Origin of the sequence: Alkalidesulfovibrio alkalitolerans DSM 16529 (genome assembly GCF_000422245.1) — a bacterium.
Lineage (GTDB): Bacteria > Desulfobacterota > Desulfovibrionia > Desulfovibrionales > Desulfovibrionaceae > Alkalidesulfovibrio > Alkalidesulfovibrio alkalitolerans.
Window position 1 is genome coordinate 57,091 of record NZ_ATHI01000004.1, and the last position, 57,671, is coordinate 114,761.

Here is a 57,671-nt window from a genome sequence, read left to right on the forward strand (position 1 = left end):
TGAAGGGCGAACTCATGTCCTCGCGGAAGCGGATGATGAAGGGGTTTTCCGAATCATACGCCAGGAGGGTGCCGTCGGACAGAAGAAAGATGAAAAAAATCCCCAAGGAGGAAACGTGTATGTATCCCTCGCAGGGGAGTTCGAACGTCCATTCGTGATGGCCGTAACAGGCGAAGCGGCGCGGCTGTTCCGTGACCCAGGCCAGGGCCTCTTCGTGCGGTTCGCCGTCCAGGACGTAGCTGATCCCGTATTCGAAGGGCGAACTGTTCGTCCCGCCGCCGACATCCCCGAGATCGCGGATGCGAGGGGTGTTCAGTTTTCCAAGGCTTTTCAGATGCAACCGTTCTCCGGCCATGCCTTGAGCCTCTCGCATGGCCGCGTACCATTTTTCCTTGGTGTCGGCCTCCCATTGTCGGATGACGCGGCCTTTGGAAAGGTTGTAGATTGCCCAGAAAAACTTCCCGTCAACCATATACCCATACGTGACGGCGTAGTCGGCGTTCTTCATGGGATAGATGGATCCCATATCCCAGTTCACGGCGTTGTCTGGCGCGGGGAGCTTGACGCCCCAGAATCCGACGGCGTCGTCGGCGGGCAGCCAGTCCGCGGCCTGGGCGCGCGGCGTAAGCGGCCCCAGGGCCAGGACCGCCGCCAGCAGCAGGGCCACGGCCAGCGCCGGGGTGAAGACATGAATGGCTTCTTTTCTGCTCATCTGGCGTTCTCCTTGTTATGCAGCAGACGGCGCTTCGCCGACAGTCCGGTGCGTCTCGCATGTATAGCCCGGCTCATACCCCAGGCCGCCTCGGCCCGCAGCACAAAAATCACCGGCTAGGCACCCCGGCCGCCACACCCATGCCCGGTCCGCCGGGGTCGCCCCACAGGTTCTACACCACGCGAGGCGGGCCGGGCACGTCCGGGCGCGTCCGGGCCGCAAACGGGCGCGAACAGGCCCTTGACGGGATTTCAGATCACCCGGAGAGGATGTGAAAACACTGCAATTATAAGGCATTACGAGAGGATTTCCCGGCTCTGCCGCAAGCCGGGGCGGGGCACGATTTGTTCACGCATTTCAGGCGATTGCAGCGCCTCCTGCGTGCTCCGGAGACGGCTGCCGAGATCGGTTTCGCAGGCCGTTCGAAGAGCGCCGGATGCGAGGCGCACGAAAAGTTCAAGGCCGAAGGGCAGTTCGCATGCGCGAGGGTTTGAACTTTCTGCGGCGACGCGGCAGATGGTGTCCCTGGGACGGCCCGAGCGCCGCTTGCCCCTGCGCGGCAAAGGCCGTACAAGGCGGGTCATGGTCGCCCCGGTCCTCTCCATTCGCGGTCTCACCACGGTCTTCGATCTCGAAGCGGGTCCGGCCGTGGCCGTGGACGGCGCGGACCTGGACCTGATCCCCGGCGAGACCCTGGCCCTGGTGGGCGAGTCGGGCTCGGGCAAGACCATGGTCGCGCTCTCCATCCTCGGGCTCGTGCCCGAACCGGGTCGCGTGGCCGAAGGCTCGATCCGTTTCCGGGAGCGCGAACTGACGACGCTCGATCCCGAGGCGCGGCGGCTTTTGCGCGGCCGCCATCTGGCCATGGTCTTTCAGGAGCCCATGACCGCGCTCAATCCCGTCTTCACCGTGGGCGAGCAGATCGCCGAGCCTGTGCGGCTTCACCTGGGGCTTTCGCCCCGCCAGGCCATGGCCAGGGCCGTGGAGCTTCTGGCCGAGGTGGGCATCCCCAACCCCGAGCGCCGCGCAAAAAGCTACCCGCACGAGCTTTCCGGCGGCATGCGCCAGCGCGTGGTCATCGCCATGGCGCTCTCCTGCGATCCGGAAGTGCTTTTGGCCGACGAGCCGACCACGGCCCTGGACGTGACCATCCAGGCGGAAATCCTCGATCTTTTGGACCGGCTCAAGGCCGGGCGCGGCATGTCCGTGCTGCTCGTGACGCACGACCTGGGCGTGGTCGCGGGCTCGGCCGCGCGCGCGGCCGTGATGTATGCGGGCCGGATCGTGGAGCGCGCGTCCGTGGCCGATGTCTTCGCCGCGCCCGAGCACCCCTACACGCAGGGGCTCCTGGCCTCGCTGCCGCGTCTGGATGCGGGCAGGCGCGCGCGGCTGACGCCCATCCCCGGCACGACGCCGGACATCTCGGCCCTGCCGTCCGGCTGCCATTTCCATCCCCGCTGTCCGCACGTCTTCGACCGCTGCCGCGTGGAGATTCCGCCCGCCTTCGGCGAGCGCGGCACGCGCTGCTGGCTTCGTGCCGACGGAGGAGGGCGGCCGTGAGCGCGCTCCTCGAACTCGACGGCGTTTCGCGGCGCTACTCCGTGCGCGACGGCCTGTTCGGCTCCCGGCGGCAGGTGGTGCGCGCCGTGACCGACGTGAGTCTGGCCGTGCCGCAGGGCGCCACGCTCGGGCTCGTGGGCGAGTCGGGCTGCGGCAAGTCCACCCTGGCCCGCCTGGCCGTGGCCCTGGAGCGGCCCGACGAGGGGCGCGCGCTCTTTCGGGGCGAGTCCGTGTGGCCGCGCCTGCCTGCCGATTTCCGCCGTCAGGTGCAGATGGTCTTTCAGGACCCCTATTCCTCGCTCAACCCGCGCCAGAAGATCGGCGGCATCGTGGGCGAGGGGCTGGTCATCCACGGCGTGGGCGACGCGGCCTTCCGCCGCGAGCGCGTGGCCGAACTGTTGCGCATGGTCGGGCTTTCCCCGGCGCATGCCGCGCGCTACCCGCACGAGTTCTCGGGCGGCCAACGGCAGCGCGTGGCCATCGCCCGCTGCCTGGCCCTGGAGCCGCAGCTCGTGGTCTGCGACGAGCCCGTCTCGGCCCTGGACGTTTCGGTGCAGGCGCAGATCGTGAACCTTTTGCGCGACCTGCAGGAGCGCCTGGGCCTGACCTACCTCTTCGTCTCGCACGACCTGTCCGTGGTCGGTTCCATGTGCGACGAGGTGGCCGTGATGTATCTGGGCAGGCTCATGGAGCGGTCCCCGCGCGAGGCGCTCTTCGCCGAGCCGCTGCACCCCTACGCCAAGGCGCTGCTCTCGGCCGTGCCCGTGCCCGATCCAGGCAAGAGCCGGAAACGCGAGAAGCTGCGCGGCGAGCCGCCCAGCCCCTTCGACCCGCCGACCGGCTGCCCCTTCCATCCCCGCTGCCCGAGCGCCTTTGGGCCCTGTCCGGAGATATTCCCGGCCTGGCGCGAGGCCGCGCCCGGCCGCTTTGTGAGCTGCCATCTGTATTGAAATTTCCTGCTGAACAATAGTTCGCGGCTGCTGAAAAACCCCCATCTGCCGCGTTGCCGTGAAAAATTCAAATCCTTGCGAGCTGCAACTGCTCGTCGGCCTTGATCTTTCCTCGCGTCTTGCATCTGGATGTTTTTGAGCGGCCTGAAAACAAAGGGGGGTGGCGACAAGCTCGTTTCCCGCATCTTTTTCAGGAGTATTCGCGACTTGACTGCCGGGTCGGGCATGGACATAGTGTCCGCCCGAGTGATCGTTCGGCCGACATGGTACGGCCTTTTTCAAGGAGTCGTCATGGAAGAGCAGAAGTTGTCCACCGATGTCGCGAAGGCAGCCCTGGATACCTCCGAGGTCTTGCGCTTCGAGCATTGGTTGCGGTTCTATTATCTGAAGGAGCGCGGCGGAGCGCTGGTCTACGACGTGCCCCAGGCCGTGGTCGAAAAGGTGCGCGCCGACGCACCCCACCTCGCGGGCCTCATGGAAATGGTCAACGGCGCCGAGACCGATCAGCAGCGCGCCACCGAGAACGTGTGCGCCTTCATGGCCTCGCGCATGGACGGGCAGAAGTATCAGGAAGGCGTTCTGGCCAAGGTCTTCGACTCGCCGTCCTTCAAGATCGAAATGTACCTCTTCGGCCTGTGGAACCAGTCGCACGAAGGCCTGCTCGACCAGGAGGAGCGCGATTTCGCGCAGTGGGAGAAACTCTACGCCGAGTGGCGCCAGGACGAGAAGGTCAAGGCCTACGTGGCCAAGCTCGTCTCCTCGCAGGGTTCGGCGGGCTCCACGGCCACGCAGTAGCTCCGGTCCCCCTTGCCCGGGGCGGGGTCGAGGGGAGAGGGGCCATTTCTGGGCGTATCCGGGCCGGAGGGGGTGCGGATGGCGAGATTGACGACGCGCATCGGCGGGCGGGGCGAAAGCCTGCGCACCGTCACCATCGCCTTTGTCACGGGCGTCTTCAGCATCCTGATTCTCGCTTCCATCGTTCTGACCAGCAGCATCGTGCAAGGCCGTTTTGCGAGCATCGAGCAAGGAGAGATCCTGCGCGACGCGCGTAGGGCCGTGAACGCCATCGAGGCCGACCTGGAAGCCCTGGACCGGGTGGTGCGCGACTGGGCATGGTGGGACGACACCTTCGCCTACCTGCGGGGCCGAAAGCCCGATTATTCTGAAACCAACCTCGTTCCTTCGACGTTCGAGACGCAAAAACTGCATCTGATTCTGCTGTTGCGGTCCGATTTGCGGCCTGCCTGGCAGGGCTATCGGGCCGCGGGATCGGCGGACATCATTCCCCTTCCCGAGGGCATGGTCGGGCTTTTGGCCCGCCGCGCGGGAGACAGGAACGCCTTTCCGGGCGAGAGCGGGTTCAAGGGCGTCTTCCGCCACGGTGGCGGGTTATACATTCTGGCCTGTCGGCCGGTTCTCGACTCGGCCCAGGAAGGGCCATCACCGGGCTGGCTGGTCATGGCCAGGCGCATCGACCCGAAATATGTGGCCGAGATCGCCGAGCGTACGGACTTGGCCCTGACCCTCGCGCCCAAGGGAACGAGTGACGAGGAAGCCGTGGTCAAGGATCGCGCCGTGACCCGGCGGGGAACGGAGCTGGCCGCGGCCGCGATGATGCGCGACGTATTCGGTCTGCCTGCCCTGCGCATCGAAGTTACATCTCCGATGGCCATAAGTGAGGCCGGAGCCCAGGCCTCGCGGCTCCTCATGCTCTCGCTCTCTTTGGCCGGCCTCCTGGCCGCGTTGCTGCTGGGTCTCTTTCTGGAACGGCGGGTGCTGGCGCGCGTAACCAGCCTGGGCGACCAGGTGCGCTCCGTGCGAACCCTGCCCGTGGGGCAGCGGGGCGTTTCCTTGCCGGGCGACGACGAACTGGCCCGGCTGGCCCGGGACATGTCCACGGTCTTCGACGAGCTGCGCGAGTCCGAGGAGCGCTACCGGACCATCTTCATGAACACCGGCGCGGCCTCCATCCTGATCGAAGAGGACACCTCCATCATCCTGGCCAACCGCGAGTTCGCCAAGTTCGCGGGCGTGAGCGAGGAGCGGCTCGCCGAGCGACCGTCGTGGACGCAGTTCTTCCACGAGGACGACGTGCCCCGGATGCTCGAATACCACCGGCTGCGCCGCGTCACGCCGGAGGCCGCCCCGCGCGTGTACGAGGCGCGCTTCAAGGACGCGCTGGGCCGGGTGCGGCACGTGAGCATGACCGTGGCCCTGATTCCGGGCACAGGCAAGTCCATCGCCTCGATTCTGGACATCGGGCGCATGAAGGAAGCCGAGGAGCGGTTGGCGCGCCAAGCCTTCACCGACGACCTGACGGGGCAGCCCAACCGCGCCCACTTCCTGATCCGCCTGGAACATGCCGTGGCCATGGCCGAGCGCGCGGGCACGCGGCTTGGGGTGATGCTTCTGGACCTCGACGAGTTCAAGGGAATCAACGACTCGCTGGGACATCAGGCGGGCGACGAGGTGCTTATCCAGGTCGCCGAGCGGTTGCGCGCCGCGTTGCGCCGTTCCGACACCCTGGCGCGCCTGGGCGGCGACGAGTTCACGATCATCGTCGAGGGCGTGGACGAACCCGAGGATCTCGCCGAGGTGGCGCGCAAGATAATCGCAACCATGGGTGAACCCTTCGCGGCCGCCCAGGCGGAGATATTCCTCGGCGTGAGCATAGGCATCGCCGTTTATCCCCAGGACGGCCGGACCCCCGAACGGCTGATGCAGTGCGCGGACATGGCCATGTACCGCTCCAAGACACTGGGCAAGAACACCTTCAGCTTCTTCACCCCGGACCTGAACTACCAGGCCGTGGTCAGGCTGCGCACCGAGAACCAGTTGCGCGCGGCCGTGTCCGACGACCGCATCACGGCCTATTTTCAACCTGTGGTCGGCATCGATGACGGTTGTCCGGCGGGCTTTGAGGCCCTGGCCCGTTGGCGCGACGAGAACGGCGTGGTGCCGCCGGACGCCGGGTTCATCGCCGTGGCCGAGAAGACCGGACTCATCGTGCGCATCGACCGGCTGATCCTGGAGCAGGCCTGTGGCTTCTGCGCCCGGCTCAACGCCACGGGCGGGCGCAGGCTGTTCGTGGCCGTGAACATCTCCGCGCGCCACTTCCTGCGAGGCACCCTCGTTGACGACGTATCCGGCGCGCTCGCGGCGAGTGGGCTCGATCCAGATTGTCTGGAGATCGAGATCACCGAGACGACCCTCATGGAGAACTTCGAGGCCGCGCGGCGGGTCATCGATGAACTGTCGTCCCTTGGCGTACGGCTGGCCCTGGACGACTTCGGCACGGGCTATTCCTCCCTGGCCTACCTGCGCAACCTGCCCGTGCAGAAGCTGAAGATCGACCGTGCTTTCATCGCGCGCAGCCATACCCCGGACGGAGGAGCTCTGCTCAAGGCCGTGGTGGATCTGGCCATGAGCCTGGGTATCGAACCGGTGGCCGAGGGCGTGGAGACCCGAGAGCAGGCGGATTACCTGCGCTCCATCGGCTGCCGCTTGGCCCAGGGTTGGCTCTTCTGCCGGGCGGTCCCGGCCGAACAGGCCGAGCAGATGGCTTTGGCCGTCCCGGACGGCAGTTCCTGATCCTTTGAGCGCAGTTTCCGGAAAATCGCCCTAGCGAGTCTGATATTCTGGAATTCCGGAATTCCAGCCTCGCCCACTCCAAAATGCAGGAATCCAGCGATATCAATTGATTGCTCGATCAGTCTGGTCGCCGAGCATGTACAATGCCCGCGCGAAAAGCAGTCGTGGCAAGGGTTTTCGGGGTGCAGTGTGGCAAGGGAAAATTGCGTCCGATTTTTCAGAAAAATCGTTCGTCGACGATTTTCCACCTTTCGCCGTGACCGTCTTGCTGGCCTGTGGTAGTGGGCTACTGTGAGGGTGCGTCAAAGTGGCATGTTTCTTGTTTTAGCCTTCGGCGGATCGTCTTGCGCGTGGCGGGCGCAGGCCGGATGTACCGGCCGAAGGTCGAACCACTGCGGCCCCGTTCCATTCCGGAATGACCGGGCCGACCTCGGAAGGAGAGAGAAATGGCGAAGAAGATGATGACAGTCGATGGCAACACCGCGACCTCCTACGTCGCTTACGCGATGAGCGAAGTCGCGGCCATCTATCCGATCACCCCGTCCTCCACCATGGGCGAGGTGTGCGACGAATGGGCCGCGCAGGGACGCAAGAACGCCTTCGGCCAGGTCCTGAACGTCCGCGAGTTGCAGTCCGAGGCCGGTGCCGCCGGCGCGGTGCACGGCTCCCTGGCGGCCGGAGCGCTGACCTCCACGTTTACCGCCTCGCAGGGCCTTCTGCTCATGATTCCCAACATGTACAAGATCGCGGGCGAGCTTCTGCCCGGCGTCTTCCATGTCTCGGCCCGCGCCGTGGCCGCCCATGCCCTGTCCATCTTCGGCGACCATCAGGACATTTACGCCACCCGCCAGACCGGCTTCGCCATGCTGGCCTCCAACTCCGTGCAGGAGGCCCACGACATGGCCCTGGTGGCCCATCTCGCGGCCATCGAGTCCTCGGTGCCGTTCATGCATTTCTTCGACGGCTTCCGCACCTCGCACGAGATCCAGAAGATCAAGGTCGAGAGCTATGAGGACATGAAGGCCCTCATCAACCAGGAAGCCCTGGCCCGTTTCCGCCAGAGGGCCATGAATCCCGAGCACCCGCACATCCGCGGTACCGCCCAGAACCCCGACATCTATTTCCAGGGCCGCGAGGCGTCCAACCCCTACTACCGGAAGATCCCGGCCATCGTGGCCTCCTACATGGAGAAGGTCGGCCAGCTCACCGGCCGCAGCTACAAGCTCTTCGACTACGTGGGCGCGGCCGACGCCGAGCGCGTGATCATCGCCATGGGCTCGGGCTGCGAGACCGCCGAGGAGGTCGTCAACCACCTCCTGGCCAAGGGCGAGAAGGTCGGCCTGATCAAGGTCCGTCTCTACCGTCCCTTCTCCCCGGACGCTCTGTTCGACGTCCTGCCCGCCACGGCCAAGACCGTGACCGTGCTCGACCGCACCAAGGAGCCTGGCGCGCAGGGCGACCCCCTGTACCTCGACGTCTGCGCCTCGGCCATCGAGCGCGGCGTCACCGGCGTGCGCTTCCTGGCCGGCCGCTACGGCCTGGGCTCCAAGGAGTTCACCCCGGCCATGGTCAAGTCCGTGTACGACAACATGGCCGCCGCCGCTCCCAAGAACCACTTCGTGGTCGGCATCGAGGACGACGTGACCAACACCTCGCTGCCCGTCGACGCCTCCTTCCCCGACACCACGCCCGAAGGCACCATCCAGTGCAAGTTCTGGGGCCTGGGCGCGGACGGCACGGTGGGCGCGAACAAGCAGGCCATCAAGATCATCGGCGACGCCACGGACCTCTTCGTGCAGGCCTACTTCGCCTACGATTCCAAGAAGTCCGGCGGCATCACCATCTCGCACCTGCGCTTCGGCAAGTCGCCCATCCAGTCCACCTACCTGGTCAACTCGGCCGATTACGTGGCCTGTCACAACCCGGCCTACGTCACGGCCTACGACCTGCTCGACGGCGTCAAGGACGGCGGTACCTTCGTGCTCAACTCCCCCTGGTCGCTGGCCGAGATGGAGAAGAGTCTGCCGGGCGCCCTCAAGCGCCGCATCGCCCAGAAGAAGCTCAAGTTCTACACCATCGACGCGGTCAAGATCGCGCAGGAAGTGGGACTGGGCGGCCGCATCAACATGATCATGCAGACCGCCTTCTTCAAGCTTGCGGGCGTGATTCCCTTCGAGCAGGCCGTGACCATGCTCAAGGACTCCATCAAGAAGGCCTACGGCGCCAAGGGCGAGAAGATCGTCTCCATGAACGTGGCCGCCGTGGAAAAGTCCATCGAGGCGCTTGAGCCCGTCGCCTACCCGGCCTCCTGGGCCGACGCCGCGGACGATGCCGCCAAGGCCTTGAACGAGCCCGAGTTCGTCTCCAAGGTCATGAAGCCGATGCTGGCCCAAAAGGGCGACGCCCTGCCCGTGTCCGCCTTCACCCCGGACGGCATCTTCCCCACGGCCACCTCGCAGTACGAGAAGCGCGGCGTGGCCATCCTGGTCCCCGAGTGGATCAAGGAGAACTGCATCCAGTGCAACCAGTGCTCGTTCGTCTGTCCGCACTCGGCGCTTCTGCCCGTGCTGGCCACCGCCGATGAGCTCGCCTCCGCTCCCGCGGCCTTCGAGACCGTGGAGGCCAAGGGCAAGGAGCTCAAGGGCCTGGCCTACCGCATGCAGGTGGACGCCCTGGACTGCATGGGCTGCGGCAACTGCGCCGACATCTGTCCGTCCAAGGAAAAGGCCCTGGTCATGAAGCCCCTGGCCACCCAGACCCCGGCCCAGGTGCCCAACTACGACTTTGCCGTGACCGTGCCGCTCAAGGACAGCCTGATGAGCCGCGCCACGGTCAAGGGCAGCCAGTTCCAGAAGTCGCTCATGGAGTTCTCGGGCGCGTGCTCGGGCTGCGGCGAAACCCCGTACGTCCGCGTGCTGACCCAGCTCTTCGGCGAGCGCATGGTCATCGCCAACGCCACGGGCTGCTCCTCCATCTGGGGCGCCTCGGCTCCCTCCACGCCCTACTGCGTGAACAAGGACGGCCACGGTCCGGCCTGGGGCAACTCGCTCTTCGAGGACGCGGCCGAGTTCGGCTACGGCATCGCGCTTGGCACCCGCCAGCGCCGCGACCGGCTGGCCGACCTGATGCGTGAGGCCCTGCCTCAGGCTTCGGGCGACCTCAAGGCCGCCATGGAAGCCTGGCTCGCGGGCAAGGACGACCCCGACCTCTCCAAGGCCGCGGGCGACAAGCTGAAGCAGCTTCTGCCCGGCGCGGGCGCGGCCTTCGCCGAGATCCTCGCCCAGGCCGACCTGTTCACCAAGAAGTCCGTGTGGATCTTCGGCGGCGACGGCTGGGCCTACGACATCGGCTACGGCGGATTGGACCACGTGCTGGCCTCGGGCGAGGACGTGAACATCCTGGTCATGGACACCGAGGTGTACTCCAACACCGGCGGCCAGTCCTCCAAGGCCACGCCCACCGGCGCGGTGGCCAAGTTCGCCGCCTCGGGCAAGCAGGTCCGCAAGAAGGACCTGGCCCGGATGCTCATGACCTACGGCTACGTCTACGTGGCCGCCGTGGGCATGGGCGCGAACAAGAACCAACTCCTCAAGGCCTTCCAGGAGGCCGAGAGCTACAAGGGTCCCTCCATCGTCATCGCCTACGCCCCCTGCATCAACCAGGGCCTCAAGAAGGGCATGGGCAAGACTCAGGAGCAGACCAAAACCGCCGTGGAGTCCGGCTACTGGCCGCTGTTCCGCTACGATCCGCGCCGCGCGCGGCAGGGCGAGAACCCGCTGGTCATCGACTCCAAGGCGCCTGACGGCACCATCCAGGACTTCCTCATGAGCGAGAACCGTTTCGCCGTGCTGGCGAAGGCCGTTCCCGAGGAAGCCAAGGAACTGCGCGCCGCCATCGAGCAGGAGGTCAACGAGCGTTGGCGCATCCTGAACCAGATGGCCGGAGCGAACCCCTACGCCGAGGGAGCGGTCGCGCCGCTGCCCAAATGCGTGCTGTCCGAGACCGCGGAGCACTCCCGTCCCACCGCCGGGGACGAGCCGTGCGACTCGGGTCTGGGCGGTTAGGGTTCGATCGCCGGGGCCCCGAAGGCGGGGCCCCGGCATTCCATGCGCATATCGAGGTTCAAGCGGTTTGATGCGGCCCGCGCCGGCTGACGAGGCGGAGCAGACGGAGCGGGCAGGTGTCGGACGGCGGTCCGAAGAATCGAGGCGGGACCGCGCACCGATGCCAGTATGAACTCACTCTTGTTTGGAGGGCTGTACATGTCAGTCGGACTTTTGGCGCTCATCGCCGCAATCCCCATCGCTCTGGCGCTCGTGCTCATGGTGGGCATGCGCTGGCCCGCGACCAAGGCCATGCCCCTGGCCTGGCTCGTCACCGCTCTCGCGGGCGTGCTCGTGTGGCAGCTGCCCGCGGGCTACGTGGCCGCGCTGACCATCCAGGGCGTCATCGGCGCAATCGGCATTCTCATCATCGTCTTCGGCGCGATCCTCATTCTTTACACGCTGCGCGATTCCGGCGGCATGGAAACCATCCAGTGCGGCATGCAGGGCATCTCTCCCGACATGCGCGTGCAGGCCATCATCATCGGTTACCTGTTCGCGGCCTTCATCGAAGGCGCCGCGGGCTTCGGCACCCCGGCCGCCCTGGCTGCGCCGCTGCTTCTGGCCCTGGGCTTCCCGCCCCTGGCCGCGGCCGTCATCTGCCTGGTCTTCAACTCCTTCCCGGTCTCCTTCGGCGCGGTGGGCACGCCCATCATCCTGGGCCTGGGCTTCCTGAAGGAACTCGTGAACACCGCCGCCACCTCGGGTCTGGCGGGCGTGAACTTCACGAACATGGAGTCCTTCAACATGCTCATCGGCCAGTGGGCGACCCTGATGCACCTGCCGATGATCTTCATCCTGCCCATCTTCATGCTCGGCTTCATCTCCCGCGTCTTCGGCCCCAACCGTTCCTGGAAGGAAGGTCTGGCGGCGTGGAAATTCTGCGTCTTCGCGGCCGTGGCCTTCACCATCCCCTACCTGGTCTTCGCCTGGCTGGTCGGTCCCGAGTTCCCGTCCCTGATCGGCGGCCTTGTGGGCCTTGGCATCGTGGTCTGGGGCGCCAAGAAGGGCATCGCCCTGCCCAGCGACGGCGTCTTCACCTTCGGCTCCCAGAAGAACTGGGATCCCGAGTGGACCGGTTCCGTCACGGCGGCTGCCGAGGGTTGCAAGTTCGAGGCGCGCATGAGCCAGTTCCGCGCCTGGCTGCCCTACGTGCTCATCGGCCTGTTCCTGGTCCTGACCCGCATCAATGAACTCGGCCTGAAGGCCCTTCTGGCCGGCCAGAGCATCAGCTTCAAGGGCATCCTTGGCTATGAGTCGGTCAACGCGGCCATCCAGTACCTCTACCTGCCCGGCACCATTCCCTTCATGCTGGTCGCCATCCTGACCATCTGGATCCACGGCATGCCCGGCGACAAGGTCAAGGCCGCCTGGGTGGATTCCATAAAGCGCATGAAGAACCCGGCCATCGCCCTGTTCTTCGCCGTGGCCCTGGTTTCCATCTTCCGTGGCTCGGGCATCGGCGACGTGGCCCTGAACCCCAACGGCTACGCCTCCATGCCTCTGGTCATGGCCAAGGCCGTGTCCGACATCGTGGGCAACGCCTGGCCTCTGTTCGCCTCCTTCGTGGGCGGCCTGGGCGCGTTCATCACCGGCTCCAACACCGTGTCGAACCTGCTCTTCGCCGAATTCCAGTGGGGCATGGCGAGCCAGCTCGACCTGCCGCACCAGGTCATCGTCGCGGCGCAGGTCGTGGGCGGCGCCATGGGCAACATGGTTTGCATCCACAACATCGTGGCCGTGTGCGCCGTGGTGGGCCTTTCCGGCATGGAAGGCCAGATCCTCAAGCGCACCTTCTGGCCGTTCCTGCTCTACGGCGCCGTGGTCGGCATCGTGGCCAGCCTGATGGCCTTCGTGTTCATGCCGCACCTGTACTAGCGGCAATGGGTTCCTGGTCCGGGGGGAAATCCCCCGGACCTCCCCATTCCCCGGTGCCGCCGCCTGCGGCCCCCGGGAATGCGGAGGTCCGGTCCGCCGGTGAGTCTTTCACTGGCAAAAGGCCCGCACTCGCAAATCCAACTGATCAAAGGAGAGCCACATCATGATTTCCAAGGCGCTCATCACCGAGTTCGAGACGGCTGTCGGCAAGGACAACGTCATGACCGAGGCCACCGAACTGCACTCTTACTCCTACGATTCAGCCGTGCTGGACCAGGTCCAGCCCGGCATCGTGGTCCGTCCCACGGAATCCGAGAACCTGGGCAAGGTCGTCAAGCTGTGCAACGACAACGGCCTGAAGCTGACCGTGCGCGGCGCGGGCACCAACCTTTCGGGCGGCACCATTCCGCATCCCGGCGGCGTGGTCTGCCTGACCTCGGCCCTGGACAAGATCCTCGAACTCAACGAGGAAGACCTCTACGCCGTGGTCCAGCCCGGCGTGGTCACGGCCAAGTTCGCGGCCCACGTGGCCTCCAAGGGCCTGCTGTATCCGCCCGATCCGGGCTCGCAGGCCGTCTCCACCCTGGGCGGCAACGTGGCCGAGAACGCGGGCGGCCTGCGCGCCCTGAAGTACGGCGTGACCAAGGACTACGTCATGGGCATCGACTTCTTCGATGTGAACGGCGAACTGGTCCGCTCCGGCGGCAAGACAGTGAAGTGCGTCACCGGCTACAACTTGGCCGGCTTGATGATCGCTTCCGAGGGCACGCTCGGCGTGTTCGAGAAGATCACCCTGAAGCTCGTGCCGCCCCCGACCGCCTTCAAGGCCATGATGGCCGTGTTCGACGACGTCATGGGCGCCTCGCGCGCTGTGGCAGCGATCATCGCCAACAAGATCCTGCCCGCCACCCTCGAAATGATGGACAACTTCACCATCCGTACGGTGGAGAACTTCCGCAAGGCCGGCCTGCCCACGGACGCCGCCGCCATGCTGCTCATCGAGGTGGACGGCCATCCCGCCCAGGTCGAGGACGACGCGGCCAAGGTCGAGGCCATCTGCAAGGAGCACAAGGCCAGGAGCGTCCGAGTGGCCAAGGACGCGGCCGAGCGCAACGCCGTCTGGCAGGCCCGCCGCGACGCGCTGCCCGCCCTGGCGCGCGTGCGCCCGACTACCGTGCTCGAAGACGCCACCGTGCCCCGGTCCAAGATTCCGGCCATGATGCAGGCGCTGGACCGCATCGCCAAGAAATACGACCTGACCATCGGCACCTTCGGCCACGCCGGCGACGGCAACCTGCACCCGACCATCCTCACGGACAAGCGCGACGCCAACGAGTGGCACCGCGTGGAAGAGGCCGTGGACGCCATCTTCGACGAGGCCCTGGCGCTTGGCGGAACGCTCTCGGGCGAGCACGGCATCGGCCTGGCCAAGTCCAAGTACATGAAGAACGAGTGCGGCATCGCCTCCATCGAGTACTCGCGGCGCATGAAGAGCGTGCTCGACCCCAAGGGCATCCTGAACCCCGGCAAGATTCTCGGCCCCCTGCTCGGCTAGCCTTTTGGAGGACGACATGGCTGACATCAAGAAACTCGTGTCCATGCTCAAGGAGCTGGACGATCTGCTGACCGGCTGCATGCGTTGCGGCATGTGTCAGGCCCAGTGTCCGGTCTTTGCCCAGACGGGCAGGGAGACGGACGTCACGCGCGGCAAGTTGGCCCTGCTCTCGGGCCTTGCCGACGAAATGATCAAGGACCCCGAGGGCGTCAACGAAAAGCTCCAGCGCTGCCTTCTGTGCGGCACCTGCGAGGCCAACTGTCCCTCCGGCGTGAAGGTCACTGACATCTTCCTGCGCGCGCGGGCCATCATGGCCGGATACCTGGGGCTGCCCCCGGCGCAGCGCCTGATCTTCAGGAAGCTTCTGACCAACCCCAAGCTGATGAACAACCTGCTGTCGCTCGGCGCGACCTTCCAGGGGCTGTTCACCAAGGAGGCCGATGCCATCATCGGCACCTCCTGCGCCCGCTTCAACGCGCCGGTCATCGCGGACCGCCACTTCAAGGGGCTGGCCAAGAAACCGCTGCACTCCATCGTGCCCAAACTCGACACCCCTCCGGGCAAATCGGGTCTGCGCGTGGCCTTCTTCCCGGGCTGCGTCACGGACAAGATATTCCCCGAGGTGGGTCAGGCCGTGCTGAAGGTGCTCGAACACCACGGCGTTGGCGTGTACATGCCCGCCAACCAGGCCTGCTGCGGCATCCCGGCGCTCTCCAGCGGCGAAACCGGCGCCTTCGACAAGATGGTCAGGGCCAACCTCGACCTCTTCGCCAAGGCCAAGTGGGACTACATGGTCACGCCCTGCGCCACCTGCACCTCGACCATCGCCAAGCTCTGGCCCAAGTACTACGGCGACTCGCTCGACCAGGGCCGTCCCCGCATGATCGCGGGCAAGGTCATGGACATCAGCCAGTTCCTCGTGGACGTGCTCAAGGTCCAGCCCGCGACGGCCACGGGCGACGCGGCCAAGGCCGCCTACCACGACCCCTGCCACCTGCGGAACTCGCTGGGCATCACCGCCCAGCCCAGGGCCGTGCTCGCGGCCAATCCGGGCTACACCGTGGCCGAACTGCCCGGCGGGCCCTCGTGCTGCGGCTGCGGCGGCAGCTTCAACCTCAAGCACTACAAGCTGTCCGACATCATCGGCGGCAAGAAGGCCCAGAGCATCATCGCGACAGGGGCAAAAGTCGCGACCACGAGCTGCCCGGCCTGCATGCTGCAACTGGCGGACATGCTCTCGAAGTCCGGGAAATCCATCCCGGTCAAACACGTGATCGAGCTCTACGCCGCCTCGCTCTAGGCGTTGTGCGAGGACGGCGGGGACAGTCAACCGAAAGGTGAAGCCAATGGCCAAGAACCTCTATGTGATCAACACCGAACCGCGCAGCGGCAAGTCGGCGATCTGCCTCGGGCTCATGCAGATGCTCATGCGCGACATCCGTCGCGTGGGCTTCTTTCGGCCCATCATCAGCGGCAAGATCGAGGGCAGGCGGGACCACGACACGAACCTCATCCTGTCGCAGTTCTACCTGAACCAGACCTACCAGGACGCCTACGGCTACACCCTGGAGGAGGCCCGCGACCTCATGAACCGGGGCGAGCACGCCCTGCTCATGGAGAATATCCTGGCCAAGTACAAGGCGCTCGAGTCCCGCTTCGATTTCATCCTGTGCGAAGGCACGGATTTCTCGGGGAGCGACTCGGCCTTCGAGTTCGACATCAACGCCGAAATCGCATCCAACCTGGGCGCGCCCGTGGTCCTCGTGGCCAACGGGCAGGGCAAGACCTCCAAGCAGATCGTGGCCCAGACCCAGCTCGCCATCGACGTCTTCGCCGAAAAGGGCCTGGACATCCTGGCGACCATCGTCAACCGCGTGGAAGTGCCGGACAGGAACGAAATCCTGTCCGGCCTCCGCTGCAAATATCGCCTCAACGAGGAGTGCCTGACCTACGCCATCCCCGAGGTACCCTCCCTGGGCAAGCCCACTGTGCACGACGTGCAGAAGTGGCTCGGGGCCGAGGTCATCTCCGGCCGCGAGCACCTCGAAGTGCTGGTGGACGACTACGTGGTGGCGGCCATGCAGGTGAACAACTTCCTGGAGTACGTCTCCAAGAACTGCCTGGTCATCACACCGGGCGACCGTTCCGACATCCTGCTGGCCTGCTTCGCCACGCGGCAGTCACACACCTATCCCGAGGTCGCGGGCATCGTGCTTACGGGCGGCATCAAGCCTCCCGCCTCCATCCAGAAGCTCCTGGAAGGCTGGACCGGCATTCCCATGCCCATCCTCGTGGCCGACGGCCACACCTACAAGACCACGCGCATCCTCATGGACCTCTACGGCCGTATCGACCCCGACGATCAGAAAAAGATCGCCACGGCCCTGGGCGTCTTCGAGGAGCACGTGGACACCGGCGAGCTGCGCAAGCGCCTGGAGGCCAAGAAGTCCACCAAGGTCACGCCGGTCATGTTTGAGTACAGCCTGATCGAGAAGGCCAAGGCCGACCGTCAGCACATCGTGCTGCCCGAGGGCTCTTCGGACCGCATCCTGCAAGCCGCGGACATCCTTTTGCGCCGCGGCATCGTGGACCTGACCATCCTCGGCGAGCCCGACACCGTGCTCGCCCGCGCCGGGCAGATGGGCCTCTCCCTGGAGAAGGCCCAGATTCTCGACCCGGTGAAGTCCGACCTGTACGAGGAGTACTGGAACACGTTCCTCGACCTTCGCAAGTCCAAGGGCATGACCCCCGAGGTGGCCCGCGACAGCATGGCCGACCCCACCTACTTCGGCACCATGATGGTCTACAAGGATCACGCCGGAGGCATGGTTTCGGGCTCCATCACCACCACGCAGCAGACCATCCGGCCCGCGCTGCAATTCGTCAAGACCAGGCCCGGCATCTCGCTCGTGTCCTCGGTTTTCCTGATGTGCATGCCCGACCGCGTTCTGGTCTTCGGCGACTGCGCCGTGAACCCGAGCCCCAATGCCCAGCAACTGGCCGAAATCGCCATCGCCTCGGCGGACACGGCGCGGCAGTTCGGCGTGGACCCGCGCGTGGCCATGCTCTCGTACTCCACGGGCGCCTCGGGCGCGGGCGCCGAGGTCGAGAAAGTGCGCGAAGCCACCCAGATCGCCAAGTCCATGGCCCCGGATCTGCCCATCGAGGGCCCGATCCAGTACGACGCGGCCTACGATCCCGACGTGGCGCGCACCAAGATGCCGGACTCGCTCGTGGCGGGCAAGGCCACGGTCTTCATCTTCCCGGACCTGAACACCGGCAACAACACCTACAAGGCCGTGCAGCGCGCGGCCAACGCCGTGGCCATCGGCCCGGTGCTGCAGGGTCTGAACAAACCGGTGAACGACCTCTCGCGGGGATGCACCGTGCCCGACATCGTCAACACCGTGGCGATCACCGCCATCCAGGCCCAGTTCGCCAAGAAGGCGTAGCGGCCCGTCAAGGAGACATGTTTCATGAAGATACTCGTTTTGAACTCGGGCAGTTCGTCCGTAAAATATCAGCTATTGGACATGGAGGCCAAGAGCGTCCTGGCCTCGGGCCTCGTGGAGCGCATCGGCGAATCCATGGGCGCGGTGAAGCACAAGCGCTTTCCCGGTTCCTCGCGCGAGGAGACCTTCTCCTACGAGGAGCCCATCGCCGACCACGCCAAGGGTCTGACCCGCGTGGTGGGTCTGATCACCGCCCCCGAGACCGGCGTCATCGCCGACGTGTCGGAGATCGACGGCATCGGCCATCGCATCGTGCACGGTGGCGAGTCGTTCAGCGCGCCCACCCTGGTCGATGCGGCGGTCATCGAGGGCATCAAGGCCCAGATTCCGCTCGCGCCCCTGCACAATCCCGGTGGGCTGGCGGGCATCGAGACCGCGCTGCGCCTTTTGCCCGGCGTGCCCAACGTGGCCGTGTTCGACACCGCCTTCCATCAGACCATGCCGCCCGAGGCCTACCGCTACGCCATTCCCAAGGAGCTCTACACGGAGCTGAAGATCAGGCGCTACGGCTTCCACGGCACCTCGCATTTCTACGTGGCCAAGCAGTGCGCCAAGCTTCTGGGCAAGCCCTTTGAGCAGACCTCGTGCGTCACCGTGCACCTGGGCAACGGCTGTTCCATGGCCGCCGTGAAGAACGGCAAATGCATCGACACGAGCATGGGCCTCACGCCCCTGGCCGGGCTGGTCATGGGCACGCGGTCGGGCGACGTCGATCCCGCCCTGCACGCCTTTTTGGCCGACAACAAAGGCTTGACCATTCGCGAAATCGACAGCATTTTGAACAAACGCAGCGGACTCAAGGGCATGTGCGGCCATAACGATATGCGCGACATCCACGACCGGGTGGCCGAGGGCGACCATGACGCGGAGCTGGCGCTGAAGGTCTTCTGCCGCCGCGTGACGCAGTACATCGGCCAGTACATGGCCGTGCTCGGCGGCACCGACGCCATCTGCTTCACGGCCGGAATCGGCGAGAACGATCCTGTCGTGCGCCAGCTTTCCTGCGCGTCCCTGGCCGCCATCGGGGCGATCATCGACGCCGAGCGCAACATGAGCGCGCCGCGTGGGCAGGTCACGGAGATCAGCACACCGAAGAGCCCTGTGAAGATATTCATCCTGCCCACCAACGAGGAACTGGAGATCGCTTCCCAGACCCTTGAGGTGCTCGCCAACCGGTAGCCGTACAACCGCCGCGTCGCCCCGTCGGACAAACAGGGGCGACGCGGACTTTCGCGGAGGTGTTATTGTGAATCAAGAACTTGTGTCCCAGTTCACGCAGAAGGCGCAGGCCGTCTCGGCCATAGTCACCGAGGTGAAATCCCTCAAGGACGCCTATGCCTATGCCGTGGACGTGTGTTTGAACAAGGAAGCCTGCCAACTGCTGCCCTCGGGCTGTGGTGAGGCCGTCTCGGACGAGGCGGCCGCGCTGTGCGAGACCAAGGCCGGCGAGCGTGTCATCGCCGCTCCCTCGCTCGACGACAAGCAGTTCAAGGAGCTTTCCGCCGCCGCCAAGAAGGCGGGCATCAAGCTCGTGAAGGACGGCATGCGCAATCATCTCGCGGGCATCGACATCGGCTTTTGCGTGGCCGACCTGGGCCTCGCCGAGACGGGCTCGCTCGTGCTCGACTCCTCGTCCGAGGATCTGCGCCTGTCCACCATGGTCAGCGAGATCAACGTCGTGGTCCTGCCGCTCTCCAAGCTGCGCGCCACCTCCTACGCCGCCGAGGACGAACTGCTGACCATGATGCGCCGGACCCCGAACTACCTGGCCTTCATCACCGGGGCCAGCCGCACCGCCGATATCGAACGCGTGCTCGCCATCGGCGTGCACGGGCCGCTCGAACTGCATATTCTGCTGTGGAGGGACGCCTGATGCAGACCGCAACCACCCTTGAACAATATCTCTCCGAACTCGAGGAGTCCCTGGGCAACGACTTCCAGCGTAAGATCCTCGACACCTTTGCCGTGGCCTACCGCACCGGCCGCGCCAACGCCTTCGCGGGCATGGACGTCAAGGGCCTGATTCAGGAGATCGCCGACGCCAAGGACTACTCCTTGTCCCACATGGACGAGCTCTATCAGGAGTTCAAGCAGAAGGCAGAGGCCATGGGTGTGCACGTGCACCTGGCCAAGACCGCCTTCGAGGCCAACGAGATCATCGCCCGCATCGCCCGCGAGAACAACTGCAAGAAGGTCATCAAGTCCAAGTCCATGACCGCCGAGGAGACGCACCTGAACCACCATCTGGAGGAGCAGGGGCTGACCGTGGTCGAATCGGACCTGGGCGAGTGGATCATCCAACTGCGCAAGGAAGGACCCTCGCACATGGTCATGCCCGCCATCCACCTCTCGCGTTACCAAGTGGCGGACCTCTTCTCCGACGTGACCAAGAAGAAGCAGGACGCGGACATCCAGAAGCTGGTCAAGGTCGCGCGCCGCGAGCTTCGCAAGGAGTACGTGACCGCCGACATGGGCATCTCGGGCGGCAACTTCGCCGTGGCCGAGACCGGTACCATCGGGCTCGTGACCAACGAGGGCAACGCCCGTCTGGCCACGACCCTGCCGCGCGTCCACGTGGCCTTGGTGGGCCTGGAGAAGCTGACCCCGACCCTGCACGACGCCCTGCGCGTGCTGCGCGCCCTGCCGCGCAACGCCACCGGCCAGCAGATCACCTCCTACGTGACCTGGATCACGGGCCGGAACGAGTGTAAATCCGCACCCGAGGACAAGAAGATCATGCATGTGGTCTTCCTGGACAATGGACGCCGCGCCCTGGCCAAGGACAAGGACTTCGCCCAGGTGCTGCGCTGCATCCGCTGCGGTGCGTGCGCCAACGTCTGCCCGGTCTACCGCCTGGTGGGCGGCCACAAGTACGGCCACGTCTACATCGGCGCCATCGGCCTGATCATGACCTACTTCTTCCACGGCCGCGACAAGGCCAAGTTCCTGGTCCAGAACTGCGTCAACTGCGGGGCCTGCAAGGAGATTTGCGCCGCGGGCATCGACCTGCCGCGCCTCATCAAGGAGATCCACTCCCGCATCCAGGATGAGGAAGGGCATCCCGTGCCCTCCAAGATGCTGGGCATGGTGCTCAAGAACCGCACCCTGTTCCACACCCTGCTCAAGAACATGCGCTGGGCGCAAAAGCCCTTCGTGGAGAAGGAAGGCCAGTTCATCCGCCACCTGCCCAGCGTGTTCATGAAGGGACAGGACTTCCGCAAGCTTCCGGCCATCGCCTCCAAGGCCTTCCGCGACGAGTGGCCCGACATCAAGCCCAAGGTCGAGCACCCGACACTGAAGGTCGCGCTCTTCTCGGGCTGCGTGCAGGACTTCGTCTATCCCGAGCAGATGAAGGCCGCCGTGAAGATCATCTCCAAGCGCGGCGGGGTGGCCATGGAATATCCCATGAAGCAGTCCTGCTGCGGCCTGCCCGTGGTCATGATGGGCGAGAAAGATGCGGCCAAGGACGTGGCGCGTCAGAACGTCACGGCCATGGACCCGGCCGACTTCGACTACATCATAACCCTGTGCGCCTCGTGCGCTTCGCACCTCAAGCACGGCTACCCGAAGCTCCTCGAAGACGACACCGCCCTGGCCGCCAAGGTGGGACAGTTCGCGGACAAGGTCATCGACTTCAGCTCCTTCATTCATGACGTGCTGGGCATGAGCGCGGACGAGTTCACCAACTCCGGCCGCAAGGTGGGGTACCATTCCCCCTGCCACCTCTGCCGCGGACTCGAAGTGCGCGAAGCCCCGCGCAAGGCCCTGGGCATGGCCCACGAGTATGTGCCCACGGACGAGGAAGAAGTCTGCTGCGGTTTCGGCGGCTCCTACTCCATGAAGTTCCCGGCCATCTCCAAGACGCTTCTGGCCAAGAAGCTGGCCAATCTCGAAGCGGGCGGCGTCACGGCCGTGGTCACGGACTGCCCGGGCTGCGTCATGCAGATCAGGGGCGGCATGGAATCGGCGGGCAAGCGGATCGAGGTCCGCCACATCGCCGAACTCCTGGCCGAGCGGCTGAAGTAGACAGCGAACACCAACGGCCGGGAGGTTTTCTCCCGGCCGTTTTCATTTCAAAGGAGAGCGACCATGACCCAAGCTGAAGCGAAGAAGATCGCGCGCGAACGGATGAAAGGCTATTGCCGCGTCTGTCCGGTGTGCAACGGCAAGGCCTGCGCCGGCGAGGTTCCGGGCATGGGCGGCGTGGGCAGCGGCGCGGCCTTCACGGCCAACGTCGAGGCCCTGGCCCGCATCCGGCTCAACATGCGCGCCATCCACGACCGCAAGACCGCCGACACCACGGCCGTGCTGCTCGGCACGTCCTACGCCCATCCCATCCAGTGTGCGCCCATGACCGGCGTGGCCTACAACATGGGCGGGGCCATGAGCGAAGAGGAGTTCGAACTGGCCCTGGCCAAGGGGTCGAGTGCGGCCGGGACGCTCGTCTGGACCGGCGACGGAGCCGATCCCGCCATGTTCGAGGCCGGGCTCTCGGCCATCAAGGCCGTGAACGGCCAAGGCATCGCCATCATCAAGCCGCGCGCCCAGGACGAGATCCTGGCCCGCATGGCCAGGGCCGAAGAGGCCGGAGTCGTGGCCGTGGGCGTGGACATCGACGGCGCGGGGCTCGTGACCATGGCCCTCAAGAACCAGCCAGTGGGCCCCAAGAGTTTTTCCGAACTGAAGGAACTCGTTGCGGCCACCTCGCTGCCGTTCATCGTCAAGGGCATCATGACGCCTGACCAGGCGTTGCTCGCGGCCGAGGCCGGGGCTGCGGCCATCGTGGTCTCCAACCACGGCGGGCGGGTTCTGGACCACACTCCCGGCGCGGCCGAGGTGCTGCAGGCCGTGTCGCGGCAGGTCAGGGGCCGCCTGACCGTGTTCGCGGACGGCGGCGTGCGCCATGGCGCGGATGTGTTGAAGCTTTTGTGCCTGGGCGCGGACGGCGTGCTCGTGGGTCGTCCCATGGCCGTGGCCGCCATGGGCGGCGGCGAGGAGGGCGTGGCCGGGCTGTTCAAGGCCATGCAGGGCGAATTGGTGCAGTCCATGCTGCTTACGGGCGTTGGTTCGCTCAAGCAGGCGGGGCCGGACATCCTCTTCACCTAGCAGACTGTCCCAAAAGCACCGTCTGCTGCGTTGCCGCGAAAGCGCCGATCCCTCGTGTATATCTTTATACACGTCGGGCCCGGCGCTTTCTTGTGCCTTGCATCCGACACTTTTCGAACAGCCTGCGGCGGGGTGGGCCTGCGTTTTGGACTCGCGTTTTTTGGGCGGCCTGCTGGCAGCGCCGCACCAAGGTCGGCCCTGTCAGCGATGGTTTCGAAGCGAATCGCGTGCTCCAGGGATGTTGGGCCTTGCCCAATTATCTACGCAGGCATTTCAAAAATGCCGGAAAGCCTGGGGCAGGGCGTCTCGCCGCCGCACCCAAATCGGCCCTGCCAGCGATGGCTTCGAAGCGAATCCAGGGTCCAGGGAACATCGTTCCCTGGCGGTGGAGGTCTGGAGGAGGCAGCGCCTCCTCCAGAATCCCTCATCAGCCTTCGCCGGTCGCGGGCTTCAGGCGGATGCGCGTGGAGTAGTAGGGCGTGCCGCCGCCCACGGTCGAGACTAGGTCGAGCGTCAGGACGTTCACCCCGTGTCCCAGGCAGTTCCAGCCGCCGCGTGCGAGGAGCGCCGTGTCCGGCCGCAGCCCCGCGTCCGTGGCCACGGCCACGCGCAGTTTGCCCACCGGGCTTTCGGCCATGGCGGTTTGCCCGTCCGAAAGTCCGAGCCGCGCGGCCTCGTCCGGATGCAGCGCGAGCCGGGGCAGGCCATCCAGGTCGGGCGGCGGCAGTTCCGAGCACAGCCAGGCCGCGGGCGAGGTCGTGAGCAGCGAGAGGGGATATTCGCGCGGGTCGCAGGCGGGTTCGGGGTCGCTGATCGCGGTCATGAACCGGAAGCGGCCGGAGGGCGTGGGGAAGACCTTGTCCGCGTAGGGAACCGTGGGCGCGTTTTGGCGCACTGGGCCGCGCATCGCGTCCGCGAGGGAAAGGCCCAGGCCGTCGAGCGTGGGCTTGAGGATGATCGAGAGCCATTCCTCGTCGCTGTTGCGGAAACCCGCGTCCAGCCCGAGCCGGTCGGCGAGATCGAAATAGACCTCGTGGTTGGGCCTGGCCTCGCCGCGCGGAGGCATGGCCCGGTTCACCGGGCCGAGCCAGTTGTGGCCGTAGGAGGCCACGACGTCGTTGATTTCCAGGAAGGTGGTCGCGGGCAGGAAGAGGTCGGCGGCCTGGGCCGTGTCGTCCAGGAAATGGCCCATCACGCACAGGAAATCGAGCTTGCCGAAGGCCTGGGCCACGAGCCCGGAGTTGGGGGCCATGCACAGGGGGTTGCCCGCGCTGACCACGGCCGTGGTCACGGGCGGGTCGTTTGCGTCGAGCAGGTCGCGGCCGATGCGCGGCATGCGAAGCCGTCGGCGCGGCGGCGTTTCGTCCTCGCCGGTCACGGCCCAGTCGAAGGGGCTGTATTCCTCGAAGCCTTGCGAGACGCCGCCGCCGGACACGCCCATGTTGCCGGTCATGGCCGAGAGGGCGTGGATGGCCTGGATGGCTTGGTGCGCGTGCTCGTGGCGGTGCAGCCCCCAGCCCAGGACCACGGCCGCCGGGGTGTTCTCGGCCATGGCCTCGGCCAGGGCGCGGACCTGGCCCTTGGGCACGTCCGCGCGCACGGTCAGCTCCATGGAGGAGAGGCCGTGCAGCATGGCGCAAAACGCCTCGTAGCCCTCGGCGTGGTCGCGGCCGAAATCCACGTCGTCGCGTTTGGCGTCCAGGACGTGCTTGCAGGCCGCAAGGGCGAGCCAGGCGTCGCCGCCGGGCCTGGGCCGGATGTGCAGATCGGCGGTTTTGGCCGTGGACGTGGGCAGGGGGTCGATGACGATGATCCGGCCGCCCGCCTGCCGGACCTTCTTCATGACCGGCACAAGCGCCACACCCGTCACGGCGGGGTTGCGGCCCCATATGACGAGCGTTTTCGCGTTGGCGTGGTCCTCGGGGTCGTGCGAGACGCGCTTGCCCACGGAAAGCTCCATGGCGGCCTGGCCCGTTCCGCCGCACAGCGTCCCTGAAAGGGCCGTGACCCCGCCGAGCAGGCTGAAGAAGCGCATGTTCAAGAGCTTCAGCGCCGTGCGTTCGCCGAATCCCTGGTAGTGCAGCACCGAGGCCGGGCCGTGGCGTGAAATGGCTTCGTCCAGGCGTTCGGCCAGTTCGTTCAGGGCCGTGTCCCAACTGACGCGCGTGAAGCCAGATCCGCTGCGGCGCAGGGGGAATAGCTGGCGCTCGGGGTGCAGGGAGCGTTCGAGAAAGCGCCCGAGCTTGGCGCAGTGGCCGCCGCGAGTCAACGGGTGATCCGGGTTGCCGCGTAGGCTCACGACGCGTGTTCCGTCGCTCTCGGCGATGAGGCCGCAGGCGCAGGGACAGTCTCGGGTGCAGGTGGTGACGATGCGGTGCATGGGATTCCTTGCGGGTTGCCGTGATTGCGTGGATATGCAGCAGAATTCAAATGCACCCTTTTGTCAAATTTGTCCTGTCCGACATGAAGCCTCGCTCGACAATCGCCGACAGACGTTTGAGTGTGAAGAAAGATCCGTTATTCCGATTGGTTGTTGAGTATTGTATTGCAATTCGGTCGGGTACCGTGCATTATATGAAAAGTGAGAAAGCGCAGGCTGTTCGTGAGTGGGCCTGCCGTGGCCAAATCACCCGGCCGAGTGTGAGGGTGAGGCGTGTCGTGACTGCGCGCGTCGCAAAAGTCCGATCTTGGGGAGGAGAGGCAGGTGCAGCTCCGGGTTTTGGTGGTGGACGACAACCGCATCAACCTGCTGATGACCCGGCGGATGCTCGAAAATGCCGGGCACGCCGCGATGGTCGCCGAGAACGGCGCTCAGGCGCTCGATATTTTGGCCCAGGAATCCTTCGATATTGTGCTCATGGACATCTCCATGCCTGTCATGGACGGGGTGGAATGCACGCGGCTCCTTCGTGCGGGCAAAGCGGGAGAAGCCAACAAAACCGTGCCCATACTGGCCATCACCGCCCACGCCATGGCGGGTGATCGTGAGTTGTTCCTCGCCAAGGGAATGGACAACTACCTGGCCAAGCCGTTCGAGTGGGGCGAGCTGCACGCGGCCATCGCCACGACCCTCGCCACGTTCGCCTGATCGCGAAGGCCACGGCCTGCAGGCCGTGGCCGGTATGATTACGCGAGCAGGGGCGCGAGCAGTGTCTCGATGCGTGCCGTAACGTGCTCCGGCGAGGCTGCCGGACCAAAGAACCCTTCCCCGGCCAGGGCGTGCAGCATGTCCGCCGTTTCCGGCTTGTCCACGTCGATCTCGGTCCAGGCCAGCATCCCGGTCATGATCTGCGAGGCCAGGGAATTGCCGGACGCCAACAGGCTGTAGAACCGCTCCATTTCTTCGGGCAGAATACGGTCCAGCCAGATTTTCTTGGGGATGCTGTAGTTCGCGCCTTGGGGTTCGGGCGAGGGCGGCTCTTCCCACGTCACGCCCCAATACTCGCGCTCAACTTCGTCCCATCGGTCGGGATAGTTCGCCTCGTGCCAAACGATTACGCCGGGCATTTCCGGGTGTTCGACTCCGCGCCAGTTACCACCAATGATCGTATTTTCAGGCCATTTCCACATGATGATTCTCCTTAGATGTAGCAAGTGACTTCAACGTCATCGAAGCGTACCAAAGCACGGCTATTTGCATTGGCCCCTGTGTCCGCCGCACCACCGACGTAATTGTTACCCCACGTCGCACGCATGAACGGAACGCCGCCAACGTATGGCCAATCCATCGAAGAGGATACTTCCCCATAAAGCATCCCACAGCGACCAAAGCCCTTTCCTTGAACCGCGTCGATTACCAACTCAATATCTTGCCATGACCCGGCGGGAAATTGCGTCGCGAACCCTGGAAGCCAGGGAAGTGTGCCGTTGTTGTTCGAACCTACCCATACGCGGAACCCGTTCCATTGCATGCCAAAAGCCCGCGCACCGTTCTTGACGCCAGAAGCAGTTAGGTAGTCTTCAATGAACACGCGGGCCTTGACCGAAACCGCCCGCCACGAGCCTGCCGGAATCAATTGCTTACTGGCCGAGGCGTTGTATGTGCTCGCGTTATAGTTGGCGTTGCATTGAATGTAGCCGCTACTATAAGCACCGTTGGTGCCCCATCCGGCAAAGTTCCAGCCGGACGTGCAGGGATCGAACACGCTGGCGGCGGCACGAAGTCTTCGAGAGGGTGCGGGAAAGAACATCGCCCATCCTCCTACGATACGTCGTCAATGAACGCGATTGACCGGCCATCAACGGCGATGACAGTCACCAGCGCATAGCGTCCGCCAACGGCTCCCACCACCTTATCGAACCCAGAGAGCGAGAGGGTGAAGTTCGATTCCGAGCGGTCCACCAGATAGACGTGCGTTCCGAAGTTCCCGGCCACGAAGGCCAGGGTGGAGTTGGCGGAAAGGTTGAAGCGGCGCACGTTGCCGTTGTGGTACGTCGGCTGAAATGTACCCGATACCTCGATCGCGCCAGTGGTCCCGGCCCTGAAGCCTACCGTGAGGTCGGCGTGAGTGTCCGACTTGAGGATGGCGGGATTCAGCGGTTCGTAGGCGTCGTCGTGGTCGTGATCGACCGAGGCCAGATTCTCGACATTGACGGACGCGGCGTGGGCCTGAGCTTGATCGCGCGCGGCCTGGGCCTGGGCCAGGGCGGCCACGGCTCCGTTCTCGGCGTTCTCCGCGTCGTTTCGTGCCGCCTGCGCCGCGCTGGCCGCTCCCTGCGCGGCCGTGCGCTCGGCCACGATGTCCTCGAAGGTCAGCGCGCCGGGATTCGTGACCGGCGCCTTGATGCAGCGGTCGATCTGTTCCTGCAACTGCTGATCGATCATGCGCGAGCGGTCGAACTGACGTTCGATGAGTTCCGCGTCGAACCCGTCCAGGTTCACGAGGTCGAGATCCTGCGTCAGGTTCACCGCACGGGTGACGGTGATGAGTTTCCCCTCGGGATGGGGGAAGCCCGAGATGGGGCATACGACCGCGCCGATCTCGCCATCGCCGCCCGTGACGCCGTAGTCGATGCCCTGTTGCAGCGCCTGAGGCGTCGAGCCGTCGCTGTTCGAGAGATGCACGGCCAGGTCGTCCGGTCCGTGGAAGGCGAACGGCACGGGCCAGATCGTGGCCGCGCCGTTGGCCGCGTATTGCACGCGGGAAGACGTGGAAGTGATAGTCATGGCGATCCTCCGTGTTGGTCGGTCGTGCCGGGAAAGTGGGGCGGTCCGCGCTCGCTGGGCCGTGCCCCAGCGGAATCGGATGGCCGAAGCGGGTCTGCGCGCGCGGACCGTCCCCCCGACGTGCAGCAAGCCTACGCCCGGCTTTTTCGACCGGGCGTGAGCGGGCTCGTCAGGTGCTTGTGCGGGCGCAAACGGAGTGTTGACAGCAAATGAAGAATGCCGGGTGATGGCCTTTCGCCAGAAATGACGGATGGTTGCCGATGCGGCGCGACTGCTTTTGCGTGGCGCGGAGAGTCGCCTATATTATGAATAATGTTATGCGGTTACGAAGGTTGCCGAGCGCAAGGACTTACTCTGTGGTCTCCTGGTCGCGCGGCGAAAGGCGAGGAGCGAGGAATCAGAATCCGGAGCGGGGCAGGGTCAGGCTGAAGGTCGTGTGGCCGTCGGGCGACGGCTCGCACCATATCTCGCCGCCGAGCGTGGTCACCACGAGGCGCGCGCTGTAAAGGCCGATGCCCGAGCCGCCAGGCTTGTTGGTCTCGTAGCGCTTGAAGAGGCGGGGCAGCATGTCCGGGGCTATCGATCCGGGATTCGTCACGTCGATGCGCAGTGGCGAGGTGTCGTTAAGCGCGACGCTGATGACCGAACCGTCGACCGAGGCCTCGATGGCGTTTTTCAGGAGGTTGGCCACGACGCTTTCGAGCAGGGCCTTGGAGCTTTGGATGTTCACCACGCGGTCCACGGGCAGGGGAGCGTCGTCGCACAAAAGGCGGATCACCTGGCCGCGCGCCCTGGCCACCCCCTCGAATTCGTGGGCCAGGTCGCGGAGCATGGCAGCGCAATCGACCCGTTGGGCCAGGAGTTTGAACGTACCGCGCTCCATGGCGTGCAGGGCCAGGGAGTTCTCCACTATGCGCGTCACCCTCCCGCCCGCGAGCACGATGCGCCGAAGGATTTCGAGTTGCGTCGGCGTGAGCGCCGGATCGTCGAGCAAAAGATCAGCCAGACCCACCAACGCGCCAAGGGGGTTCCGCAAGTCGTGGCGGACCATGCGCTCCACGTCCTCACGCAGCCGTTCGAGCCGCGCGTATTCCGTGATGTCCAGCCCCACGCCCCACTTGCTCCAGCCGGGCACCGGGCAGCGGTCCGAGATGTTCGACCAGATGATGGTCCGCTCTCTGCCGTCCTTGGCCCTGAAGGTCCAGCGCCGGTGCTCTTCGCTGCCGGGAATGCCCGGATCGACCACGGGCAGGAGGTTTTCCTCCTTCGGCATGAGCAGTTCGAGCGCGTCGGGATCCTTCATAATGTCCTCGGCCGAGTAGCCGGTGACGCGTTCAAATTCGGGGTTGAAGAACAGGATGCACCCGTCCTGATCGGCCGCGAAGACCATGACCGGCATGTTCTTCAGCGCCCGCTTGAGGCGCAGTTCCGATTCTACGAGGCAAAATGGCGCGCTCGAAGCCAGGGGTTGGGCTATCTCGCTGGGCGAGGCCGAAGATGCGGCCAGTCGCGAGAGCCTGAAGGCCAACTCGTGCGGGTTCAGGGGCAAGGCGGCCAGATCGCTGGCGCCGCTTTGCAGGGCCAGGGCGGCCCCGGAATGATCCTCGGCCCGCGCGAGCACGATCACCGGCACGTGGCTCAGCGGTTCGTGGTGGCGCAATTGGGCGCAAAAGGGGATGTCGTCCGTGGTCAGCAGCACGCAGTCCGGGGGGGAGCCCTGGATGTCGTTCGCGGCCGTTTCCGGGTCTTGGTGGACGACGCAGGAGAACCCGCACTGTGCCGCGACGTCGTTGACCGCCCGCGCAAGGACGTCGTCCAGGCGCAAAGCGACCACCCGGCGGCGCGGGGTGGTCTCGCCTGCGTTCAGGTGGGTTTCGCCCGTTGTCGGGGCCAACGTCTTTGGCGTTTCGTTCATTTTCCTTGTGTCTCTATTCCAGGTTGGGGACAAAGGAAAGCGGCGCCATGTTCAGAATTTCGGCTACAGCGCCGCGTCGAGGAGCATGTTGTCGCGGTGGATGACCTCGGGGTAAAGCCCCGGGCCGAGCACGCGCGCGATATCCTCGGTCTTCAGGCCCATGATGCCCTGCAGATCCTTGCTCGCGTAGTTGGAGAGCCCTACGCCCACGGTCTGGCCCTGGAAGTCGAGGATGCGCACGAGGCATCCTTCGGCGAATTCGCCCTCCACGCGCGTCACGCCCGCGGCCAAAAGGCTCTTGCCGCGCAGGCGAAGCGCCGTGGCCGCTCCCTGGTCCACCCATATCTGGCCGCACGGCTGCTTGTGATAGGCCATCCAGAATTTGCGGCGCGACACCGAGTGTTCGGCGGGCAGGACCAGCGTGCCCATGTCCACGTCCTCGAAAGCTTTTTTCAGGGCGAAGGGGGTCAGACCCGAGACGATGAGCGTGGGCACGGCCAGTTGCGCGGCCCTGCGCGCGGCCAAGAGCTTCGAGTACATGCCGCCGGAGCCGACGCACGTCTTGCCGTCACACATGCCCTCCACATCCAATTCGGCGATGTTTTCGATGACGGGCAGGGGCTTGGCGGCCGGGTTCTTGTCCGGGTTCTCGGTGAACACGCCCTTGGCGCTGGTCAGGTTGACGAAGAGCTGGGCATCCACCAGCGAGAGGACGAGCGAGGCCAGGGTGTCGTTGTCGCCGAATTTCAGCTCGGCCACGGCCACGGTGTCGTTCTCGTTGATGATGGGGATGACGCGCCAGTCCAAAAGCGTGCGCAAGGTGTTGCGGGCGTTGAGGAAGCGGGCGCGGTCCTCGAAGTCGCCGCGCGTGAGCAGCACCTGGGCCGTGGTCTTGCCGTAGCGGAAGAAGGCTTCGTCGTATTCGCGCATCAGGCGCGACTGGCCGATGGCCGAGACGGCCTGGCGCGAGGGCAGGGAGTCCTCGTCGCGGCAGTCGCGGCAGTGGATGATGGCCCTGCGTCCCGCCGCCACCGCGCCGGAGGTGACGATGACCACCTCCATGCCCGCGTCGTGCAGCTCCGCGATCTGGTCGGCCAGGCGGTTGACCACGCGCAGGTCGAGCCCGGCCTCGGAGGTCAGGACCGCGCTGCCGACCTTGATGACCACGCGCTTGCAGGTGGAGAGGATGAGGCGCTTGGTCTCGCGCCAGTCGTTTCGGCTATCGCTCATTGGGGTACCCTCGTTCGGGCTGCCCGTCCCGGGCGTCCCGCATCGCCGTCACTTGAAGGAATTCAGGGGCCATGGGGCTGTGCTCGTCAGTCCTCTTCCGTCTCGTCCCCGTCGCCGCTCTGGGCCGCAAGCGGCTTGGCCAGCCGCCAGACCTCGACCATGAGTTCCTCCACCCCGTCGCCGCGCAGGGCCGAGATGAAGCGCACCTCGCGTCCGGCCGCCTCGGCCGCATCCTTCAGCCGCTGCAGTTCCTCGGCGTCGAGAGTGTCGATCTTGTTCACGACCTCGATCTGGGGCTTTTGCGCCAGCTCGGGATCGAAGAGGCGAAGCTCCTCGTTGATCAGGTCGAAGCCCGCGAATGGCTCCTCGCCCGTGGCGTCCTCGGCCGCGAGCAGGTGCACGAGCACGCGCGAGCGCTCCACGTGCCTGAGGAAGGTGTGCCCAAGCCCATAGCCCTGATGTGCGCCCTCCACGAGGCCGGGGATGTCCGCGATGACGAGCTGGCGGCCGAAATCGTCGTCGATGACGCCGAGGTTCGGCGTCAGGGTGGTGAAGGGATAGTCGGCGATCTTGGGCTGGGCGCGCGAGACGGACGCGATCAGGGTGGATTTGCCCGCGTTGGGCAGGCCCACGAGGCCGACGTCGGCGATGATCTTCAGCGTCAGGCGCAGGCGCTTCTCCTCGCCTTCCTCGCCGGGCTGGGCGAAGCGCGGGGCGCGCATGGTGGAGGACTTGAAGTGCTCGTTGCCCTTGCCGCCGCGTCCGCCGCGCGCGATGACGAGCGTTTGCTCGGGGTCGCTCATGTCGGCGACCAGACGCTCATTTCCGTCCTCATCCACCTCATGGATCAGGGTTCCGGGCGGCACGTCCACAACTAGGTCCACGCCCGCGCGGCCGTACTTTTGGCTGCCTTGTCCGGGGCGGCCGTTCTCGGCCTCGTAGAGGCGTTTCAGCCGGAGGTCGTAGAGCGTGAGGAGGCGCGGCTCGACGCGCAGGATGACGTCGCCGCCGTCGCCGCCGTCGCCGCCGTCAGGACCGCCGCGCGGGATGTACTTCTCGCGGCGGAAGGAGACGCAACCGTGTCCGCCCTTGCCGGCGCGCACGGTGATGGTCGCTTCGTCGATGAATCGCATGAAACCTCTTGGGTAAACACGAAAAGGGCGGGGAACGCAGGTTCCCCGCCCTTGTTAATCTTGGGGCCGAGTCTCGTCCAGTGGGAGCCGAGGCGCGTTAGGCCTGGGCCGGCTCGACATGGACGCGAGTCTTGACCTTGTTGTTGCGGCGGTAGGACTCGTAGCGGACCACGCCGTCCAACAGGGCGAAGAGGGTGAAGTCGCGGCCCATGCCCACGCCGTCGCCGGGATGGACCTTGGTGCCGAGCTGACGCACCAAGATGTTGCCGGCCAGCACCTTCTGGCCGCCGAAGCGCTTCACGCCGCGCCGTTGTCCGGCGCTGTCGCGGCCGTTGCGCGAACTGCCGCCTGCTTTTTTGTGAGCCATGGCGTCCTCCTAGAAATATCAGGCGCTGATGGCCTTGACCTTCAAAGTGGTGAATTCCTGGCGATGTCCGCGCTTCACGGCGGAATCCTTGCGACGGCGCTTTTTGAAGACCACGACCTTCTTGTCGCGCCCGTGGGCCAGCACCTCGCAGGTGACCTTGCCACCGTCGAGATAGGGAGATCCCACGGCGATCGTGCCGCCGTTGTTCACCAGAAGAACCTTGTCCAGAACGAATTCGGACCCCGCAGCCGCGTCGAGGCGCTCCACGTTGAAGCGCCAGCCTTCCTGCACGCGGTACTGCTTGCCGCCCGTCTCGATAATCGCAAACATGACATCCTCCACGAAAAGAGAAGGAGGTCTTTATCTCGTCTGGACACATCCGTCAACCCCTGTGCGGGGAAAATCGACGCGGCGGGCGTGCGTCATTCTTATCGGACCATGCCCTCGGTGAAATCCGGGTTGGATTGCAGGGGCAGATGCAGATTTCCCCACGGATCGCGGAATCGAACCGGGCTGCGCGTTTCAGGGCCGCGTCAGCCCCCGGATTTTGCGGCGCGTGCGGCCCGGACGCTGGCCAGGGTGTTTTCGCAGGCCGCCTTGATGGCCGGATCCTGAGCCAGGGCCACGGCTTCCTCGGCCAGTCGCTCTGCCTTGCCTAGGTCGCGGCTCTGGGTGAGCAGCAGCCAGGCCAGGTTGTTGCGCGGCTCGGGGTCGTCGGGCAGGGCGCGCACGGCGCGGTCGTATGATTTTTCCGCCTCGCCGAAGCGCTCCTGCCTGAAGAGCAGGTTGGCCAGGGCCAGGTGGGCCAGCGGTTCGCCGGAAAGCGCTCGCCGGTATTCCTGTTCCGCCAGATCGTCCTTGCCCTCCTGCTCGTAGGCCAGGCCGAGCCTGAGCCTGTCGGCCGGGGTCAGCGGATCCTCGTGGACGATGATGCGCGGCACGGCGCAGGCCGAGAGGAGCACGGCGAGCGTTACGAGACATGCGATGCGTGCGGGTGTGTTCATGGCTCCGGTTTGTCCGTGGTCTGGGGAGGCTCGGGCGCGACTGCCAGGGTCCAGCGGTCCGCGGCCTCCCAGGTGGCGTAGAAATCGTCCCAGGCGATGCGCGCGGCCTGCGTGTAGCCGTCGTTGACCACGATGCCATCCGGCCCGTAGCCGGTCACGGCCATGAAATGGTTGGCCGCGGCCTGCCTGAATCCGTAGTTGACCATCACCACCTGGATGCGGCCCTCGTCCACGGCGCGGATCAGATCGTCGAGCGTGCCCGCGAAGAATCGGGACGCAAAACCCCTGGGCCGGGGGTAGAGGGCCAGTTCCAGGTTCAGCGTGCCGCGAAAATCCGGACGGTGCAGCGTTCGGGCAATCTCGTCCGGACTTACCGGGTCGCCCAGATGGTTGAGGACCGTTGCCAGGGCGGCCGGGCCGCACTGGTAGTCGTCCTGGGCGTGGAAGGGCGCGTTTGGGACCATGCGGTCGGCAGCGGGCGGCGAAAAATCGTGCGGCAACGGCGCGCGCGACGCGCAGGCCGCAAGCGCGAGGGCCGCGAAAAGGGCCGCGATCGTCGCCCGGGCGACCGCGCTCGGTCCCCGGGGCGACGACGGCAAGCGCCTCCCTGAAATCGTGTTGATGCCGGGAGGCGTCACTGGATGGTGACTGTCTTGCCGCTGAAATGCAGGATGAGGACCACCAGGAGTGCTATGACCAGGATGGCGATGATCACGCCGAGCGCGCCTTCGCCCGCCTGGACGGCCTGGATGTTGGTCGCGAGTTGGTGGATTTCCTCGGGGCTGGCCAGCTTGAGGGTGTTCTCGACTTCTTCGGCGGTATAGCCGAAGTCGGCCAGCCTCTGGCCCACGATCTTGTTCTCCAGAGCCTCGCGGACCACGGACATGTCGGCCTCTTGGGCGGCGAGGGAGCGGGATTCTCCGGTGGGCAGGAAGGATGCCTCGACGCGCGGCACAAGGCCCAAGGTGAACATGATCAGGGCCATGCACATTGTCAGCGGCTTGAACCAGGCGAATGTCGTGAGTTGTTTCATGGGCGGTTCGCTCCTTCGGGAATATGGTTTCGGCGCTCCCCTCGCCATTTTTTCCCTGTACTGAAAAACGGGGGGCTCGTCACCCCCCTTGGCTGGCCCGATCGCATGTTTGTGACGACTCATGTCGTCTGAACGACTGGTCATGAGGTTTGAAATCGAGTAGGGATGATGCGAGAGCATCGGGCCGACATGGAACAGGATCGCGATTCCACGGCGGGCGGCGGGCCCGCGTTTTCCGCGTCCGCGCCGTCCTCCTCGGCGGACGAACGTGGGGAGGGCGATATGGCTCGGTTTTCGTCCGAGAACGAGGTGTTGCGCCTCGAGCGCGCAGAACTGGCCGCGCAACTCGGCGTGCCCGACATCCACAGCTGGGTCGTCGAGAACTCGCCCGACGCCTTGATCGTGGTCGGCGGCGCTGGCGAGATGCTGTTCGCCAACACGGCCGCCGAGCGCCTGCTCGGCCGCGACCTTGTGGATCTTCGCCACTGGCCTTTCGGCCTGCCAACGGCAGGGCGCGACGCGGAACTCGAACTGCACGCTCCGGAGAGGGGCGTGGTCGTGGCCGAGATGCGGGCCACTCCGATAAGCCTCCCCAGCGGCCAGGCAACGCTCATCACCCTGCGCGACATCACCGAGGGCCGCCGCATGGTCCAGGCTTTGCGTGAAGCCCGTGAGGAGTTGGAGACTCGCGTGCAGGAGCGCACGCGGGAGCTTCGTAAGGCCAATGAACAGCTTCTCGAAGAGATCGCCGAGCGGGTCATGGCCCAGGAGGAGCTCAAGCGAAGCGAGTCGCGCTACCGGGCCATCCTGGAAGACCAGACCGAACTCATCTGCCGCTATCTTCCCGACGGTCGATTGTCCTACGTCAACGAGGCCTACGCCCGTTATTACGGCAAGACCCGCGCCGAACTCATCAACCGCAATTTCATTCCCGACATACCAGCCGAGGATCTGCGCTGCATCCTGCAGAAAACCGGAGCCCTTTCTCCACAGTCGCCCGTTACGGAATTCGAGCACCGCATTCGCATGGAGGACGGCTCCGTGCGCTGGCAGCGCTGGACGCACCGGGCAGTGTTCAGCGCCGCGGGAGAGCTTGCCGAATATCAGGCCGTGGGCCGCGACGTGACCAAGCGCAAGGAGGTCGAGGTCGAACTGGAGGAGCAGCGCCGCTTCCTGCGCCTGATCATCGACTCGCTGCCCAACCCCATCTTCGTCAAGGACGACCAGGGGCGCTACGCGCTGGTCAACAAGGCCATGGCCGAGCTTTACGGCAGCACGCCCGAGGAGATGATCGGCCGCGAGGGAGCGGACTTCAACGCCAATCTCGACGAGTTGGCCCGCTTCCGCAAGGAAGACGAGATGGTGCTCGCCAGTGGCAAGATCCTGCGCGTGCCGCAAAAGACCATCACCTCGTCCACGGGCGAGAAGCGTTGGTTCACCAAGACCAAGATTCCGCTGCCAGAGCGCAGGCAGGTGCTGGGCGTGGCCGTGGACGTGACCGAGCTTTTGGAGGCCGAGATGGAGCGCCTGCGCATGGAGAAGCGCATGCGCCAGACCCAGAAGATGCAGGCCCTGGGCACCCTGGCCGGCGGCATCGCCCACGATTTCAACAACATGATCTACGCCATGCTCGGTTTCACCGACCTCTCCCTGCGCAAGGCCCAGGACCCGAAGCTCGTCGAATATTTGGAACAGATAAAGTCCGCCGGCATCAGGGCTTCGGAACTCGTGCGCCAGATATTGACCTTCTCCCGCCAGACCGAGCAGGGCCGCGCCCGGGTGCGCCTCTCGCTGCTGTGCAAGGAGGTCGCCAAACTGCTCATGCCCGTTTTGCCCGCCGATATCGAGGTGGAACTGAAGATCGAAACCGAGCGCGACCTCGTGCAGGGGGACCCGGTGCAGATCCATCAGGTTCTCATGAACCTGTGCACCAACGCGATGCACGCCATGCGCGGCAGGGGCGGCTATCTGGAGATCGTCCTGCGCGACGGGGCGGAGTGTCCGGCGCAATCTGCCGAGCCCGAGGGGATCGCCGGACATGCGGCGGGCGACTGGCTCGAACTCGTGGTGCGCGACTCGGGCACGGGCATGGATCCGGCGACCATGGAGCGCATCTTCGATCCGTTCTTCACCACCAAGCGTATTGGCGAAGGTACGGGCATGGGCCTCTCCGTGGTCCACGGCGTGGTGCAGGCCCACATGGGCACGGTGCGGGTGGAGAGCGAGCCGGGCAAAGGATCGGCTTTCTACGTCTGCCTGCCACGCCTGACCGATGGCGAGGACGAGTGCGGCGACCGCTGCCAGCTTGCGCCACGCGGCATCGAGCGCGTCCTTTTCGTGGACGATGAGAACCTGCTCGCCCAGATGGCCGGAGAAATGCTCTCCAATCTGGGCTACGCCGTGACCTCCATGACTTCGGCCACGGAGGCCCTGGAGATTTTCAAGGCCACGCCGGACAGCTTCGATCTGGTGATCACGGACCAGGCCATGCCCGGTATGACCGGCGCGGAACTGGCCGTCGAGCTTTTGCGCATCCGCCCCGCCTTGCCGGTCATCCTCATCACCGGTTTCTCCGAGACCGTCGACGAGGAAGAGGCGAGGCGGCTTGGGCTTCGGGCCTTCCTCATGAAACCCGTGTCCGAGGCCGAACTGGCCCGGACAATCCGCGAAGCCCTGGACGTCTCCACCCGCTGACAGACCGTTCCCAACGCGATCTGCCGCGTTGCCGCGCAAAATCCGAATCCCGCCTGTCCTGACCGCATGTCCCGCCTATGAGGCATGCGGCCGGGACATGGCATTGGGGCGTCGATGTCCATCAGGCCGATGTTCGCGACCGGATGCTTACCCATCGGCAAGTGGACGAAGGTGCTGTCCACGTCGTCCATACCCACGACGACGTTCTTCCGGATAGGCTTCGGTGGCCGTACGTTTTCCGCGAACGGTTCACTGCAGTCCGGCGGCCCTGATTTTTTCTGCCAGGTCGGCCACGCGACAGGAATAGCCCCATTCGTTGTCGTACCAGGCCACGACCTTGGCCAGAATACCATCTTGAACGGCCGTGAATTCGGATTCGACGATGCCCGAGCGGGGGTCGCCCTTGAAGTCCATGGACACGAGCGGCCGTTCGCTGAAGCCGAGAATACCTTGAAGCGGACCTTCGGCAGCCGCGCGCAGCACGTCGCGCAATTCCTGGGTTGTGGTCGGCTTTTCCAGCACGCAGGTTAGGTCGACGATGGAAACCGTGGGCGTGGGCACGCGCAGCGAGTAGCCGTCGATGCGCCCCTTGAGTTCGGGGATCACAAGGGACACGGCCTTGGCCGCGCCGGTTGTGGTCGGGATGATGTTCTGCGCGGCCGCGCGGGCGCGGCGCAGGTCGCGGTGCGGCAGGTCCAGGATGCGCTGGTCGTTGGTGTAGGAGTGGATGGTGCACATGAGGCCGGAGCGGATGCCGAAGGCGTCGTGCACGACCTTGGCGGCGGGGGCCAGGCAGTTGGTGGTGCACGAGGCGTTGGAGATGACGTGATGGCGGGCGGGATCGTACGCGTCGCCGTTCACGCCCAGAACCACTGTCAGGTCCTCTTCCTTGGCGGGTGCGCTGATGATCACCTTGCGCGCCCCGGCATCGATGTGCGCCCTGGCCTTGGGGCCGCTGGTGAAGATGCCGGTGCACTCGACCACCAAGTCGACGCCCATGTCCGCCCAGGGGATTTCCCTGGGGTCGCGGCTGGCGAAACTCCTGACCTTCCAGTCGCCGTACTCGATGGTGTTGTCGCGCGCCACGACCGAAAAGGGCGTGCGTCCGTAGTTGGTGTCGAATTCCAGCAGATGGGCGTTGGTCGTCGTGTCGAAGAGATCGTTGACGGCCACGACCTCAAGCGTGCCGGGATGACGCTCGTACACCGCCTTGAGCACCTGACGGCCGATGCGGCCGAAGCCGTTGATTCCGATGCGCAGTTTGTTCATGGCGTTTCTCCTAGCAGGCCGGTGAAAAAGTCTCATCTGTCGCGTTGCCGCGAAAAGCTCAAACCCTCGCGTATTTCAAATACGCGTCGGCCTTGAACTTTTCTTGTGCCTTGCATCTGAAACTTTTTGACCGTCCTGCAAAAAACGAGTTTTTCAACAGCCTCCTAGTCCTCGAAGACCCGGTATTCGAACGAGGCGAGCATTTCGTAATCTTTTTTCAGCGCCTGATGCAGGCGGGCGTTCTCGATGGCGATGGCGCTCAAGGCTGCGATGGCGCGCAGGAATTCCTCCTCGGACGCGTCGAACTCGCGGGCTGAGGCGGAATAGACGCGCAGCACTCCGATGGCCGCTCCGTCGACGACGAGAGGAACCGCAAGCACCGACGCGATGCCTTCGACTCGTGCCGCCTCGCCGTACTGAAAGCGCGGGTCCGTGGCTGCGTCTGCAACCCGGATGGCCTTGCCGGAAAGTATCTCCCGGTCCACCTCGCTGTGGTCCAGGTCGACCGGGCCCTTGCGCATGTAATCTTTGGAAAGGCCGTAGGCGGCGCTTTGCAGAAGGCGCTTTCCGGTCCGGTCGAGAAGCCGGATGGTGCACCCTTTGGCCTGCATGGCCTTGGCCGTCTGCTCGGTGATGGTCCCGAGCACGGTTGCGGGTTCAAGGCTCGAATTGACCACCAGGGCCATGGCGTACAGCGATCTGTAGTATGATTCGTAGCGTTCCATGCGTCCTCCTTCCGGCGACCACTCGCCCAGGTAAAATATGCTGAGGCTGGCATAATAACGGCCCCAGGTCAAAACCCTAATCGTGGATACCACAAGGCGTGGCTGTTCAACACCCCGCACTGCCGGAAACAGGGTTTATTGAGTTGACAAGCCTTTGGGCTCCGCCATGGGGGTTGCCGCGTTGCATCCGGCGCGGAAACAACCTATTCTGCCACGACATTTTCGAGGAGGCAGACGGAGTGAATGTTCTTCTGGTCGGTTCGGGCGGGCGTGAACACGCCCTGGCGTTCAAGCTCTCGCAAAGCCCGCTCGTGCAAAAGATATACTGCGCGCCGGGCAACGGCGGAACCGCCCGCCTGGGCGAGAACGTGGCCATCAAGGACGACGACGTGAGCGCCTTGGTCCACTTCGCCGTGAAGCACGGCGTGGGGCTGGTGGTGCCCGGCCCCGAACTGCCCCTGACGCTCGGCCTGGCCAACGCCTGCCGCGACGCGGGCATCCCCTGTTTCGGCCCCACGGAGTTTTGCGCGCGGCTCGAAGGCTCCAAGGCCTTCGCCAAGGAGGTCATGCTCGAAAGCGGCGTGCCCACGGCCCACTTCGCGGTCTTCGACGACTACGCGCAGGCGCGCGCCTTCATCGAGGAGAAGGGCGCGCCGCTGGTCATCAAGGCCGACGGCCTGGCCGCAGGAAAGGGTGTGGCCGTGTGCGAGACCAAGGAGAGCGCACTGTTCGCCCTGGAGCAGACCATGCGCGACAAGCGTTTCGGCACGGCCGGCGAGCGGGTGGTCGTCGAGGAGATGCTCACAGGCGAGGAGGTTTCCTTCCTGGCCTTTTGCGACGGCGAGAACATCGCGGTCATGCCCACCTGCCAGGACCACAAGCCCGTGGGCGAGGGCGACACCGGCCCCAACACCGGCGGCATGGGGGCTTTTTCCCCGGCCTCGATCCTGCCCAAGGCAGACTACCCGGCCATGGCCGAGGCCACGATCCTGCCCGTGGTGCGGCACATGCGCGCCCTGGGACATCCCTTTGTGGGCGTGCTCTACGCCGGGCTGATCATGACCGCGTCCGGCCCCAAGGTGCTCGAATACAACGTCCGCTTCGGCGATCCCGAGTGCCAGCCGCTCATGATGCGCCTTAACGCCGATCTGGCCGAGATCATGCTGGCCTGCTGCCAGGGGCGGCTGAACGAGGTGGACATCCGCTGGAAGCCGGAGACGGCCATCTGTGTGGTCATGGCCGCCGAGGGCTATCCCCGCGACTACCCCTCGGGCATGGTCATCAGCGGCCTCGACGAGGCCGAGGCGGACGAGCGGGTCATGGTCTTTCAGGCGGGCACCAAGGTTTCGGGCGGCGCGACCGTGGCCTCGGGCGGCCGCGTGCTCGGGGTCACGGCCCTGGGCGAGAACCTGTCCGGGGCGCGCGAACGGGCGTACCGGGCCGTGGACCGGGTGCGCTTCGAGCATAGCTACTGCCGCCGTGACATAGGGAAGAAGGGTCTTAAGTGGGAGTCCTCTTCGCAATAAACAATTTATCGCGGGCTGTTCAAAAAGCACCATCTGCCGCGTTGCCGCGAAAAGTCCAAATCCTCGCGTATTGGTAATACGCGCCGGCCTTGAACTTTTCTTGCGCCTTGCATCCGGCGCTTTTTGAACAGTCCGTGGGCGATGTTCCATAATGGCTTGTTAAAGGATGAGGTAACGACGCATGACCAAAGTAGCCATCTTCATCGGTTCCATCTCCGACGAGGAGAAGATGCGGCCCTGCGCCGAGACGCTCAAGGAATTGGGCGTGCCCTGCCTGTTCACCGTCTCGTCGGCCCACCGCACGCCCGAGCGCACCAAGCGCCTCGTGGCCGAACTCGAAGCCTCGGGCTGCCAAGTCTTCATCTGCGCGGCGGGCATGGCCGCGCACCTGGCCGGGGCAGTGGCCGCCGCGACCACGCGGCCGGTGCTGGGCGTGCCCATCGACGCCTCGCCGCTTGGCGGCATGGACGCGCTTTTGGCCACGGTGCAGATGCCTCCGGGCTTCCCCGTGGGCACCCTGGCCCTGGACAAGGCCGGAGCCAAGAACGCCGCCTACCTCGCCGCGCAGATCCTGGCCCTGTCCGACCCTGAACTGGCCAAAAAGCTTCTGGCCGTGCGCGAGAAGTTCAAAGCCGACGTGGACAAGGCCGCAGCCGATCTCGAGGCGCGCTTCAAAAGCTGATTTTCGTCCGGGGCTGCTGAAAAAGCATCATCTGCCGCGGTGCGGCGAAAGCGCCAGGATCGACATGTATTTCGCATACATGAGGGGCCAGCGCTTTCTTGCGCCTTGCATCTGGGGCTTTTTGAGCAGCCAGAAAGAAGGGTTGTCATCAAGCTCAGGGCTGCTTCCGTTCATCGGAAGCAGCCCTGGGCGTTGACAAGGCGGCGCGCGCGCAGCATGCTTCTGGCCTTCGGAGGCCACGATGAAGCGCACGCTCACCGCCTGCACGCGGCACTGCAACGACGGCTGCTCCCTGATCGTGGAGCAGGGGGACGACGGCCGCACGACCATCCGGGGAAATCCCGACCATCCCTTCACCGCAGGGTTCATCTGCGCCAAGACCGCGCGCTTCATGGATCGCCTGAACGCGCCCGAACGCATCGTCCATCCGCTGGCGCGCGACAAGGCCGGAGGCGGCGAATTTCGCCGCGTCTCCTGGGACGAGGCGTACGACCTGATCGCCGCGCGGCTCGACCCTCTGCGCGCTACACCCCAAGATATTTTGCACGCTTACGGCTTTGCCTCCTTCGGCGTGTTGCACAAGGCCTCGCGCCATCTCTTCGCCCTGCTCGGCAGCGCTCAGGCCACGGGCTCCATGTGCCTCGGAGCGGGCGTGGCCGCCATGAAGGGCATGTTCGGGGCGCTCGTGGAGCCGGACTATTTCGAGCTTGTAAACGCGCGCGTCATCGTCAACTGGGGGCGCAACATGGACGCCCACAGCCCGCATGTGGCCCGCATCGTGGACCGGGCGCGGGGCAAGGGCGCGCGCGTGCTGGCCATCACGCCGGGCGACCCGGGCTACGCGCCGCACACGGACGCGCATGTGCGCATCAGACCCGGCACGGACAGGTTTTTGGCCGCAGCCACCCTGCGTCTGCTGCACGACCGGGGCGGGCTGGACGATGCGGCGCTTTCGCGCGCGGCCAATGGTCGGGAGTTTCTGGCCATGCTCGTCGGGATCGACGTTGCGGCGGCGCTCGACGCCTCGGGAGCGCGCCTTGAGGATGCCTTGGCCCTGGTCGACGCCTACGCCCAAAAGCCCGCGGCCACGCTGCTCGGCCGAGGGCTACAGCGCTATGCCTTCGGTGGCGAGAACGCGGCCTTCACGGCCGCCCTGGCCGTGGCCACGGGCAACGTCGGCATTCCCGGCGCGGGCGTGTTTTACGCCACGGGCGACAGGGGCGTCATGGTCCCGGCCTTCAAGCCGCCGCGCGAAAAGCCGCCGCGCACCTTCAGCTTCGTCGATCTGGGCGGGGAACTGCGCCGCGCCCGCGAAGCCGGGCAGCCCGTGCGCTTCGTCTGGGTGGAAGGCACCAACGTGGTCACCCAGGGCCAGGACAGCGCGGCCGTGCGCGATGAGTTGGAGCGTGCCTTCACTGTGGTCGTGGAGCCTTTCATGACCGATACCGCGCGCACGGCGGACGTGATCCTGCCTCCGGCCCTGATGCTCGAATGCCGCGACGCGGTGTCGGGGTCGCAGCATGAATGGTTGCACTATTCGGCCCAGGTCTTCGCGCCGCGCGGCGAGGCCAAAAGCCCCTTCGCCATCGCGCGCGAACTGGCCGGGCGGCTCAATCCGCCCGTGGACTTTCCGAGCGAGGACGAGGCACTGGCCCGGGCCCTCAAGGGCCGCAAGATGAAGACAACCCTTGCGGAGCTGGAAGCCAGGGGGTGCATTCAGGGGCCGCCGCCGGGCATTCCCTTCATGGACGGAAAGTACGCGCATCCAGACGGCCTGTGCCGCCTGCCCGCGGAACTGCACGCCGAGCCCGCAGCGCCCGAGGGGCTGCCGCTGCGGCTCGTCAGCTATGTGCAGAAGCGCTATCTGCTCTCCCAGGTGCCCGAAGGCGAGCAGGAAGGCCCGGCCACGGCTTGGCTGGCACCGGAACTGCTGCGAAGCCTCGGTCTTGCACCGGGCGAGGCCGCGGCCCTTCACGGCGAGCGGGGGAGCATGGACGTGGTGCTTGCCGCGCAGGAAGGGCTTTCGCCGGACTGCGTGCACGTGCCGCGCGGCGACTGGCTCTCGCGCGGGCGCTGCGTGAATCTTCTGACCGCGGGCCGCAAGACCGACATGGGCGAACTCGCCGCCTACTACGACCAGTGGTGCCGCATCGAGCGGCAAAGTTTAGCGGGGGAATGAGGAGGAGACCCATGCGCGTCGCCAGCCAGCCGCTAGGTGCTGGCTCGCCGGGTATGGCCTTCAAAAAACGCGACTTGTCCCCCATCGTTTTTCTTGGCAGGTACTCTCTTGTGTCGGTCGTAAAGCTGTTCTTTCAGTCGGCGTGACCTGCGGAGCGGTGGCAACCGCTTACTGAAAGAAATTCATTTATCGTTGTCTCCGGAAATGCACCTCTGAAGACAGACGCTGAAGGGCGTCGAGTGATTTGGCGAGCTCGTTCATCTTTATACGCTCAGGCTCTACCGCGAGTATTCTAAATATCCTTTCCGCATGGTAGATGTGAAGATGGAGTCCACGATCATCTGCCATTCCACGGGCCGGGGCGAGCAACTCTTTTTCGATCTTCTGCTCTGCGTCATCACTTCCGAATATGCCTTTGATCAATATAATGTCTTCGACAAGGGCATCGCGATATTCATCGCGCTCCAAGAAGCTTACTTCTGGGGAAGTGATTGACGAAAGCGAACGGTCAGGCCAGTCTTCGCGTTTTTTGCTATATGTCGATTTTGCGAAAGCATTCCAGTTCCCAAGCAACCCCATGAGGTGTCGGTGTGATTCGAATGTTTTATGCCAAATTATATAATCCAAGAGGCGGCGTATGGTTCGGCGCTGGACAAGAACATAGTCATCGCATTGAGAAAGTGGGCCAAAACGTTGGCTGTGTAAATTGACTATTATTTCGTTGATAGCTGGGATTATGATCTCATGGCCACCTCCGTGGGTGTTGTAGTATATGAAAAGGGCGTTTATATTTTTCTCTGTGTCTTTGAATCTTCCCTCATGGGCTAGCTTTATGGCGTCTCTTTTAAGGTCAACGACAGTATCGTTGAATTTCCTGAAACGAAACGACACGCTTCGGCTTTGAATGTTGTGGATACTGATAGGATCAAGGACGAATTCACTATTTTCCGTTCTTGCCCATGAAACGGATGCAATTTTTTCTCTATCTATCGGGATGGAAATCTTTAAAAGTCCTGCCGTGTAATGTCTTTCTGCGCCAGATTCATTTGTGACGGTCAAGGTGAACTTGTTGCACTCGTTGGAATATTCTTGGTTATGCGGATATATATCAATAAATATGTCGAGCTCTTGGTTGTCCTGTGCGGCATTTGCGGCGCCAAGTATTATGAATATAAAAGCAAGACTAAGGATAGATAAACGCAACATGGCCAAGCCCCCTATCTTTTATGTCTAATTCATCTCTACTGCGAGCTGCTGTTGATCCGTCTTTGTAATGAATATGTAATGTTGACATTGAGTTGAATTCTTTAGTTGTTATGATAGATGCATATTCATGTTTTAATTCAGACTTAAAAAATGGAAGAATATCTTTTGCCCTGAAGTATATTAACTTTCTATCTTTCGACATTGTATCTGTTGTTTCGATGTATGATTGATATATTTGAGAGTCATTTTTGAGAACAAGAACAACTTTTCCTTTCATAAAAATTGTATTCACAAATCCAAACGCTATAAAGCAGAGAAGAAAAAGAGATATGAGAAGTGAGCATGTCTCTTTCCCTTTGATTATTGACAGAGAAAGAAGAATTCCTAGTATTATTACAATAATAGACGATATAATGGTGAGCGATTGCGGATAGAAATATTCTTCTGCAACGATCTTCGATATGATTGAGCTTGAAAGAAAAATAGGTATGCTACACAGGGCGAAAACGAGGAGGGTTTTTTTCTCAACGATTCTTTTGAGGTACAATGCGAATAGTGCGGAGGAATATATGGAGACGTTGATGAGCGGTTCGAAAAAGAAAGAGAAATTTATCGGGATCGTGAGGTCGTCCATCGGAGTCTCCGTTTGCTATTTGATATTTTCTTGGCCGAACTGTGTCAATTCAATATTGTATTGCGCATAAATATGATGTGCCTCAAATTGGATTTGATGCCTTGTTCGTTTAGTCTGGAAACGGAGGTCGGTGCCCATGAGGCTGCATTGTTCTATTGCGCAGGCGCTCATTGATGTGGATTTGCGTCGCCAAGGGCATGGTTCGGAAGTTGCTCGCCTGAGTACGCGAATCGTGTTCTCGATGGCGATCGCCATTTTGGCCGTGTCGGTGTGCGCCGGGTCGGCCCTGGCGCAGACGCGGGTGCTGGAGGCCACGCTCGCGCCGGGCCTGGACCTCGATCCCGACTCGCCGCGTTATCGTGAGCCCGTGGGCGGCGTGTCCCTTGCGCCGCCGTGTGGAGGCGATGCCGCAACCCTCGCGCCAAGGGTCTTCTCACAGGTCTATTTGTGGCTGCGTCTGGCCTCGAACGAGCCCGTGCGCCTCACCGCCACCTGGAACCATCTGCCCGAAGGCGAAGACCCCGCCGACATGACGGCCTGGCGCGTCGCCCAGACCACACAGGTCAACATCCCGACAACGCAGGGCTTTCGAATCTGGCTGCTCAGGAACATGGACCGCGCGCGCGACACGGGCAGGTTCATCGTGACCATCGCCGCTGACACGGGCGAGGTCGTCTGCTCCGTGCCCTTCGTCTATCGATGACAGGCAAGGTGCCGAGATTTCCTATGGGTTTCGCCATCGGCATCGGACTTTCCGATTTGACGCCGCACAGCCATACGCTTAGCACGAGAGACATGAGTCTCCCTATCTGCCGTCAACGCGCCGCCGAATCTTTTGATTGCGCCGATTCTGACCTTTCCGGCCCGTCTGATGGGCTGTACTGCCTCCCGAACGCGAACCTTGCACCCGGCGCCGCCGCTGTTCGCGAGCGCGCCAGAAATCTCTATGAAAGCCGCCGCATGCTCTGCGCCGAGGCCGTGCTTGCGGCCGTGAACGAGGGGTTCGACTGCGGTTTGAGCGAAGAGCAGGCCGTGGCTCTCACGGCCGCGCTGCCCGTGGGACTTGGCGGCAGCGGTTGCCTGTGCGGTGCGGTCTCTGGCGGGGCGGTGGCGCTTGGCCTTTTGCTCGCGCGCGAACCGCGCTGCCTGTCACGGGCGGAAATCAGAAAGGCCTCGGCCCGACTGCATGACGATTTCAAAAAGGCCTACGGCTCAACCTGCTGCCGGGTGCTGTGCAAAAAGGTCAAGGACGACCGCAAGGCCCATTTCGCGCAATGCGCAAATCTTACCGCCGTCGCGGCCGGGGCGGCCGTCTCGCTGGCCATCGAGCTTCGGCCCGAGCTTGGCGAGGCGGCCGTCCAAAGGCCGCTTGCCCGCGACAACCGCCTCACGGCGCTCGTCAAGCGCCTACGCGCCCGGTTCTGATGATGACCATGGCCGTGTCGCGCCGTACCCTGCTGCTGCTTTTGCCCGCCGTGGTGCTGCTCGCGGTCGCGGCCCTGAAATTGGGCTGGCTGCCGGATCACGGCGCGCTCTCCGACGCCGAGCGCCGGGCCAAGGCTTTGGCGATGTACGATCATTATGCCCGCGAATTTCCAGGCGTGGCGGCCATCGAGCCCGAGGAGGCGATCCTTTTGCACGAGCGCGGGCAGGCGGTGTTCGTGGATGTCCGGGAGCCGCGTGAAATGGCGGTTTCGACCATCCCCGGCGCGCTTTCGGAGGACGGCTTTCTGGCCGCCTTGGCGCACGACCCCGAGGCCTTTTCCGGCAAAATTGTCATCGGATACTGCACCATCAGCTACCGCAGCGGCGTTCTGGCCGAACGCCTGGCCGAGCGTCACGGCTTCACCATGCTGAACCTGCGCGCGGGCATCCTGGGCTGGTTGCATGTGGGCGGTTCCCTGGTCGGGCCGGACGGGAAGCCCTCGAATCGTGTGCACGTCTACGGCGCCTCATGGGATCTGGCGCCGCGCGGCATCGAAAGCATCTACTGAATGACGTGCAGCGCACGACAAAAAGCCCCTTCGCTGCCCGCCACAGGCGCGAAAGGGGCTTTCGTGCGTATGCCCTCATCGCCGGTCGCGAAGCCCGGCTAGGCGCGTTTTTCTTTGATAGGGGTCAGCTTGTAGCCGAGATCCTCGGCAATGGCCTTGAGCGCGCTCACGTCGCCGGACGACTTGAGGATCAGCGACAGGTCGTCCACGCCGATCTTCGCTCCTCTGTCCCACGGGTTGAGTTCGCGCAGCAGGGTGGAATACGGCTTGTTCAGGGCCTTGGCCACCTGCTTGGCCAACCCGCGCCGCCTGACGATGGCGTCGTGAAGCATCTGCGTCACATGCATGGCGTCCACCTCCTCACGATCAGGCACTCGCCAGTTCAAGAATCTTGCATCCCCCTGCGCCTTCCTCTGCGCCGGGAACCCAGGGCGGCTGATTCGCCGTGCCGGGGCCGACATCGGCCGCCTCATTGAACTGAATGCCTGTTCAGTTCAATGCGACGGGCGAGGGGAAAAATCAAGAGGGTTTCCGAAAAATACATAGAAACCCGCAGTCGAAAAAATAAGACTTGCTCGGAAATCGAATGAAAGCAGGGGGTTTTGTGGGGAGCACGAGTTGCGGGCTGCCCCGTTATGGGGCTGAATGGATTTACAAGAAGACGAGGGAGACGCCCATCATGGCCATACCCGCGCCCAGGCCATAAATGGAGAGGTGGTGCTCGCCGTACTCGCGTGCGGCAGGCAGCATTTCGTCCAGTGAGATGAAGACCATGATGCCCGCCACGGCCGCGAAGACGACGCCGAAAACGATGCCGTTGAAGAACCAGAAGAGCAGCAGGTAGCCCACGAGCGCTCCGGCGGGTTCGGCCAGACCGGAGAGGAACGAGAGCCAGAAGGCCTTGCGGCGTTTTCCCGTGGCGTAGAAGATGGGCACGCTCACCGCGATGCCTTCGGGGATGTTATGGATGGCCACGGCCACGGCAATGGCCACGCCGAGCGCGGGATCGGTCAGGGCGGCCATGAAAGTCGCTAGACCTTCGGGGAAGTTGTGGATGGCGATGGCCAGGGCGGTGAAGATACCGGTGCGGTAGAGCTTCCTGAAGCGCGCCATCTGCGCGCAGTCCTCCATGTCCTCCACGCGGTGGGGTTCGTGGGGGTTCTCCTCTGCGGGCACGAGGCGGTCTATGCCCATGGCCAGGAGGAAGCCGCCGAAAAAGCCCGCGAGCATGGCCCAGGCCCCGTTGTCATTGCCCAGGATTTCGGCCAGGGCCTCGTGGGCCTTGGGCAGGATCTCCATGAACGAGACGTAGAGCATGACCCCGGCCGAAAAGCCGAGCGCCACGGAGAGGAAGCGGGTGTCCGTGCGTTTGGTGAAGAAGGCCAGCACCGAGCCGATGCCCGTGCACAGTCCGGCGAACAGCGTGAGTCCGAACGCAGTATAGACATCGCCCTGCAGCATGGCGGGGCATATAACATGTCCAAGGCGTCGCGCGCCAGTCAAAAGGCGTCAGGAGGTCGGGGCGTAGGGTAGGCGGGAGTTCATGTCCGAGATGTGGGCGCGCTCAAGGGCGTTGATCTCGCCGATGTGAGCCTTCAAAAGACCGTCCAGACGCGGGTCGATGAAGCGGTGCAGGCTCTCGTTGGCAATGGAGCGAAATCCCCGCAGCGCCTTGTGCAGCCCGCCCATGCCCGGATCGAACCAGCGGATTCCCTGGGCGATGGCCCATTCCATGGGGGTGTGGTAGCAGACCTCGAAATGCAGGTTGCGCACCTCCTCGAAGGCACCCCAGTAGCGGCCCCACAGCCTTTCTCCTTTGCGAGTGAACAGCGCCATGGCCAGCGGATCGGACGAGCCCGCGCGGCGGGCCACGGCCAGGGCCAGCCGCCTGCCCGCCCGGTCGAGGACCTGCTCGAAGAATTCGCGGGTGAGGAACTTGCAACCCCAGGGGCCGAACTTGGCGTTGGTGCGCACGTAAAGTTGGTACATGTGCCGCATGAGCCGGGGGGTGATCTCGTCTCCTACCAACATTTCCACGCCAACGCCTGCAGCACGAAGCGAGTCGCGCTCACGCCGGATGTTGCGTGCCGGGCCGCGCCTGAGCGTGGCCAGAAAGTCCCCGTATCCGGTGTAGCCCGGATTTTCCCAGACGTAGCCCTGGTGCTCCCAGGCGCTGAAGCCAAGGCCTCCGAGTTCCACGGCTAAACGCGGAGCCGCAAAGTTCACGTTGACCCCGGAAAGCCCAAGTCCCCAGCACAATTGCAAGGCCTCACGAGCGAAACGAAAGACCATTTCGGCGCGGTCTTCGCCCGGCGCGAGCAGGATGTCGTAGCCCGAGGCCGGGGTGAAGGGCGCCATACCCACGAGCTTCGGGTAATAGGGCAGCCCCAGGCGGCTTGCGACCTCGGCCCAGACGTGGTCGAAGACGAATTCGCCGCCGCTGTGGGCCTTGATATAGAAGGGCGCGGCCGCCACCAGCCGCTCGCCCCGCCAAGCCAAAAGATGGCGCGGCAGCCACCCGGCCAGGGCCGAAGCGCTGTTTGACTCCTCGGTCAGAGCGAGCCAGTCCCATTCCAGGAACGGAAAGGGGCAGGGCTCGGCCAGGGCATCCCAGGCCTCGCGCGGAACGGTGGCCATGCCGTCGTTCCAGATGAGTGTCGGTTCGGCGCGCGGCTGCGTCATATTTCATATGATAGCTCGCCTGTCCGGCCATGTCATCAGGTCCAGTGGCAAGGAGACGACGTGTTGCGGCTCGGACCTACGGATGGTCGGGCTGGCGGACGCCGGGCGCAAAAGAAAGCGCGCGGCCGGAACATCCGGCCGCGCGCTGCATGACGATAGGAAGAGGCGGATTATTCGCCGTTCTTGGCGCGCATGGCCTGGGCCAGCTTGTCGGCCAGGGAGTTCATGCCGCCGCCCTTGGGGGCTTCGACGCCCGCCGCCTTGGCGTGCTTCTTCCAGTCCTTGGGCTCGGCCTGGGCCTCTTCGCTCTGTCCCGCGCCGAGGGTGATCTTGCGCTCGGCGGGCTTGATCTCATCCACGAAGACCGTGACCTGATCCCCAGGCTTGGCGCGCTCCAGGGCCTCGCGCTTCTCCTTGGGGGCCTGGGCCAGCTTGGACTTGGGCAGCAGGCCGGTCACGCCGGGAAGCAGCGTGACGAAAAGACCGAATTTGCCGAAGGACTCGGCCGTGCCGGTGATCTCCTGGCCCACGCTCAGCGTGGAGGCCAACTCGAGCCAGGGGTCGCCCTCGGCGTCCTTGATGGACAGCGAGATGCGGTGCCGCTCGAGGTCGATGTCCTTGATGGACACCGTCACTTCCTGACCGGCAGAGACGACTTCGTCGGCCTTCATGACGCGGCGGCCATGGGCCATCTCGGAGAGATGCACGAGTCCTTCGAGTCCCGGGGCAATCTCCACGAAAGCGCCGAAGTCGGCCAGCCGGATCACGCGGCCCGTGACCTTGTCGCCGGCCTTGAAACGCTCGCCCGCGGTCTCCCAGGGGTTTTGCTGGGCCTGTTTCACGGAGAGCGAAATCTTCATGCCGCCCTTTTTGGCAGGGGCGATGTCGAGAACCTTGACCGGCAGGACTTCGCCCTCGCGCACGGCCTCGGAGGGCTTGTCCACGCGCGACCAGGAGAGTTCAGAGATGTGGGCCAGACCTTCCACACCGGGGATGATCTCGATGAATGCGCCGAAGTCGGCCAAGCGCTTGACAGTGCCTTCGACCACATCGCCGACCTTGACCTGCTCCTGGAAGGCGGTCATGGCCTCGGCCTTTTCGCGGGCCAGTATCTCGCGCCGCGAGACCACCAAGTTGCGGCCGCCCTGCTCCAGCTTGATGATCAGGAACGGCAGCGTCTTGCCGACGTATTCCTCGGGATTCTCCACGAAGCGGTCGTCGATCTGCGAGACCGGGCAGAAGGCGCGCTTGCCCATGACCTGCACGGAGAAGCCGCCCTTGACCAGGCCCGTGACCTTACCCTCCACGGGCATGTCGTTGGCCTTGGCCTGCTCGAGCTGCTCGAAGCCGCCCCGGCCGCCCATGGCCTTGGAGAGCTTGATTTCGCCCCCGGACATGCCGACCACGTAGAGATCCACGGTGTCGCCCACGGCCACGGTCAACTCGCCGTTCTCGTCAAGCAGTTCCTCGCGGGCCACTACGCCGTCGCGCTTGGCCCCGACGCCGACGAAGACCCCGGCGCCGTCGATGGAGATGACGGTCCCGGATATCTTGTCGCCCACGCGGACGTTATCCTGCATTTCGGCCTCGTAGGCCTCGAACATGGAGGCGAAGTCCTCGCCGTCCTTTTTTGCCTCATCGGACATATGCCACACACTCCAAAACAGAATAGTTCGCCACGCCATAGCCGAGAACCGGGGCGGACACAAGGCCAAAGGCCCCCAGGCCGCTGAAAAAGCACCATCTGCCGCGTTGCCGCGAAAGCGCCGGACCCTCGGGTATGCGAAATACACGTCGGCCCCGGCGCTTTCTTGCGCCTTGCATCTGGCGTTTTTTGAGCGGCCTGCATGGCGGAGTTCGTCAGCAATCTCAAGGCCAAAGGCCTCCAGGCCGCTGAAAAAGCACCATCTGCCGCGTTGCGGCGGAAAGTTCAAATCCTCGCGTATTGGTAATACGCGTCGGCCTTGAACTTTCCTTGCGCCTTGCATCCGGCACTTTTTGAGCGGCCTGCTGGATAATTCGCCAACAATTTCAACTTGAAAGGTCAGGAAACCAGCTTCCCGGGACAAGGCCGGAACGTTCAGCGTACGCTCAGATTTTCGGCCAGACCGCCGATCTGCTTGGCCATGAGCGTGGCGTACTGGTCGGTCATGCCCGAGACGTAGTCGAGCACGCGCATGTATCCTTCATAGAGCGTGGCGTCGTCGGGCGGCGCGTGCTCGCCCAGCACCCGCAACAGGCGCTGGCCCCGGCCGCTGACCCTGCCGCGCGCCAGCTTCTCCCACACGGCCGTGCACAGCACCTGCAACAGCCCGCCGATGGCCGAGAACGAGCCGATCTCCAACTCGATCTTGCGGGTGTTGGTGTAGATCCGGCCGCGCGCAAGCTCCTTGGCCCCGGCGATGCCTTGGCGGGTAGCCTCGGAGCAGACGTCGAGCAGCGACTTCTCGAAGGCTCCAGCCAGGATGGCGCGGTGGTGATCGGCGAACGCCCTGGCCGCGTCCTCCACGGCCCGGCCGATGGCCTGGGAGCGGATGTAGGAGAGGCGGCGGCGCTGATGCAGCGAGGCGTCGCGCGCCGGGCCGCCCAGGGAGTCGGCCAGGGGGCCGAGCGCGGCCATGATCTCGGCGAAGGAAAGAAGCCCCAGTTCGCGGGCGTCCTCCAGGTCGAGGATGGAGTAGCAGATGTCGTCCGCCGCCTCCACGAGGAAGGCCAGGGGGTGGCGGGCGAAGCCGCCTTCTGTGCCCGGCGGCAGGCCCAGGCGCTGTGCGATCTCGTCGAGGGTGGCGCGCTCGGAGAGGTAGCAGGAGAATTTGCCCTTTTGTCTGGCCACTGGGTGCTCGGAGGTCCACGGGTATTTCAGCAGCGCGCCGAGCGTGGGCAGGGTCAGGCGCATGCCGCCAGCGTTCAGCGACATTTCGAGCCGGGTGACGATGCGAAAGCCCTGGGCGTTGCCCTCGAAGGTGGCGAGGTCGAGACGCTGGGCGGGCGAAAGATTCTCGACCAGATGGTCCGGGGCCTCGGCGAAGAAGGCGCGCACCGCCTCCTCCCCGGCGTGGCCGAAGGGCGGATTGCCGATGTCGTGGGCCAGGCAGGCGGCCTGCACGATCTCGCCGAGCATGGCCGGGGGCGTGTGCGGCGGCAACTCGTCACGCAAGAGTTCAAAGGCGTGCAGGCCGAGCGAGCGTCCCACGCTGCCCGTTTCGATGCTGTGCGTCAGGCGCGTGTGCACGTGGTCGTTGATGGTCAGGGGGTGAACCTGGGTCTTGCGGCCCAGGCGGCGGAAGGCCGTGGAGAAGACGATGCGGTCGTAGTCACGCAGGAACTCGCTGCGCGGGTCGCCGGGGGCGTTTTCGCGTTCGGGGTGGCGGCGGGGTGAAAGGAGACATGTCCAGTCCATGATTCGGCAACGATGGCTTGGCCTGCCCGTGCTGTCAAGCAAGGGAAGCTGGCACGGCCGTTATCGGCGGGCTTGCGTTCCGGGGGAATGCGACATATGAACATGTGGACATGAGCAGCAAGCCAGAAATCATCCCCACCTGCGCCGAGGACTGTGAGGTCCACGAACTGCATTCGGCTTCCATTGCGACCGTGCGCGAGGCCATGCCGCCCGACGCGGATCTTTTTTTCCTGGCGGAGCTGTTCCGGGTGCTGGGCGACCACACGCGGGTGCGCGTCTTGGCCGCGCTCTCGCGCACCGAGCTGTGCGTCTGCGATCTGGCCGAATTGCTGGGCATGTCGCATTCCGCCGTCTCGCACCAGCTCAGGGCGCTTCGCGCTTCCCGCCTCGTGCGCGGCCGCCGTGACGGCAAAAACGTCTTCTACTCCCTGGACGATGACCACGTGCGCGGCCTCATGGAACAAGGCCTGGATCACGTGCGTCACGGCTGACTCTCCATCAGGCCGCTGAAAAAGCACCATCTGCTGCGTTGCCGCGAAAGCGCCGGACCCTCGTGTATTCTTTGATACACGTCGGCCCCGGCGCTTTCTTGCGCCTTGCATCTGGTGCTTTTTGAGCGGCCTGACGACGGAGTTTGCCGACACATTCAGCTTCAAAAGCGCCATCTGCTGCGTTGCCGCGAAAGTTCAAACCCTCGCGTATGTGAACTACGCGTCGGTCTTGAACTTTTTGTGCGGCCTTGGATCTGGCATCCTCCACTTCGCACGTTGTTCCGTCGAAATTTTTCCGGGCATCGCCTGACCGCTTGACGCCGTGGGGCGATAGGCATATTTCGACGCATGAGCATGTGTTCATATTTGGAGGGGTACCGTGTCCATGTCCGCAATCGACCCGATCATCGCAAACCTGCCGTCCCTGACCTTGGAAATACTCGCCGAAACCTGGGGCGTGGTGCTCGACGCCGCGCCCTGGATGCTCCTTGGCGTGATCGTGGCCGGGCTGCTCAAGGCCTTCCTGCCCGACCGCGTCGTAGCCCGGCACCTGGGCGCGAACAGCCGCTTCGCCGTGCTCAAGGCCGCACTCATCGGCGCGCCGCTGCCGCTGTGCAGTTGCGGCGTGCTGCCCGCCGCGGCCGGGCTCAGACGCCAGGGCGCGGGCAAGGGGCCCACGGCCGCCTTCATGGTCTCCACTCCCGAGACGGGCGTGGACTCCATCGCCGTGACCTACGCCCTGCTCGATCCGCTCATGGCCGTGCTGCGGCCCGTGGCCGCCATCGTCACCGCCGTGCTCACCGGGCTCGGCGTGGGTTGGCTGGACCGGCGCGAGGGCCGTCCAGGCGAGGGGGCGCTGGCTTCAGGGGCCGCGCCCGTGGCCGCCGCCGGGCATGCGTGTACGGACGAAGAGGCAGGGCCGGGCGGTATGAAGAGCCCGATGCCTGCACGCCCCGAGCCATTCTCGCCCATCCTGCCGTCCATGGATGCCCTGGAGAAAGCCCAGACGCACGGCGGCTGCGGCTGCGGCGACACGGGATGCGGCGTGCCCGCGGCCCGGCCCGGCCTGTTCGGCCGGGTGCGCTCGGGCCTTTCCTACGCCTTCCTCGACATCCTGGGCGACGTGGGCCCCTGGTTCATGGCCGGGGCGCTGGCTGCCGGAGCCTTCATCGCGCTCGCGCCGCCGCAGCTTCTCTCGGACAACCTGGGCACCGGCCTTTGGGCCATGCTCGCGGCCCTGGCTGTGTCCCTGCCGCTGTACGTCTGCGCCACGGCGACCACGCCCCTGGTCGCGGCCCTGGCCATGAAGGGACTTTCGCCCGGCGCGGCGCTGGTCTTCCTGCTCGCCGGGCCAGCCACCAACGCGGCCACCGTGGCCGTGGTCGCGGGTATGCTCGGCCGCCGCGCGGCCATGGTCTACGTCGCGGCCATCGGCGTATGCGCGCTGCTCATGGGCGCGGCCGCGAACTGGCTCTACTTCCGTCTCGGCATGGACGTGGCGGGATGGGTGGCGGTTTCCGGCGAGGAGGCGCACGGACCGTTCTCGGTCATTGCGGGCGGGGTCATGCTCGGCTGCATGGCCTACGGCTATGCGCGTAGGAAGATGAACGGCCATGCGGGAGGGTGCGCGGCCGAGGCCAAGGTCTGATGGGTCAGCGCGCGCTTGGAGCGCGAGGCTTCGGAGCTTCGTCTTCGGGCGTGGAGAGTCCCAGTATCTCGGCGGCCCAGGCCATGGCTTGGGCGTGCGATTTGGCGGCCGACTCGGGGTCGAGGTGCAGCTTATCCAGAGCCGCGTCGAGTTTCTCCCAGTCGGCGCGGTCGAACGTCTCCACGAGCTTGAGCCAGTCGAGCACCTTGGAGTTCTTGCCCAGGAGCGCGTCGCGGATGTCGTCGTCGAGCGGCAGGTCGCGCATGACCTCCTCCATGGGCTGGCCCAAAATGGCGTCGAGCAGCGAGAAAAGTCCGAGCAGGAACATGGATTCGGACGGCATCCCCGTCTTGGCGGCCATCAACTCCAGAAACCGGGCGCGCTTGGCCGAGACGAAGGCCAACTCGCCGGTCTTGCGCGTGTTCGACAGGTCGGACATGACCACTACGCGAAGCCATTGCGCAAGCTGTTTCTGCCCGAGCAGTACGATGGCCTGGCGCACGGATTCGATCTTGGCCCGTAGCGAGAAGGCGGCCGAGTTGATGTAGCGCAGCAGCCGGTAGGACAAGGAGATGTCCACCGCGATGATCTGGGCCAGATCGTTGACGTCGTAGTCCGGGTGGCCAAGTCTTTCCAGCAGTTGTAGTTTGGAAAGCTCGCTGCTGCTGATCTTCTTGCCCGTGATGACCGTGGGTTTGCAGAAGAAGAAGCCCTGAAAGAACTCGAAGCCGAGTTGTCTGGTGAGTTCGTAGATTTTGACGGTCTCGATTTTCTCGGCCAAAAGCTTGCAGCCGTAAGGCTTGAGTTGCTTGTACAGGCCGATGACGTCTTTTGGTGAGCGGCCGAGGATGTCCACTTTGACGATGTCGGCCATGCCAAGGATGGGCTCGAATCCGGGCTGGCCCACAAAATCGTCCAGGGCCAGGGTGTAGCCAGCGTCCTTGAGGCGTCGCAGGGCCGCGATGACCTCGGGCTCGGGCCGCACCGTCTCCAATATCTCTATGACACACATATCCGGAGGCAGGGCGAAGGCCGCGTCCTCCACGAGCATGCGCGCGGGAAAGTTGATGAGCAGCTTGGAACCGTGGCTCAGGCCGTCGCCAGCAAGCATGAAGCCGTCGGCGATGACCCGGGATGTGGCGTTGTCGTCATCGACGATGCAGGACGTGCCGGCCTGCTGGCTGGACCTGAAGAGAAGCTCGTATCCCCAGATGTTCTCGTCGCGGTCGAAAATGGGCTGACGCGCGACGAAGACGGATTCGAGTTCAAGGCCGTCGGATCGCAAAGTCAGCCCCATCTCACGGCATGAACGGAGGCAGGTCGAGTCCTAAGGACTCGTCCAGCCCGAGCATCAGGTTGGCGTTGGCCAGGGCTTGCCCACTCGCTCCCCGGCAGAGATTGTCGATGGCCGAGAGGACCACGAGCCGTCCGGTGCGCGGATCGGCCACGAGCCCGATGTCGCAGAACATGGTGCCGCGCACGTTGCGCGTCTGCGGCAGGCCGCCCTCGGGCAGCACCCGTATCCAACGTTCGCCCGCGTAGCGCTCGGCGTAGATCTCGCGGACCTCGGCCGTTGTCGCGGGCCGCGTCAGGCGACCGTACATGGTGGCCAGGATGCCCCGGTTCATGGGCAGCAGGTGCGGGTTGAAGGAGACCGTGAGGCCTTGCCCGGCCGCGCGGGAAAGCTCCTGCTCGATCTCGGGCGTGTGGCGGTGCTTGCCGATG

The 57,671-nt window shown here is 64.6% G+C and carries 49 protein-coding genes (2 of these 49 only partly in view); 24 read left to right on the forward strand and 25 right to left on the reverse strand.

Annotated elements, in window-relative coordinates; translation table 11 throughout:
• Positions 1 to 712 carry the 5' portion of a hypothetical protein gene (locus DSAT_RS02370; protein ID WP_020885982.1) on the reverse strand. It extends 173 nt beyond the left edge of the window, so only the first 712 of its 885 coding nucleotides appear in the window; it begins with the start codon at positions 710 to 712; its stop codon lies off the left edge, out of view.
• Between the two features lie 582 nt (positions 713 to 1,294).
• Here DSAT_RS02370 and DSAT_RS02380 point away from each other — a divergent pair.
• The 13 genes from DSAT_RS02380 to DSAT_RS02440 all read left to right on the forward strand — a co-directional run bounded on the left by DSAT_RS02380 (position 1,295) and on the right by DSAT_RS02440 (position 22,967).
• Entirely contained in the window at positions 1,295 to 2,272 is a 978-nt protein-coding gene (locus DSAT_RS02380) for an ABC transporter ATP-binding protein (RefSeq protein WP_020885983.1), read from the forward strand.
• Complete coding sequence (locus tag DSAT_RS02385) at positions 2,269 to 3,222, forward strand: ABC transporter ATP-binding protein (RefSeq protein ID WP_020885984.1); 954 nt, start codon at positions 2,269 to 2,271, stop codon at positions 3,220 to 3,222. Before DSAT_RS02380 ends, DSAT_RS02385 begins: the two co-directional genes overlap by 4 nt.
• Positions 3,223 to 3,513: 291 nt before the next feature.
• Positions 3,514 to 4,017, forward strand: a complete 504-nt coding sequence (locus DSAT_RS02390; protein WP_020885985.1) for a hypothetical protein — start codon at positions 3,514 to 3,516, stop codon at positions 4,015 to 4,017.
• 78 nt (positions 4,018 to 4,095) lie between these two features.
• Positions 4,096 to 6,813, forward strand: coding sequence for a bifunctional diguanylate cyclase/phosphodiesterase (locus DSAT_RS14730; protein WP_020885986.1), 2,718 nt, complete (start codon positions 4,096 to 4,098; stop codon positions 6,811 to 6,813).
• 446 nt (positions 6,814 to 7,259) lie between these two features.
• A complete protein-coding gene (nifJ, locus tag DSAT_RS02400) occupies positions 7,260 to 10,877 on the forward strand; it encodes a pyruvate:ferredoxin (flavodoxin) oxidoreductase (RefSeq protein WP_020885987.1) in 3,618 nt (1,205 codons plus the stop codon).
• 198 nt (positions 10,878 to 11,075) lie between these two features.
• A complete protein-coding gene (locus tag DSAT_RS02405) occupies positions 11,076 to 12,794 on the forward strand; it encodes an L-lactate permease (RefSeq protein WP_020885988.1) in 1,719 nt (572 codons plus the stop codon).
• Between the two features lie 163 nt (positions 12,795 to 12,957).
• Complete coding sequence (locus DSAT_RS02410) at positions 12,958 to 14,349, forward strand: FAD-binding oxidoreductase (RefSeq protein ID WP_020885989.1); 1,392 nt, start codon at positions 12,958 to 12,960, stop codon at positions 14,347 to 14,349.
• A gap of 16 nt (positions 14,350 to 14,365) precedes the next feature.
• Complete coding sequence (locus DSAT_RS02415) at positions 14,366 to 15,649, forward strand: (Fe-S)-binding protein (protein WP_020885990.1); 1,284 nt, start codon at positions 14,366 to 14,368, stop codon at positions 15,647 to 15,649.
• Positions 15,650 to 15,695: 46 nt separating this feature from the next.
• Entirely contained in the window at positions 15,696 to 17,801 is a 2,106-nt protein-coding gene (gene pta, locus DSAT_RS02420; RefSeq protein ID WP_020885991.1) for a phosphate acetyltransferase, read from the forward strand.
• A 24-nt stretch (positions 17,802 to 17,825) separates the two neighbouring features.
• On the forward strand, positions 17,826 to 19,040 hold the full coding sequence (locus DSAT_RS02425) for an acetate kinase (protein WP_020885992.1): 1,215 nt from the start codon (positions 17,826 to 17,828) through the stop codon (positions 19,038 to 19,040).
• A 67-nt stretch (positions 19,041 to 19,107) separates the two neighbouring features.
• Complete coding sequence (locus tag DSAT_RS02430) at positions 19,108 to 19,734, forward strand: lactate utilization protein (protein ID WP_020885993.1); 627 nt, start codon at positions 19,108 to 19,110, stop codon at positions 19,732 to 19,734.
• The gene (ldhH, locus tag DSAT_RS02435; protein ID WP_020885994.1) at positions 19,734 to 21,887 is read left to right on the forward strand and encodes an L-lactate dehydrogenase (quinone) large subunit LdhH; all 2,154 of its coding nucleotides are present in this window, start codon (positions 19,734 to 19,736) and stop codon (positions 21,885 to 21,887) included. Before DSAT_RS02430 ends, ldhH begins: the two co-directional genes overlap by 1 nt.
• A 63-nt stretch (positions 21,888 to 21,950) precedes the next feature.
• Complete coding sequence (locus tag DSAT_RS02440) at positions 21,951 to 22,967, forward strand: alpha-hydroxy-acid oxidizing protein (RefSeq protein ID WP_020885995.1); 1,017 nt, start codon at positions 21,951 to 21,953, stop codon at positions 22,965 to 22,967.
• A gap of 427 nt (positions 22,968 to 23,394) precedes the next feature.
• Here DSAT_RS02440 and DSAT_RS02445 read toward each other — a convergent pair whose 3' ends face one another.
• Complete coding sequence (locus DSAT_RS02445) at positions 23,395 to 25,347, reverse strand: molybdopterin-containing oxidoreductase family protein (RefSeq protein WP_020885996.1); 1,953 nt, start codon at positions 25,345 to 25,347, stop codon at positions 23,395 to 23,397.
• A 324-nt stretch (positions 25,348 to 25,671) separates the two neighbouring features.
• On the opposite strand from DSAT_RS02445, the gene DSAT_RS02450 reads away from it, so the two are divergent.
• Positions 25,672 to 26,055: a response regulator gene (locus DSAT_RS02450; protein WP_020885997.1), complete on the forward strand. Its 384-nt coding sequence runs from the start codon at positions 25,672 to 25,674 to the stop codon at positions 26,053 to 26,055.
• 38 nt (positions 26,056 to 26,093) lie between these two features.
• Here DSAT_RS02450 and DSAT_RS02455 read toward each other — a convergent pair whose 3' ends face one another.
• From DSAT_RS02455 to DSAT_RS02500, 11 genes are all read right to left on the reverse strand, one after another.
• The gene (locus DSAT_RS02455; RefSeq protein ID WP_020885998.1) at positions 26,094 to 26,537 is read right to left on the reverse strand and encodes a hypothetical protein; all 444 of its coding nucleotides are present in this window, start codon (positions 26,535 to 26,537) and stop codon (positions 26,094 to 26,096) included.
• 11 nt (positions 26,538 to 26,548) lie between these two features.
• The gene (locus DSAT_RS15300) at positions 26,549 to 27,157 is read right to left on the reverse strand and encodes a hypothetical protein (RefSeq protein WP_020885999.1); all 609 of its coding nucleotides are present in this window, start codon (positions 27,155 to 27,157) and stop codon (positions 26,549 to 26,551) included.
• Between the two features lie 11 nt (positions 27,158 to 27,168).
• Positions 27,169 to 28,134: a hypothetical protein gene (locus DSAT_RS02460; protein ID WP_020886000.1), complete on the reverse strand. Its 966-nt coding sequence runs from the start codon at positions 28,132 to 28,134 to the stop codon at positions 27,169 to 27,171.
• A 397-nt stretch (positions 28,135 to 28,531) separates the two neighbouring features.
• The gene (locus DSAT_RS14735; protein ID WP_020886001.1) at positions 28,532 to 30,049 is read right to left on the reverse strand and encodes a hybrid sensor histidine kinase/response regulator; all 1,518 of its coding nucleotides are present in this window, start codon (positions 30,047 to 30,049) and stop codon (positions 28,532 to 28,534) included.
• 63 nt (positions 30,050 to 30,112) lie between these two features.
• Positions 30,113 to 31,279, reverse strand: a complete 1,167-nt coding sequence (gene proB / locus DSAT_RS02470) for a glutamate 5-kinase (RefSeq protein WP_020886002.1) — start codon at positions 31,277 to 31,279, stop codon at positions 30,113 to 30,115.
• A gap of 86 nt (positions 31,280 to 31,365) precedes the next feature.
• Complete coding sequence (obgE, locus tag DSAT_RS02475; protein WP_020886003.1) at positions 31,366 to 32,412, reverse strand: GTPase ObgE; 1,047 nt, start codon at positions 32,410 to 32,412, stop codon at positions 31,366 to 31,368.
• 97 nt (positions 32,413 to 32,509) lie between these two features.
• A complete protein-coding gene (gene rpmA / locus DSAT_RS02480) occupies positions 32,510 to 32,779 on the reverse strand; it encodes a 50S ribosomal protein L27 (RefSeq protein WP_020886004.1) in 270 nt (89 codons plus the stop codon).
• Between the two features lie 18 nt (positions 32,780 to 32,797).
• Positions 32,798 to 33,109 (reverse strand): 50S ribosomal protein L21, encoded by a 312-nt coding sequence (gene rplU / locus DSAT_RS02485; RefSeq protein ID WP_020886005.1) that lies wholly within the window; start codon positions 33,107 to 33,109, stop codon positions 32,798 to 32,800.
• A gap of 203 nt (positions 33,110 to 33,312) precedes the next feature.
• Positions 33,313 to 33,783: a tetratricopeptide repeat protein gene (locus DSAT_RS02490; protein ID WP_020886006.1), complete on the reverse strand. Its 471-nt coding sequence runs from the start codon at positions 33,781 to 33,783 to the stop codon at positions 33,313 to 33,315.
• The gene (locus tag DSAT_RS02495; RefSeq protein WP_161656085.1) at positions 33,780 to 34,382 is read right to left on the reverse strand and encodes a C39 family peptidase; all 603 of its coding nucleotides are present in this window, start codon (positions 34,380 to 34,382) and stop codon (positions 33,780 to 33,782) included. Before DSAT_RS02495 ends, DSAT_RS02490 begins: the two co-directional genes overlap by 4 nt.
• A gap of 35 nt (positions 34,383 to 34,417) precedes the next feature.
• A complete protein-coding gene (locus DSAT_RS02500) occupies positions 34,418 to 34,816 on the reverse strand; it encodes a PA2779 family protein (RefSeq protein WP_020886008.1) in 399 nt (132 codons plus the stop codon).
• A 282-nt stretch (positions 34,817 to 35,098) separates the two neighbouring features.
• On the opposite strand from DSAT_RS02500, the gene DSAT_RS02505 reads away from it, so the two are divergent.
• Positions 35,099 to 37,510, forward strand: coding sequence for a hybrid sensor histidine kinase/response regulator (locus DSAT_RS02505; RefSeq protein ID WP_152490208.1), 2,412 nt, complete (start codon positions 35,099 to 35,101; stop codon positions 37,508 to 37,510).
• A gap of 249 nt (positions 37,511 to 37,759) precedes the next feature.
• Here DSAT_RS02505 and gap read toward each other — a convergent pair whose 3' ends face one another.
• Together gap and DSAT_RS02515 are read right to left on the reverse strand one after the other, a co-directional pair.
• Positions 37,760 to 38,779: a type I glyceraldehyde-3-phosphate dehydrogenase gene (gene gap / locus DSAT_RS02510; RefSeq protein WP_020886010.1), complete on the reverse strand. Its 1,020-nt coding sequence runs from the start codon at positions 38,777 to 38,779 to the stop codon at positions 37,760 to 37,762.
• Positions 38,780 to 38,943: 164 nt separating this feature from the next.
• On the reverse strand, positions 38,944 to 39,504 hold the full coding sequence (locus DSAT_RS02515; RefSeq protein ID WP_020886011.1) for a GAF domain-containing protein: 561 nt from the start codon (positions 39,502 to 39,504) through the stop codon (positions 38,944 to 38,946).
• 239 nt (positions 39,505 to 39,743) lie between these two features.
• Here DSAT_RS02515 and purD point away from each other — a divergent pair, with 239 nt between their 5' ends.
• Together purD and purE are read left to right on the forward strand one after the other, a co-directional pair.
• A complete protein-coding gene (purD, locus tag DSAT_RS02520; RefSeq protein WP_020886012.1) occupies positions 39,744 to 41,030 on the forward strand; it encodes a phosphoribosylamine--glycine ligase in 1,287 nt (428 codons plus the stop codon).
• Between the two features lie 181 nt (positions 41,031 to 41,211).
• Entirely contained in the window at positions 41,212 to 41,712 is a 501-nt protein-coding gene (gene purE / locus DSAT_RS02525; RefSeq protein WP_020886013.1) for a 5-(carboxyamino)imidazole ribonucleotide mutase, read from the forward strand.
• Between the two features lie 27 nt (positions 41,713 to 41,739).
• Here purE and DSAT_RS02530 read toward each other — a convergent pair whose 3' ends face one another.
• Complete coding sequence (locus DSAT_RS02530) at positions 41,740 to 41,964, reverse strand: hypothetical protein (protein WP_040370615.1); 225 nt, start codon at positions 41,962 to 41,964, stop codon at positions 41,740 to 41,742.
• Here DSAT_RS02530 and DSAT_RS02535 point away from each other — a divergent pair.
• Together DSAT_RS02535 and DSAT_RS15815 are read left to right on the forward strand one after the other, a co-directional pair.
• On the forward strand, positions 41,954 to 43,891 hold the full coding sequence (locus tag DSAT_RS02535) for a molybdopterin-dependent oxidoreductase (RefSeq protein ID WP_020886014.1): 1,938 nt from the start codon (positions 41,954 to 41,956) through the stop codon (positions 43,889 to 43,891). The two genes, DSAT_RS02530 and DSAT_RS02535, sit on opposite strands and share 11 nt — an antisense overlap.
• Positions 43,892 to 43,902: 11 nt before the next feature.
• On the forward strand, positions 43,903 to 44,037 hold the full coding sequence (locus tag DSAT_RS15815; RefSeq protein WP_020886015.1) for a hypothetical protein: 135 nt from the start codon (positions 43,903 to 43,905) through the stop codon (positions 44,035 to 44,037).
• Between the two features lie 40 nt (positions 44,038 to 44,077).
• Here DSAT_RS15815 and DSAT_RS15305 read toward each other — a convergent pair whose 3' ends face one another.
• Together DSAT_RS15305 and DSAT_RS15310 are read right to left on the reverse strand one after the other, a co-directional pair.
• A complete protein-coding gene (locus DSAT_RS15305; RefSeq protein WP_020886016.1) occupies positions 44,078 to 45,097 on the reverse strand; it encodes a hypothetical protein in 1,020 nt (339 codons plus the stop codon).
• Positions 45,075 to 45,731, reverse strand: a complete 657-nt coding sequence (locus DSAT_RS15310) for a hypothetical protein (protein ID WP_020886017.1) — start codon at positions 45,729 to 45,731, stop codon at positions 45,075 to 45,077. Before DSAT_RS15310 ends, DSAT_RS15305 begins: the two co-directional genes overlap by 23 nt.
• A 241-nt stretch (positions 45,732 to 45,972) precedes the next feature.
• On the opposite strand from DSAT_RS15310, the gene DSAT_RS02550 reads away from it, so the two are divergent.
• From DSAT_RS02550 to DSAT_RS02560, 3 genes are all read left to right on the forward strand, one after another.
• A complete protein-coding gene (locus DSAT_RS02550) occupies positions 45,973 to 46,434 on the forward strand; it encodes a hypothetical protein (RefSeq protein ID WP_040370618.1) in 462 nt (153 codons plus the stop codon).
• A 257-nt stretch (positions 46,435 to 46,691) separates the two neighbouring features.
• Complete coding sequence (locus DSAT_RS02555) at positions 46,692 to 47,156, forward strand: C-GCAxxG-C-C family protein (RefSeq protein WP_235695910.1); 465 nt, start codon at positions 46,692 to 46,694, stop codon at positions 47,154 to 47,156.
• Between the two features lie 8 nt (positions 47,157 to 47,164).
• The gene (locus DSAT_RS02560; RefSeq protein WP_161656086.1) at positions 47,165 to 47,725 is read left to right on the forward strand and encodes a rhodanese-like domain-containing protein; all 561 of its coding nucleotides are present in this window, start codon (positions 47,165 to 47,167) and stop codon (positions 47,723 to 47,725) included.
• 98 nt (positions 47,726 to 47,823) lie between these two features.
• Here DSAT_RS02560 and DSAT_RS02565 read toward each other — a convergent pair whose 3' ends face one another.
• The 5 genes from DSAT_RS02565 to DSAT_RS02585 form a co-directional block, all read right to left on the reverse strand.
• Positions 47,824 to 48,072, reverse strand: coding sequence for a phage regulatory CII family protein (locus DSAT_RS02565; protein ID WP_020886021.1), 249 nt, complete (start codon positions 48,070 to 48,072; stop codon positions 47,824 to 47,826).
• A 304-nt stretch (positions 48,073 to 48,376) separates the two neighbouring features.
• Positions 48,377 to 49,186 (reverse strand): zinc transporter ZupT, encoded by an 810-nt coding sequence (zupT, locus tag DSAT_RS02570; RefSeq protein WP_020886022.1) that lies wholly within the window; start codon positions 49,184 to 49,186, stop codon positions 48,377 to 48,379.
• A gap of 48 nt (positions 49,187 to 49,234) precedes the next feature.
• A complete protein-coding gene (locus DSAT_RS02575; RefSeq protein WP_020886023.1) occupies positions 49,235 to 50,407 on the reverse strand; it encodes a GNAT family N-acetyltransferase in 1,173 nt (390 codons plus the stop codon).
• A gap of 170 nt (positions 50,408 to 50,577) precedes the next feature.
• Positions 50,578 to 52,053 carry a 30S ribosomal protein S1 gene (locus DSAT_RS02580; protein WP_020886024.1) on the reverse strand — a complete coding sequence of 492 codons (1,476 nt, stop codon included), beginning with the start codon at positions 52,051 to 52,053 and terminating at the stop codon, positions 50,578 to 50,580.
• A 434-nt stretch (positions 52,054 to 52,487) separates the two neighbouring features.
• Positions 52,488 to 53,807 (reverse strand): deoxyguanosinetriphosphate triphosphohydrolase, encoded by a 1,320-nt coding sequence (locus DSAT_RS02585; RefSeq protein ID WP_020886025.1) that lies wholly within the window; start codon positions 53,805 to 53,807, stop codon positions 52,488 to 52,490.
• Between the two features lie 110 nt (positions 53,808 to 53,917).
• Here DSAT_RS02585 and DSAT_RS02590 point away from each other — a divergent pair, with 110 nt between their 5' ends.
• Together DSAT_RS02590 and DSAT_RS02595 are read left to right on the forward strand one after the other, a co-directional pair.
• Positions 53,918 to 54,298: an ArsR/SmtB family transcription factor gene (locus DSAT_RS02590; protein ID WP_020886026.1), complete on the forward strand. Its 381-nt coding sequence runs from the start codon at positions 53,918 to 53,920 to the stop codon at positions 54,296 to 54,298.
• A 385-nt stretch (positions 54,299 to 54,683) separates the two neighbouring features.
• Positions 54,684 to 55,946: an SO_0444 family Cu/Zn efflux transporter gene (locus DSAT_RS02595; protein WP_020886027.1), complete on the forward strand. Its 1,263-nt coding sequence runs from the start codon at positions 54,684 to 54,686 to the stop codon at positions 55,944 to 55,946.
• Positions 55,947 to 55,950: 4 nt separating this feature from the next.
• On the opposite strand, the gene DSAT_RS02600 is transcribed toward DSAT_RS02595, so the two are convergent.
• On the reverse strand, positions 55,951 to 57,231 hold the full coding sequence (locus DSAT_RS02600; RefSeq protein WP_235695911.1) for an EAL and HDOD domain-containing protein: 1,281 nt from the start codon (positions 57,229 to 57,231) through the stop codon (positions 55,951 to 55,953).
• Between the two features lie 13 nt (positions 57,232 to 57,244).
• Positions 57,245 to 57,671 carry the end of an N-acetyl-gamma-glutamyl-phosphate reductase gene (argC, locus tag DSAT_RS02605; RefSeq protein ID WP_020886029.1) on the reverse strand. Its footprint extends 629 nt past the window's final position, so the window shows 427 of its 1,056 coding nt (coding positions 630–1,056); the start codon falls outside the window, past its right edge — the gene reads right to left on this strand; the stop codon is at positions 57,245 to 57,247.

Coding starts and splice junctions, on each gene's coding strand:
- DSAT_RS02595 (WP_020886027.1), top strand. CDS start 54,684: ATGTCCGCAATCGACCCGATCATCGCAAACCTGCCGTCCCTGACCTTG.
- DSAT_RS02580 (WP_020886024.1), bottom strand. CDS start 52,053: ATGTCCGATGAGGCAAAAAAGGACGGCGAGGACTTCGCCTCCATGTTC.
- DSAT_RS02455 (WP_020885998.1), bottom strand. CDS start 26,537: ATGTGGAAATGGCCTGAAAATACGATCATTGGTGGTAACTGGCGCGGA.
- DSAT_RS02550 (WP_040370618.1), top strand. CDS start 45,973: ATGGCGATCGCCATTTTGGCCGTGTCGGTGTGCGCCGGGTCGGCCCTG.
- DSAT_RS02425 (WP_020885992.1), top strand. CDS start 17,826: ATGAAGATACTCGTTTTGAACTCGGGCAGTTCGTCCGTAAAATATCAG.
- DSAT_RS02405 (WP_020885988.1), top strand. CDS start 11,076: ATGTCAGTCGGACTTTTGGCGCTCATCGCCGCAATCCCCATCGCTCTG.
- obgE (WP_020886003.1), bottom strand. CDS start 32,412: ATGCGATTCATCGACGAAGCGACCATCACCGTGCGCGCCGGCAAGGGC.
- DSAT_RS02565 (WP_020886021.1), bottom strand. CDS start 48,072: ATGCATGTGACGCAGATGCTTCACGACGCCATCGTCAGGCGGCGCGGG.
- nifJ (WP_020885987.1), top strand. CDS start 7,260: ATGGCGAAGAAGATGATGACAGTCGATGGCAACACCGCGACCTCCTAC.
- DSAT_RS02490 (WP_020886006.1), bottom strand. CDS start 33,783: ATGAACACACCCGCACGCATCGCATGTCTCGTAACGCTCGCCGTGCTC.
- DSAT_RS02460 (WP_020886000.1), bottom strand. CDS start 28,134: ATGACTATCACTTCCACGTCTTCCCGCGTGCAATACGCGGCCAACGGC.
- DSAT_RS02560 (WP_161656086.1), top strand. CDS start 47,165: ATGGCCGTGTCGCGCCGTACCCTGCTGCTGCTTTTGCCCGCCGTGGTG.
- DSAT_RS15300 (WP_020885999.1), bottom strand. CDS start 27,157: ATGTTCTTTCCCGCACCCTCTCGAAGACTTCGTGCCGCCGCCAGCGTG.
- DSAT_RS02555 (WP_235695910.1), top strand. CDS start 46,692: ATGCTCTGCGCCGAGGCCGTGCTTGCGGCCGTGAACGAGGGGTTCGAC.
- DSAT_RS15310 (WP_020886017.1), bottom strand. CDS start 45,731: ATGGACGACCTCACGATCCCGATAAATTTCTCTTTCTTTTTCGAACCG.
- DSAT_RS14730 (WP_020885986.1), top strand. CDS start 4,096: ATGGCGAGATTGACGACGCGCATCGGCGGGCGGGGCGAAAGCCTGCGC.
- DSAT_RS02535 (WP_020886014.1), top strand. CDS start 41,954: ATGAAGCGCACGCTCACCGCCTGCACGCGGCACTGCAACGACGGCTGC.
- DSAT_RS02410 (WP_020885989.1), top strand. CDS start 12,958: ATGATTTCCAAGGCGCTCATCACCGAGTTCGAGACGGCTGTCGGCAAG.
- DSAT_RS14735 (WP_020886001.1), bottom strand. CDS start 30,049: ATGAACGAAACGCCAAAGACGTTGGCCCCGACAACGGGCGAAACCCAC.
- DSAT_RS02380 (WP_020885983.1), top strand. CDS start 1,295: ATGGTCGCCCCGGTCCTCTCCATTCGCGGTCTCACCACGGTCTTCGAT.
- proB (WP_020886002.1), bottom strand. CDS start 31,279: ATGAGCGATAGCCGAAACGACTGGCGCGAGACCAAGCGCCTCATCCTC.
- DSAT_RS02445 (WP_020885996.1), bottom strand. CDS start 25,347: ATGCACCGCATCGTCACCACCTGCACCCGAGACTGTCCCTGCGCCTGC.
- DSAT_RS02500 (WP_020886008.1), bottom strand. CDS start 34,816: ATGAAACAACTCACGACATTCGCCTGGTTCAAGCCGCTGACAATGTGC.
- ldhH (WP_020885994.1), top strand. CDS start 19,734: ATGCAGACCGCAACCACCCTTGAACAATATCTCTCCGAACTCGAGGAG.
- DSAT_RS02590 (WP_020886026.1), top strand. CDS start 53,918: ATGAGCAGCAAGCCAGAAATCATCCCCACCTGCGCCGAGGACTGTGAG.
- purE (WP_020886013.1), top strand. CDS start 41,212: ATGACCAAAGTAGCCATCTTCATCGGTTCCATCTCCGACGAGGAGAAG.
- DSAT_RS02585 (WP_020886025.1), bottom strand. CDS start 53,807: ATGGACTGGACATGTCTCCTTTCACCCCGCCGCCACCCCGAACGCGAA.
- DSAT_RS15815 (WP_020886015.1), top strand. CDS start 43,903: ATGCGCGTCGCCAGCCAGCCGCTAGGTGCTGGCTCGCCGGGTATGGCC.
- DSAT_RS02515 (WP_020886011.1), bottom strand. CDS start 39,504: ATGGAACGCTACGAATCATACTACAGATCGCTGTACGCCATGGCCCTG.
- rplU (WP_020886005.1), bottom strand. CDS start 33,109: ATGTTTGCGATTATCGAGACGGGCGGCAAGCAGTACCGCGTGCAGGAA.
- DSAT_RS02390 (WP_020885985.1), top strand. CDS start 3,514: ATGGAAGAGCAGAAGTTGTCCACCGATGTCGCGAAGGCAGCCCTGGAT.
- zupT (WP_020886022.1), bottom strand. CDS start 49,186: ATGCTGCAGGGCGATGTCTATACTGCGTTCGGACTCACGCTGTTCGCC.
- DSAT_RS02505 (WP_152490208.1), top strand. CDS start 35,099: ATGGCTCGGTTTTCGTCCGAGAACGAGGTGTTGCGCCTCGAGCGCGCA.
- rpmA (WP_020886004.1), bottom strand. CDS start 32,779: ATGGCTCACAAAAAAGCAGGCGGCAGTTCGCGCAACGGCCGCGACAGC.
- DSAT_RS02575 (WP_020886023.1), bottom strand. CDS start 50,407: ATGACGCAGCCGCGCGCCGAACCGACACTCATCTGGAACGACGGCATG.
- DSAT_RS15305 (WP_020886016.1), bottom strand. CDS start 45,097: ATGTTGCGTTTATCTATCCTTAGTCTTGCTTTTATATTCATAATACTT.
- DSAT_RS02415 (WP_020885990.1), top strand. CDS start 14,366: ATGGCTGACATCAAGAAACTCGTGTCCATGCTCAAGGAGCTGGACGAT.
- gap (WP_020886010.1), bottom strand. CDS start 38,779: ATGAACAAACTGCGCATCGGAATCAACGGCTTCGGCCGCATCGGCCGT.
- DSAT_RS02440 (WP_020885995.1), top strand. CDS start 21,951: ATGACCCAAGCTGAAGCGAAGAAGATCGCGCGCGAACGGATGAAAGGC.
- pta (WP_020885991.1), top strand. CDS start 15,696: ATGGCCAAGAACCTCTATGTGATCAACACCGAACCGCGCAGCGGCAAG.